At 51.1% G+C, this 57,671-nt stretch carries 5 protein-coding genes and 2 rRNA genes (2 of these 7 running past the window's edge); all 7 read left to right on the plus strand.

Annotated features, from left to right (window positions below; all coding sequences use genetic code 11):
• Positions 1 to 1,893 (plus strand): 23S ribosomal RNA (locus AOU00_RS24070) (it extends 1,034 nt beyond the left edge of the window).
• Positions 1,894 to 1,948: 55 nt separating this feature from the next.
• Positions 1,949 to 2,065, plus strand: a 5S ribosomal RNA gene (gene rrf / locus AOU00_RS24075).
• A 959-nt stretch (positions 2,066 to 3,024) separates the two neighbouring features.
• Complete coding sequence (locus AOU00_RS24080) at positions 3,025 to 3,849, plus strand: thioesterase II family protein (protein WP_061832122.1); 825 nt, start codon at positions 3,025 to 3,027, stop codon at positions 3,847 to 3,849.
• Between the two features lie 215 nt (positions 3,850 to 4,064).
• Positions 4,065 to 5,960 carry an ABC transporter ATP-binding protein gene (locus AOU00_RS24085; protein ID WP_081330750.1) on the plus strand — a complete coding sequence of 632 codons (1,896 nt, stop codon included), beginning with the start codon at positions 4,065 to 4,067 and terminating at the stop codon, positions 5,958 to 5,960.
• Positions 5,935 to 7,800, plus strand: coding sequence for an ABC transporter ATP-binding protein (locus tag AOU00_RS24090; RefSeq protein ID WP_069291847.1), 1,866 nt, complete (start codon positions 5,935 to 5,937; stop codon positions 7,798 to 7,800). The genes AOU00_RS24085 and AOU00_RS24090 overlap by 26 nt, the downstream gene beginning before the upstream one ends.
• A gap of 50 nt (positions 7,801 to 7,850) precedes the next feature.
• On the plus strand, positions 7,851 to 49,979 hold the full coding sequence (locus tag AOU00_RS24095; RefSeq protein ID WP_069291848.1) for a non-ribosomal peptide synthase/polyketide synthase: 42,129 nt from the start codon (positions 7,851 to 7,853) through the stop codon (positions 49,977 to 49,979).
• 151 nt (positions 49,980 to 50,130) lie between these two features.
• On the plus strand, positions 50,131 to 57,671 hold the 5' portion of the coding sequence (locus tag AOU00_RS24100; RefSeq protein ID WP_069291849.1) for a non-ribosomal peptide synthetase. Its footprint extends 3,673 nt past the window's final position; the window shows 7,541 of its 11,214 coding nt (coding positions 1–7,541); it begins with the start codon at positions 50,131 to 50,133; the stop codon falls past the right edge of the window.

The raw sequence follows: 57,671 nt of genomic DNA on the forward strand, positions 1-57,671 counted from the left end.
CAGACCATCAGCTAAGGTCCCCAAGTGTGTGTTAAGTGGGAAAGGATGTGGAGTTGCACAGACAACCAGGATGTTGGCTTAGAAGCAGCCACCATTGAAAGAGTGCGTAATAGCTCACTGGTCGAGTGACTCTGCGCCGAAAATGTAACGGGGCTAAACACACCACCGAAGCTATGGCTTGATGCTTGCATCAGGGGTAGGGGAGCGTTGAATGCGGGTTGAAGGTGTACCGTAAGGAGCGCTGGACTGCATTCAAGTGAGAATGCCGGTATGAGTAACGAAAAGATCTGTGAGAATCAGATCCGCCGAAAGCCTAAGGGTTCCTGAGGAAGGTTCGTCCGCTCAGGGTAAGTCGGGACCTAAGGCGAGGCCGATAGGCGTAGTCGAAGGACAACAGGTCGAAATTCCTGTACCACCGTAATCCGTTATGAGCGATGGGGTGACGCAGTAGGGTAGTGACGCGGACTGATGGATGTCCGTCTAAGCAGTGAGGCTGATGTGTAGGCAAATCCGCACATCGTTAAGGCTGGGCTGTGATGGGGAGCGAAAATTATAGTAGCGAAGGTCATGATCTCAGACTGCCAAGAAAAGCCTCTAGCCAGGAGAAGGTGCCCGTACCGCAAACCGACACAGGTAGGCGAGAAGAGAATTCTAAGGCGCGCGGAAGAACTCTCGTTAAGGAACTCGGCAAAATGACCCCGTAACTTCGGGAGAAGGGGTGCCTCGGTAGGGTGAATAGCCCGAGGGGGCCGCAGTGAAAAGGCCCAAGCGACTGTTTAGCAAAAACACAGGTCTGTGCGAAGCCGCAAGGCGAAGTATACGGGCTGACGCCTGCCCGGTGCTGGAAGGTTAAGGGGAGTGGTAAGCTCGCAAGAGCGAAGCTATGAACCGAAGCCCCAGTAAACGGCGGCCGTAACTATAACGGTCCTAAGGTAGCGAAATTCCTTGTCAGGTAAATTCTGACCCGCACGAATGGCGTAACGACTTGGGCGCTGTCTCAACGAGAGATCCGGTGAAATTTTAATACCTGTGAAGATGCAGGTTACCCGCGACAAGACGGAAAGACCCCATGGAGCTTTACTGCAGCTTGATATTGAATTTGGGTACGATCTGTACAGGATAGGTGGGAGCCGTAGAACTTTGAGCGCCAGCTTGAAGGGAGGCATCCTTGGGATACCACCCTGATCGTATCTAGGTTCTAACTTGGTACCGTGACCCGGTGCGAGGACAGTGTCAGGTGGGCAGTTTGACTGGGGCGGTCGCCTCCTAAAGAGTAACGGAGGCGCCCCAAGGTTCCCTCAGAATGGTTGGAAATCATTCGAAGAGTGCAAAGGCAGAAGGGAGCTTGACTGCGAGACCTACAAGTCGAGCAGGGACGAAAGTCGGGCTTAGTGATCCGGTGGTACCGCATGGAAGGGCCATCGCTCAACGGATAAAAGCTACCCTGGGGATAACAGGCTTATCTCCCCAAGAGTCCACATCGACGGGGAGGTTTGGCACCTCGATGTCGGCTCATCGCATCCTGGGGCTGAAGTAGGTCCCAAGGGTTGGGCTGTTCGCCCATTAAAGCGGTACGCGAGCTGGGTTCAGAACGTCGTGAGACAGTTCGGTCCCTATCTGTCGTGGGCGTAGGAAATTTGAGAGGAGCTGTCCTTAGTACGAGAGGACCGGGATGGACGTACCGCTGGTGTACCAGTTGTTCCGCCAGGAGCACCGCTGGGTAGCTATGTACGGAAGGGATAAGCGCTGAAAGCATCTAAGCGTGAAGCCCCCCTCAAGATGAGATTTCCCAGTATGTAAGACCCCTTGAAGACGACGAGGTAGATAGGTTGGGGGTGGAAGTGCAGTAATGCATGGAGCTGACCAATACTAATCGGTCGAGGGCTTATCCTAAAGAATAAAACGCAAATAAGTTTCGGATCCAGTTTTCAGGGTGTAACCTTGAAGGTTTGGTGGCGATAGCGGAGGGGTTCCACACGTACCCATCCCGAACACGACCGTTAAGCCCTCCAGCGCCGATGGTACTTGGACCGCAGGGTCCTGGGAGAGTAGGACGTCGCCAAGCAAGATAAAAGAGCACAGCCTTAATGGGCTGTGCTCTTTTTGTATACCATAAGGCTTTCGCGTTTTGGAAATTATACAAGAAACCCATACATATACTCCATCCCACTAAATTAATAAGATTGGGGGATAACTACAATAAAGCTTACAACGCTCTGCATAACGACCGATAGTGAAGTCAAACATAATGAAATTTATAATGCAGCAAGCTCCAACAACAGGGAGCCTTGCTGTTTTGCCGTTACTGTTTTTTGAGGGGGTGAAAGATTAAAAGTAAGGCTATAAATTTCTAGAGAACAGGTACTTTTGAATCGAGATAGAAACGTTTCTATTAGAGTTTGAAAATGAAATTCATAGCTTTGGGAGAGAAAAACTCAATCCGAACTGAATTTTTTAGACGAAGAGTCAGAAAAAAATATGCAAAATACGGTCCTTTAGGACTATGAAATAACAATATTTATTACAAAATTAAAGAGTTATTAATTTTGGCTTATGTGAGCTTGATACAAATTCAATCCATTATTTAGGAGGTTAAAGAGAGTTGCGGAAAAAGGCGGAATTTGTCGGATGATATCAGGTTGAATTTGTTACATTTATGTTAATGGCATGTAAAGATAAAATTGTTGTAGGATAAGGGGGTGTAGCTTCAATGTAAATCATAATGAGTTTAGTTTTACAAAATTCGTGAAAACCTAAAATTTCGTTTTAAACTAAATTAACAGATCATGATTGACAGATAACTAATACAAAAAGTGAAATTGTTGCTTTTGAAGTTTGGAAACAAATAACACAATATGGATTTTGTTTTATTTTTATGAGCTCTATCGATTTAGCCCTTTTGTCCCATGCCAAGTGGTTTTAAAGTTTGTATATTTAAAAATAGTTAGAAAGTGTTGGAATAAAAAAAGAGATATAAGGATTTACTGTAAAATTATGAAATGCATAGAGGATGGAGGAATTCATATGACGACTCGATCGCAATCTTGGTTCGCGAAAACAGAGGTCCAACCGACTGCGAAGCTCCAACTATTTTGTTTCCCCTACGCCGGTGGTGGTGCTTACATATTTAACTCTTGGAAGTCTAGGTTTGCGCCTGACATTACCGTGTTGCCTATACAACTTCCAGGACGTGAAAGCCGTTCAACAGAAGCTCCAATGGATACTCTTCAAGACATCGTTCAATCGTTGGTTCCCGCAATGGCTCCATACATGCATAAGCCGTTCGCTTTTTTTGGGCACAGTATGGGGGCACTGATTGCATTTGAAACAGCACGACAGTTGTACAGCAAAACTGGAAAGCTACCTGTGCATATCATCATATCTGGTAAATCCGCACCACATCTTCCATACTCCAAAAAACGACTCCATGATTTAGCAGACGATTCTTTCACGGAAGAGCTTCGTTTAATGCAGGGAACTCCTGAAGAGGTGCTGCAAAATGCAGAATTGATGCAAATTATTATGCCTCGTCTGCGTGCAGATTTTAAGGTATGTGAAACTTATGTTTATCAGCCGGGAAATCCACTGGTATGCCCGATGACCGTTTTAGGCGGAATAAAGGATTTTGAGGTTAGCACAGATTCACTCCATGCCTGGCAACAACATACGACATCACCTATGGATGTTCGGATGTTCGAAGGTAATCACTTTTTCATCCATGAACAAGAACAAGAGGTTATAAGCGCAGTCAAGAACATTCTTTCTACATCCTCGCCGATGGGCCACGCGGCGGCAGCTCATACAGCTTACAACACAAGCACCCTACAACCACGATTCAGACAGAGTTGAATGTCCCACACATCACGATACACTTCGTTATTACCATCTCAGCAACAATCAACAACCAACCCACACCAAGATGCAAATTCCAGAATAGTTCAAAATCGCATTTTATTCTGCACGGATACTCATGCATCCAAACCCAGAGTTTATCTCAACGACGTCCACAGCCAATATAAAAAGTTCGCACTGATAAAGTGTGGGCAACGAAAAGAGGGATGCCCTTGTTTCGATTAAATTCTGCTTTTCGGAGACTCGCACGTTATGTAAGGCCGTATAATCTATGGGTTTTCATAACGGTGATCGCCTCCTTGTGTTTGGCAGCTATTGACATTGTTTTGGGTAAGGCCATTGAGCAAATGGCACAGGGGACATTCTCCTCTACCCAGAACATGATCTATCTGGTTGTTGGTATGACGCTAATTGGAATGCCCTGTAAGTTTGTGATGAGGTACGCTTCAGCGCGATTTAGTGTTAGTGCTCTGCGCGACTTGAGAGGCGATCTCGTACATAAGTTTTGCGATTTACCGGTTTCCAGCGTGGAAAGGAAATTTACCGGAGATTTGGTATCCCGTCTAACCAATAATACGGCAGTATTACAGAACTTTTTTATCCAGCAGTTTGCCAATCTGTTTTATTTACCGCTTGTGTTTACGGCATCACTCATATTGCTTTTACTGACAAGCTGGAAACTGATATTGGCAAGTCTTGCGCTCATGCCAATAGGAATGATCATAACATCACTAATGAGCAAGCCGATTGAAAAATATTCCTCGGATCTTCAGGAGAAAATTGCTCATTTGAACGCTGTGGGGCAAGATGCAATCGGAGGAATCCCTATCGTCAAGGCATTCAATATGCAGGCTGTGCTGTTGAAGAAGTATATGGTGATTATGGAGGAGGTCGTCAAGCGCGGCTTACGGCTAGAAAAGCGCTATGCAGCCATTACTCCGGTAGGTGTGATGATGCTAGCAACACCGATTATTTTGGTCATTGTATACGGAGGATACCTGATACAACATGGAGAGCTGAATGCTGGAGGCATTGTACTTTTTTTATACCTGATTTCGTTCATATTGCAGCCGATTGCCATGCTGCCGACAATCATTTCGCAAATGAAGGAAGCGGGTGGAGCCGCAAAGCATTTGTTTGAGGTACTGGATTGGCAGAATGAACGTCAGGATGGCGAAATAACCTTGATAGATCAGAAGCGAGAGAATGAGGTGCCTCATTTGAAAGACGATGCAAATGGGAAAGCCAACCGAATGAGTGAAGGCGGAGCAGAAAGTGATGATGACTTTGATAGTGTTGCTGTAGTCAGCTTTGAGCATTTGACCTTTGGCTACGATGAAGGGAACACAGTGCTGAAGGATATCAGCTTCCAGGCAGGGCAAGGGGATATGGTGGCGATTGTCGGTGCCAGCGGTGGAGGTAAAAGCACGATTTTCAAGCTGCTTTGCGGATTTAATGAACCTGGAGAGCATGCTGGAACCATTCAACTATTTGGAAAGAGTTTGACAGATTGGAATTTAACAAGCCTGCGCAGTCATATTTCGATGGTATCTCAGGAGCCGTCGCTTTTTCCGGCCACCATTGCAGAAAATATCGGATATGGACGTTTGGAGGCGACTCGGGAAGAAATTGTCGAGGCGGCGAAAGCGGCACATGCGCATGATTTTATTGTTCAACTTCCCGAGGGCTATGAAACCCTGTTGAGCGAGCGGGGAGGCGGATTGTCTGGCGGTCAAAAACAGCGTATTTCCATAGCAAGAGCATTACTGAAAAATGCTCCGCTGCTTCTATTGGACGAGCCGACTTCAGCACTCGATAGTCAGTCGGAGGCTCAGGTGCAGAATGCGATGAATGCGGTAATGCAAAACCGGACGGTACTGGTCATTGCTCATCGACTGTCAACCGTACGTCAGGCGAACCGCATTATTGTACTCGATCAGGGGAGCATTGTGGAATCGGGTTCTCATGAGGAATTACTAGGTCGTGATGGTGTGTATCGAAAGCTGTATTTGAAAAATTTTGAAGAAGAACAGCATACGGCGGAAAACGGTAATTCGTTGCCTGAGGAAAGGGGTGAGCGTCGTGACCTTCAAGCAGGGGTTTTATGAATTTAAGCAGTTGATGTCCCTGATGAAGCCGCACCGAAAATGGTATTTTACCGGGCTGGTTGGCAATAGTCTGACCAATGCGAGCATCACGATTTTACTTTCTTTTGTGGTGCATTATTTGCTGAATTTCGCGGTTAATGGCGATGTACAGGAGCTATACCGAGCGGTCTATTTGGTTAGTGGTACATTTTTGGCATTAAGTCTTATTTCCCCCCTGTGCAGCTATATGTATAAACGGTGTGTAAAGCTGGCGATTGCCGAAGTACGAATGAAACTATTTGGCCACATTGTTAAGCTATCGTACGATAAAGCCGAAAAACACCATTCGGGTGATCTTGTATCCCGTATGACGAATGATGTACAGGCGCTGGAGCAGGCTTACACCGTTCATATCCGCTCGATTATACTAGAAATTTCGCTTTTCTTGGGCTCGTTGGTCATTTTGATGGTTCTGGATTGGCGATTTGGGATTATGGCGGTTTTACTTGGGCTGGCTTCAGCCTGGATAAATGCTCATTTCGCAAAGAAAATGCGAAAGACGAGTGAAGAGTTACAGGGACGGATGAGCAGGTTCACGGAACGATTGAGTGATTTGCTTTCCGGTTTGCAGACGGTGAAGTTGTTTGGGTTGAGGACAAAGGTAGGTGGACTATGTAACGATGCAAGCGAGGACATAAACCGTATCAGCATCCGGCAGGGACGTCATATGGGCTTGCAGGATATGTGCAATTTTGTCATAGAGTTCATTACGCTGGGCGGTGTGCTTGTCGCCGGATTGATTCTGGTATCGCAGAAGCAAATGGAACTGGGAGTATTGGGACAGATTGTGCAGCTGCAAACCGGTATTTCAACGGTGTTTTTGGAGCTAGGGGCAGCTGTAACACTGTTACAAAACTCTTTGGCAGGCTTGGCGCGTATCCGCGAAATTCTGGATGAGTCGAAGGAAGAAGAGCAGTTCCCCGCGGCTAAAAAGAAGGGACCGCTGACTAGGCTTATCGATCCCGAGACGGCAGCTTTATCAGCCCGTGAATCTGGGGAATTCTATGGCGATGTTGAGACCTTGCGTTCAGACCATGCCATTGAACAGACTCCGGCTGCGCTGGAGCTGCACGACATCACCTTTGGCTATCAGCCTGACCATCCAACGCTGCAAAGGTTAAACTTGGTCGTGCCAGAAGGACAGGTAACCGCGCTTGTCGGCCCGAGTGGTGGCGGCAAAAGCACAGTCATGAAGCTGTTGTTGGGATTTTACCCACCGGACGAAGGTGTGCTGCGGGTTCGTGGTCGCTTGGCAGAAGAATTTCCGTTGGATGAGGTCAGGGATTTGATGGCCTATGTACCACAGGAGGCTACGCTGTTCCACGGTACAGTAGCGGATAATATCCGTTTTGGCTCACCGACTGCCACGGATGAGGAAGTAGAGGCTGCGGCCAAAACAGCCTATGCCAGCGGCTTCATAGCCGAGCTGCCAGAGGGGTACGACACGATTGTTGGTGAACGCGGAGCCAATTTGTCTGGCGGTCAAAGACAGCGGATCGCAATTGCTCGTGCTTTGCTCAAAAATGCACCGATTTTGCTGTTGGATGAAGCAACCTCGGCTTTGGATGCAGAATCGGAATATGAAGTCCAGCAGGGCTTAAATGAGCTGATGAAGGATCGTACGACATTAGTTATTGCCCATCGATTGTCTACGATTGAACGGGCGGATACGATCTGTGTCCTTGCCGATGGTGAACTGAAAGAGCAGGGTACCCATGATCAGCTCCTTGCCGAGGGCGGTCATTATGCAGAGTTGTATGAGCTTCAATTTCGAAAGCATCCCGAGGAACAAACCGCATAAATATGCGAATTTCCTTTTTACCAATATCTATTTTGCGAGGAGAGAGACGGATGACACAGCAAAATGTTCAATTGTTTTCGCTAAGCCAGCCACAGCAACGGATTTGGTATACGGAGCTTCTGTATCCTAATCGGAACACATCAACAATTATTGCAACAGTAAAAATCAGGGGAACTGTTCGTATAGATGCCTTGCAGCAAGCAATGAACCGGGTCATTGCCCAAAATGATTCTTTTCGTATCAAAATTACTGCTCAGGATGGGATTCCGTATCAATATGTAGAGCCGTTTACGGCGGAAAGTATAGAAACGCTCCAAGTTACCCTGGAAGAAGCAAAGGAATGGTTAAAGCGCCATAATCCACAGCCGTTCTCATTGTTGGATTCGCAGCTGTACCGATTTGTTATCTTGCAGCTCGGAGCAGAAGAAACCTGGTTTAATTTTAAAATGCATCATATTATCTCAGACGGCGTGTCCATGAATCAGGCCATTAATGAAATCACCGGACATTATATGGATATTGTGCATGGTACAGGTCAAGATACGCCGACCAAGGGCAATCCCTATCTGGATTTTATCCAGGTAGAGCAAAGCTATGAGCAATCAGACCGTTATCAAAAGGACAAAACGTACTGGACAGAAAAGTTTGCCGATTTGCCAGAGACTACAGGTTTGAAATCATATAACCCGCTGACACTGAGCACAGCTGCACGCCGGGAGAGCTTTATACTGGAACATGAGTTGTATCGTGGTGTTACGGCTTTTTGCGAGGAACATAAAATTAGTATTTTCACGTTCTTCCTGGCGGCTCTGTATATTTATTTGCATAAAGTGACGGGAGAGCAGGACTTAAGCGTGGGGACACTCTATGCCAACCGTACGTCTAAGAAGGAAAAAGATACCATCGGTATGTTCGTCAGTACCGTGGCTACGCGTTTGTTGGTCGAACCAGAATCCGAACTGCTGACCTTCCTGCAGGGTGTAGGGAAGGAGCAGGCGTCTATTTTGCGGCATCAGCGTTACCCGTACAACAAAATTATTCAGGATTTGCGTGAACAGCAAAGCAGTCTGGACATTCAGCGTCTGTTTGGTGCTTCCATTCAGTACCGTACTTTGAGTTTCTCCCGGTTTGATGAAGCGATTCAGCAGGTTGATAACGATTTCTGCGGAGATACGGTGAACGACTTCGATATTCACATGGTTGAAATGCTGGATGATGATAGACTCGTGCTGTACCTGGATTATCGTACCGAGCTGTTTAGTGAACAGGAAATTGCTCGAATTATTCGACAATTTTTGAGTGTGGCGGAGCATATGGTGCAGGGCCCACACAAGCGGATACACGAATTGTCGCTGATCAGTGAGGAAGAACGGGCGCAAATCGTCGACGTATTCAATGCTACAGCGGTGGAATATCCACACGAAGCAGGCATTCATGAGTTGTTTGAGGAACAGGCTGAACGTACACCGAATCAGACAGCAGTTGTGTTCGGAAATGCCCGTTTAACTTATGGCGAACTGAATGTAAAAGCAAATCGACTGGCTCACACGTTGCGCGGACACGGTGTTACCGCCGAGCAAACTGTAGGTATCGTTGCTGAGCGTTCCACGGATATGATCGTTGGCATGTTGGCGATTCTCAAAGCGGGCGGCGCATATGTACCGATTGATCCTGATTATCCGGCTGAACGTGTACGTTACCTGTTGGAAGATTCGGGGGCGAAGTTGCTGCTGGTGCAGAGCGCAGAACAACAACCGGAGGAATACACCGGAATCGTACTGGATCTGAGCGATGCTAAGGTGCACGGTGCAGAGAATAACCAAGGCTTGAATACCGTACATTGGGAGCAAAATGAGGTTTATCATGCGGATTATACCGATTATACAAATCTGAAAAATGAGATTTTAAATGAATCATCCTCGTCTGTCGTAGACAGCACCGCTGAAGAACAAGAACGTAAATTTGGAAACCGACTAGCTTATTTGATGTACACTTCGGGCACAACCGGACAGCCCAAAGGGGTTATGGTAGAACATCGCAGTGTTGTGCGTTTGGTGAAAAGTACAAACTATGCGCAATTAGATGCTGATACACGCATTTTGCAAACTGGCGCTGTTGTCTTTGACGCGTCCACCTTCGAAATTTGGGGTGCGCTACTAAATGGTGGACAGCTCGTGCTGGTAAGTCAGGATGTCATTTTGGACGCTCCAAAGCTCAAGGAAGCCGTGCGCAACCATGGTATCACGACAATGTGGCTGACTGCACCGCTCTTTAACCAGCTATCTCAGCAGGACTTGGAGCTGTTCGAGGGGGTACAAGAACTGCTGGTCGGTGGTGATGTGCTGTCCGTACCGCACATTAACCGGGTGCTGGAGGCTCATCCGTCCCTTCGGATCATTAACGGCTATGGGCCGACAGAAAATACAACTTTTTCTACAACTCATGCGATTGCCAGCGTGCAATTGGAAGCGGTGCCGATTGGGCGTCCGATCCACAACTCCACAGCGTATGTCGTAGATCGTTCCATGCAGCTTCAGCCTGTCGGGGCATGGGGGGAGTTGATCGTCGGCGGCGATGGGGTGGCACGTGGCTACCGGAACCGTCCGGATTTGACGGCTGAAAAGTTCGTAGATAGTCCGTTCCGCAGCGGAGAGCGCTGCTACCGCACAGGCGATTTGGTGCGCTGGAATGAGGACGGGACGCTGGAATACAAAGGACGGATTGACGCACAGGTGAAAATCCGGGGCTACCGGATTGAGTTGGGCGAGGTGGAAGCACAGCTGCTGAAGCTGGAGGCGGTGCAAGAAGCCGTCGTCATTGCACGTGAGGATGAGCAGGGGCAAAAGCAGCTCTGTGCATATGTAGTCACCCTTGCGGATATCGCGGCTAGTGAGCTGCGAAGCGCCTTGAGCCAAGAATTGCCGGGTTACATGGTACCGTCATATTTTGTGCAGCTGGAGCAATTGCCGTTGACACCAAATGGCAAAGTGGATCGTCGGGCGTTGCCGCAACCGGAGGGCAGCGTGGATTCCGGTGAGGATTACGTAGCAGCCCGTAATGAGGTAGAACGGACGCTAGTGTCCGTGTGGCAATCTGTACTTGGTATCGAGCATATTGGTGTGCTGGATAACTTTTTCCATCTGGGGGGCGACTCGATTAAGGCCATCCAGGTGTCTTCAAGACTGCTGCAAAATGGTTACAAGCTGGAAATGAGAGAGCTGTTCCAGTATCCGACGATTGCTGAGCTGAATGGACGGGTGCAGCGGATGACCCGCGTTTCCGCTCAAGGAGAAGTCAGTGGAAACGTGGTATTGACACCGATTCAACACTGGTTCATTGAGCAGCAGCCATCCAATCCTGAGCACTATAATCAGGCTCTGATGCTGCACCGTGAGGATCGTTTGGACGAAACGGCGCTTCATCAGGCACTGCAATGCATTGTCGAGCATCATGACGCTTTGCGCATCGTATTCCGCCAAAATGTGGACGGTGGATATGAAGTATGGAACCGTGGCGTGCAAGAAGGGGAACTGTACAGCCTCGAAGTGGTTGATTTTACAAATGAGTCTGACTTTGCTCATTTGCTGGAGAACAAAGCCAGCGAAATTCAAAGCAGTATCCGTTTAGATGAAGGCCCTTTGGTGAAGCTGGGTCTGTTCCGTTGCCCGGATGGAGACCATTTGTTGATAGCGATTCACCATTTTGTGGTCGACGGCGTGTCTTGGCGTATTTTGCTGGAGGATTTGGCATCCGGCTATGAGCAGGCTTTACGGGGCGAGTCTGTCCGTTTGCCTAATAAGACAGATTCCTTCCGCCTTTGGGCAGACCAGCTGTCCGCTTATGCGAGCAGTAGAGCGTTGGAGAACGAGCGTGCGTATTGGGAGCAGATTGAGCAAGCAGGGAAGAGTCAGACATCCTTGCCAAAAGATTACACTCGTAAATCTCAGGCCAAGCCACAGCTTCGCGATGATCGGACACTGACAGTGGAGTGGACGGTAGAAGAAACGGAACAATTCTTGAAACAAGCTCATCGTGCCTACAATACGGAAGCGAACGACCTGTTGCTGACAGCTCTGGGCACCGCAATTCAGGAGTGGGCAGGCATCCGTCAGGTGCTTGTAAATCTGGAGGGTCACGGACGGGAAGCTATTTTGCCGGATGTGGATATTACGCGTACGGTCGGTTGGTTTACCAGCCAATTCCCGGTTGTACTCGATATGGGCGAGGAACAGAATGTGGGACGGCGTGTCAAGAACGTCAAAGAAGGACTGCGCCGTTTGCCGCATAAAGGAATTGGATACGGGATTTTGAGATATCTTGCTGACGGGGAAGGGGAAGCCGCTTTTGTCGCCGAGCCGGAAATCAGCTTTAACTATCTCGGACAATTCGATCAGGATTTAAAGAAAAATGCCTTTCGCATGTCTCCTTATTCCATCGGAGCTTCCATTAGTGACACGTTAACCAAGCGGTATGCTCTGGATATCAACGGCATGATCACGGACGGTGCACTGGAACTGACGATCAGCTACAGCAACAAAACGTTCATGAAAAAGTCAATCAAAAAGCTGGCTGATCTGCTTCAGGAGAGCTTGCGTGAGGTATTGGCTCACTGTGTGGAAAAAGAGTTTCCAGAGCTGACGCCAAGCGACTTGTCCTTCCAAGGACTGACGGCTGGAGAGCTGGAACATATTGTAGAGCAGACGGCTGTTGCGGGAGAACTGGAAAATATTTATTCGCTCACACCCATGCAAAAAGGCATCCTGTTCCACGGCTTAATGGAGCCGAAATCCGGGGCGTACTTTGAGCAGGCGACATTTGATCTGCAAGGCAGCTTTCAAGTGGAGGCTTTTGCCGAAAGCTTAAATCAACTGGTGGATCGCCATCAAATATTCAGAACGAATTTTTATAGCGGATGGAATGAGCAGCCTTTACAGGTGGTGTACCGTCACAAACATGCCGGGTTCCGTTTTGAAGATGTGCGTTCACTGGGACAAGGAGAGCAGGACGCATACATTGCTGGTTTTGCTGAGCATGACAAAGCCGAAGGCTTTAATTTCAGCTCAGGCGAGCTGATGCGGGTGTCTATTTTGCGTACAGGCGAGGAATCGTACCGTTTTGTGTGGAGCTTCCACCATATTTTGATGGACGGCTGGTGCTTGTTCCTAGTTGTGGGGGAAGCATTTAATACGTACTTTGCCATCCTCGAAGACCACAAGCCGGAGCTTGCCCCGGTAACGCCATACAGCGAATATATTGAATGGCTGGAGCGGCAGGACAAAGCAGAGGCTGAACGGTTCTGGAGTGATTATTTTGCTGGTTTCGAGCAGCAGACGGTATTGCCGCAGGCAAAACAGCTGGACGGTCACGCTAAAGAATATGAAGCGGACAAACTTTCGTTTACACTGGACCGCGAAGTGACGGAACGGATGAACAAGCTGGTTAAGCAAAAGCAAGTGACGGTCAATACACTTCTACAAGCAGCGTGGGGCGTTGTGCTGCAACGGTATAACAACAGTCGGGATGTTGTATTTGGCAGTGTCGTATCCGGCAGATCAGCGGATATTCCGGGCATCGATAAAATGATTGGTTTGTTCATTAACACGGTTCCTGTACGGATTCACAGTGAGAAAGATATGACGTTTGCTGCGTTAATGAAGCAGATACAGGAGCAGGCACTGGCTTCCCGAGCCTATGAAACCTATCCGTTATATGAAATTCAGGCCCTGACAGAGCAAAAACAGGACCTGGTGAACCATATTATGGTGTTTGAAAACTACCCAGTGGAACAGCGCATGGAGCACATGGGTAGCCGTGGTACGAATGGTTTTACGATTGCCAATGCTTCAATGTCAGAGCAAACGAACTATGATTTTAATATTACAGTGGTGCCAGGCGATGAAATGGATATTCATTTGGAATTCAACGCGCTGGTGTTTGAACGTGCAACTGTCGAGCAATTCCGTGAGCACTGGCTGCGTGTGATAGAAGAAGCAATTCACAAACCGCATGCGCTGGTAGATGAGCTGGAGCTAGTGACTGCTTCGGAAAAAGCGAAAATCATCGACGGTTTTGGATCAGTAGGCGTATCTGCATGGAGTGATGAAAAGCAATCAGAAGGGTTGTTCCACGCCTATGTGGAAGAACAAGCGCAGCTTGCACCGGATCACGTGGCAGTTGTATACGAGGAGCGGCAGCTTACATACCGTGAGCTGAACGAGCGTGGGAACCAACTTGCTCGTAGATTGCGGAATGAAGGCATTGGGCGCGAATCCATTGTTGGTATTTTGAGCGAGCGTTCGGTGGACATGCTGGTCGGCGTATTGGCAGTATGGAAAGCCGGCGGGGCATATGTACCGTTAGATGCGGATTATCCGTCCGAACGTATCCGCTTTATGCTGGAGGACAGCGGCGCGACAGTGCTGCTGACGCAAATCGGCTTGCAGGAGCGCGCGCAGGCATGGCTGGAGGAAAGCCGACAGACTTTGGCCGGAGGGCAGTCTGAGGGCGAGCTGGAAACGGCGGTTAGCATTGAAACGATGGAAAGAGACAGCCTTAATGAGGGATTAATCTTGAAATCAGATTCGTCATTTAATAGCGAAGCAGTATCCGAATCCGCAGCGAACTTGCGTCTGCACACCGTACTGGCGCTGGACGATGAGTCGCTGTACATCGGGGATGCCACGGATGTGGAACCTATCAATGAGCCGCAGGATCTGGCATATGTTATCTATACGTCCGGGACAACGGGACGCCCGAAAGGGGTCATGATCGAGCATCACAGTTTGGTAAACACAGCCGCGGCATACCGCCGGGATTACCGTTTGAACCAGTTCCCGGTACGATTGCTGCAACTGGCAAGTTTCTCCTTCGACGTGTTTGTCGGCGATATCGCGCGGGCGCTCTATAACGGTGGCACGATGGTCATCTGCCCGAAAGACGACCGGATTGACCCAAGCCGTCTGTACGGCTGGATTCACGACTATCAGATTACGGTGTTCGAATCCACACCGGCTTTAATCGTACCGTTCATGCAGCATGTACATGAACAGGGACTGGACATGAGCAGTCTGGAACTGCTGATCACCAGCTCGGACAGCTGCAGCGTGACGGATTATCGGGTGCTGCAAGAACGGTTTGGCGCGGATGTTCGTATTATGAACAGCTACGGCGTCACGGAAGCGGCGATTGACTCCAGCTTCTACGACGAAGAACTGTCGAAGCTGCCAAGTAGCGGCAATGTACCGATTGGTCAGGCGTGGCTGAACGCACGGTTTTACATCTTGGACAGCCAGTTGAATCCGGTGCCGATCGGCGTACTGGGCGAGCTGTGCATTGGCGGTGCCGGGGTGGCACGAGGCTACCTGAATCGTGCGGGCCTGACGGCCGAGAAGTTCGTGGCAAACCCGTACGTACCGGGTGAACGATTGTACCGCACAGGTGACCTCGCGCGGTGGATGCCGGACGGCAATGTGGACTTTATCGGCCGGATGGACTATCAGGTCAAAATCCGGGGATATCGGATCGAGCTAGGCGAGATTGAAACGGCGATCCAGCGGGTGCCGGGTGTGCGTCAAGCGGTAGTCATCGACCGGACGGATGAGCGTGGGCACAAGTACTTGTGCGGATACATTACGGGTGAAGACGAGCTGCGGATCGAGGAAGTACAGGCCAAGCTGGAAGCCGGACTGCCAGCACATATGGTACCTGCACGCTTGATGCGTCTGGAGGCGATCCCACTGACGAGCAACGGCAAAATCGACCGCAAGGCCTTACCGGAACCAGAAGGCAGCATCCTTACGGGAGTGGCCTATGTGGCACCGCGTACCACGGTAGAACAGGTTTTAGCTTCAGTATGGGCCGGGGTGCTGGGTGTCGAAACGGTAGGCACGCAGGATAACTTCTTTGAACTGGGCGGCGATTCGATTAAAGCGCTGCAAGTATCCTCCCGATTGCTGCAAGCAGGTTATCGACTGGACATGAAGGACCTCTTCAGCAATCCGACGGTAGCGTCACTCAGTCCTTTACTTCGTACAGATGGCAAGATGGCCAGTCAGGAAGAAGTCGTAGGCCAGGTGGAACTGACACCCATTCAGCGGTGGTTCTTCGAGCAGCAGCCGGTAGACCTGCACCACAGCAACCAGGCGATGATGCTGTATCGAGCTGGGCGCTTTGACATAGAAGCGCTGCGCCGTACGATGGAACGTATTGTCCAGCATCATGACGCATTGCGCACTGTATTCCGTGAGACGGAGCAGGGTTATGTCGCTTGGAACCGCAGTGTGGAGGAAGGCGAGCTATACACGCTGGACATTGTAGATTTTAGAGGAATAGAGGACGAATCTGCCGCTGTAGAAGCCAAGGCGAGTGAAATTCAAGCCGGCATTCATTTGAGCGAGGGTCCGCTTGTGAAGCTTGGTCTGTTCCACTGCGCTGAGGGCGATCATTTGCTAATCGTGATTCATCATTTGGTTGTGGACGGCGTATCGTGGCGTATTTTACTGGAGGATTTGGCATCCGGTTATGAGCAGGCCGTTGCAGGTCAAACAGGCACAGCTATTCGACTGCCGCATAAAACAGATTCTTTCCAGGTATGGGCCAAACAGCTGTCAGCCTACGCGAATCGTGCGACGATGGAGCGGGAGCTTGCCTACTGGCAGCATATCGAACAAGCAGAAGCCAGTCTCGCGAAGCCTTTGCCGAAGGATTTTGCCAATGACAATGCACGGCTCGGAGACAGTGAGGTTGTCACTGTGCGCTGGACGAAGCAGGAAACCGAGCAGTTGCTCAAACAAGCTCATCGCGCGTACAACACGGAAATGAATGACCTGTTGCTGGCTGCGCTCGGAAAAGCCGTCTATGACTGGTCTGGTTCTGAACGGGTGTTAGTCAACCTGGAGGGCCATGGACGGGAAGCTATTGTACCGGATGTGGATATTACGCGCACGGTCGGTTGGTTTACGAGCCAGTTCCCGGTTGTACTGGATGGAAGTCTGGGACAAGGAGGAAATACGGCTCGTCTGATCAAACGGATTAAGGAAGGGCTGCGTCATATTCCGCAAAAAGGCATCGGTTATGGTATTTTGCGCTACCTGTCAGATATGAATGTGCTGGAAAAAGCAGGCGTGCAGTTACAGGCGCAGCCTGAGATCAGTTTTAACTATTTAGGCCAATTCGATCAGGATTATAAAGGCAACGATCTGGAGCCTTCCTCCTATTCCATCGGTGTACCAGTTAGCACGAACGCGGCTATGGATTTTGCACTAGATATCAATGGATTAATCGAGGATGGGGAGCTGATGTTCACGATTCGCTACGGCACAACGCAGTTCCGTCATGACACGATTGCACGGCTGGGAGAGCTGCTAGCATCCGGCTTGCGTGAAGTCATTCATCATTGTGTAGCCCAAAAGAGAACGGTGTTGACCCCAAGTGATGTCTTGTTAAAACATGTAACGCTGGACGAGCTGGAGCAATTGGTGAAAGATACACAAGATATGGGTGAACTAGAAAATGTGTATGCTTTGACGCCGATGCAAAAGGGTATGCTCTTCTTCAGTCTAATGGATGAGAGTTCGGCAGCTTACTTTGAGCAGGCCACCTTTGAATTGAATGGACGGTTTGATGTGGTTACTTTCGGTAAGAGCTTTGATCTGCTCGTACAGCGTCATGAGGCATTGCGGACGAACTTTATCAACTCCTGGAAGGATGAGCCTGTACAGGTCGTCTTCCGTAATCGTAGCGGGCAATTATATTATGAAGACTTGCGCGGACTAGAAAAAGAGGAACGAGAAGCTCGTGTTGAAGCTTTTGTCATCGAGGATAAAGCGAAAGGATTCAATCTCACAGAGGATGCACTCATTCGTATTTCGATCCTGCAAACCGGGGATGAAACGTACCACTTTGTTTGGAGCTTCCATCATATTTTGATGGATGGCTGGTGCTTGTCCTTTATGACACAGGAGGTATTCGGCAGCTATCTGGCACTGCGCGCGGGTCATAAACCCGTACTGGAGCCTGTTACGCCGTTCAGTCGATTTATTGAATGGCTGGAACGTCAGGACCGTGAGGCGGCCCTGCAGTACTGGAGCAGATATCTGGAAGATTATGAGCAGCAAATTACGCTCCCGCAGCAAAAAATACAGCCTAAATCGATGCACACCGGGGAATATGTTGCTGAAGATCTGGATTGCGAATTTCAGCCAGAGCTGGTTGCCCAGATCGAACAAGTGGCGAAGCAAAATCAGGTGACGATCAATACGCTGATTCAGACGGTATGGGGCGTCTTGTTGCAAAAATATAATAATAGTTCGGATGTTGTGTTCGGCAGCGTTGTGTCCGGTCGCCCAGGGGATATTCCAGGTGTGGAGCACATGATTGGGCTATTCATTAACACGATTCCAGTGCGCGTGCAGTCTGAACAAGGTGAAACCTTTGTCGAGCTGATGAAACGAACACAGCGGCAGGCGCTGGCTTCCAATGCCTACGATGCGTTCCCGCTGTATGAAATTCAAGCACTGACCGAGCAGAAACAGGATTTAATCAATCATATTATGATATTTGAAAATTATCCGGTGGAGCAGCAGGTAGAGCAGTTGGGCAGTGATGGACAGGATAAATTTACGATTTCGAACGTGGTGTCTACAGAGGAAACCAACTATGATCTGAACGTCGTCGTTATGCCGGGTGAAGGCATCAAGATTCGTTTTATGTATAACACGCTCAGCTTTGATCAAGCAGGTATTGAGCGTCTGTATGGGCATTTTGCACGCCTGCTGGAGCAAATTTCGCTCAATCCGCATGTTCGTGTTGAAGAACTGGAACTACTCACAGCGGCGGAAAAGCAGCAGATTACAGCGGCATTTAATGATACCGCTTGTGCTTTTCCGTCTCATCAGACGATCCATCAGCTGTTCGAGGAGCAGGTAGAATATACGCCAGATCAGGTGGCATTGGTATTTGGACATCAGAGTCTGACTTATCGGGAACTGAATGAACGGGCAAATTCATTGGCCCGAATGCTTCAAGCACAAGGAGTAGGACCTGACAAACTGGTCGGTCTGATGGTACAGCGTTCAGTGGAAATGATCGTAGGTCTCCTGGCTGTTCTAAAAGCAGGTGGTGCTTATGTGCCGATTGATCCCGAATTTCCGTCCTCTCGTATTGCCTACATGCTGGAAGATAGCGAGGCCACAGTGCTTCTGACCAGTCGTGATCTGTTGGAAGAGCATCATTGCAACGCCAATGCCATATTTCTTGAGGATGCAGCCTTGTATCAGGGAGAGAGCAGCAATCTGGAGGCGATTGCCCGCCCAGAGCATTTGGCTTATGTCATCTATACGTCTGGTTCGACTGGAAATCCGAAAGGAGTTATGCTCCAGCATCGCTCGGTCCTCAACTTTATTACCGGGATGCGTGAAGTCATTGACTTTGAAGCGAGCCAAACCATTTTGTCACTGACGACTATTTCATTTGATATTTTCGTCTTGGAAACCATCTTGCCCTTGTTGGGTGGAATGACGGTGGTGCTTGGCGACAGCCAGCATCAGGTGAATCCGCAGGCGCTGGGTGAATTGATTGCACATCATCATATTGAGATGTTGCAAATGACCCCATCCCGGTTACAAATGCTGCTGGGTCATGAAGCAGGTTCCCGCACACTGCAAAGCGTGAAGGCCATTATGGTCGGGGGCGAAGCCCTTCCGTCCAAGCTGCTCGCAGCACTGCAAGAAATAAAAGGTCCTCGCATTTATAACATGTACGGACCTACAGAAACGACGGTGTGGTCGACCGTGCAGGAACTGACCCATGCGGAGCACATTAATATTGGACGTCCTATTGCGAATACCCAAATCTATATCATGAATGCGAATGGAGAATTGCAGCCCGTCGGCGTACCGGGTGAGTTATGTATTGCAGGGGAAGGATTGGCCCGTGGGTATTGGAAACGTGAAGAACTGACGGCCGAGAAATTTGTGAATAATCCGTTTGCTGATGACAAGTCAGACCATGAGCGGATGTATCGTACAGGCGATTTGGCAAGATGGATGCCGGACGGCAACATTGAATATTTGGGTCGGATGGACCATCAGGTGAAAATCAGAGGTTACCGGATCGAACTGGGCGAGATCGAATCGCAGCTGCTGCAGGTGGAATCGGTACAAGAAGCGGTCATCATGGCACGTACGGACGAAACGGGCCAAACACAGCTCGTGGCGTACTACGTGGCGAGTCAAGAGCTTGGAGCGGGTGAACTGAGACAGGAGCTGGGACAAGAGCTACCAAGCTATATGGTGCCGTCGTATTTCATCTGGTTGGAGCAGATGCCGCTGACACCGAATGGTAAAATCGACCGCAAGTCCCTGCCAGCACCAGAAGGCAGTCTGCAAAGCGGTGCGGATTATGCAGCGCCACGCACTGTAACAGAACGAGCACTCGTAGCGATCTGGCAGTCCGTCCTGGGCGTGCCAACCGTCGGTATTTTAGACAATTTCTTTGACCTGGGCGGCGATTCGATCAAGGCGATTCAAATCGTGTCTCGTGCGTTCCAGGCAGGCTACAAGCTGGACATGAAGGATTTGTTCCGCTATCCCATCGTCGCAACGCTGGCACCGCATATGCACGAGGTCAGTCGTATGGCAGATCAGGGAGAAGTGAGCGGAGAAACGGCGTTGCTTCCGATCCAGCATGGGTTCTTTGCGCAGGCCCAAGTGGATGCGCATCACTTTAATCAGGCCGTTATCCTGCACCGGGAGCAGGGCTTTGACGAAGCTGCTCTGCGTCAGGCGCTTGGCAAACTAGCAGAGCACCATGATGCTCTGCGGATGGTGTTCAGCAAGACCGAGCAAGGCTATAAAGCATGGAACCGCGGAATACAGGAAGGCGAGCTGTATCATCTGGACGTGCTGGACTTTAGGGATTTGACGGATGAAGCCATGCTCAGCGCGGCAATTGAGGCGAAAGCCAATGAAATTCAAAGCAGCATCCAACTGCAAGAAGGACCGCTGTTAAAGGCGGGTTTGTTCCACTGTGCAGATGGGGACCATCTCCTGATGGCGATTCACCATTTGGTCGTGGACGGGGTATCCTGGCGTATCTTGTTTGAGGATTTGGCTACTGCCTATGAACAGGCTGTTCATCAGGAAGTGCTTCAGCTGCCGGACAAAACGGATTCATTCCGTTCCTGGTCACAAAAACTTTCCACCTATGCGAATAGCGCAGCCATGGACAGTGAACACGCCTATTGGGAGCAATGGAACGCAGCCGCTTGGGCTGACCAAGTACGTTTGCCTGAGGATCAAGCGCAGGCTGAGCCCTTTACCTTGGCTGACACGGATACAGTGGTCGTCCAGCTTACGGAGGAAGAGACATCAAAATTATTGAAGCAAGCACACCGCGCATATAACACGGAAGTGAACGATCTGCTTCTGACTGCTTTGGGCATGATGCTGTACACGTGGACGGGTCATGAACGCAGTCTGATTAATTTAGAGGGACACGGGCGTGAGAACACTTTGCCGGATACGGACATTTCTCGTACGGTAGGCTGGTTTACGAGTCCATATCCGGTATTGCTGGACGTTGGTTGTGATCCCGCTTGGTCGGAACGCATCAAACAGGTCAAAGAGAGTCTGCGCCATATTCCGAATAAAGGAATGGGCTACGGAATCTGGAGATATTTGAGTGAATCCAGCCAAGTCGCCAGTCAGCAAGCAAATACACTGAATCCTGGTCAACAGCAAGCTTTTGCCGAGCCACAAGTAAGCTTTAACTATCTCGGACAGCTGGATCAGGACTTGCCAAACAGCGGTATGCGTAGGTCTCCTTACTCAATTGGATCGGTCGTTAGTGACCGGACGAAGATGAAATATGCGCTCGATGTGAGCGGGATCGTAACGAACGGCATCCTGGAACTGGACATTCGGTATAACGGCAAAGCCTTCCGTAAGGACACCGTCCACATGCTAGCCAATCTGCTGAAATCCAATCTGCTTGAAATGATCGAGCATTGTGTCACACGGGAGCGGACCGAATTGACTCCAAGTGATGTGCTGTTTAAAGGTCTGACAATGGAGCAATTAGATACGATTAAGGAGCAGACCAAGACGGTTGGGGAATTGGAAAATGTGTACCCGTTGACCCCTATGCAAAAGGGGATGCTGTTCCATAGTTTGATGAATGCAGAAACAGGCGTGTATTTTGAGCAGGCAACCTTTGATCTAGAGGGCCACTTTGAACCATCCCTATTCGAGGAAAGTTTGAAGCTGCTGGTTAGCCGGCATGCTATATTACGGACGAATTTCTACAGCGGCTGGTATGGTCAACCGTTGCAGATTGTCTATCGTCATAAAAATCCGAGCTTCCGTTATGAGGATGTCAGAGGGCGCGAACACGCTGTAGCTGAATTTGTGGCCCAGGATAAAGCTCGAGGCTTTGATCTAAGCAAGGATGCGCTCATGCGCGTAGCCGTCTTCCGCACGGGTGATCGCTCCTACCGTTTTGTATGGAGCTTCCATCATATTGTGATGGACGGCTGGTGCCTGTCCCTGATGACGGACGAAGTGTTTGGGGCATATGTTTCCTTGCTGGAGCACAAACAGCCAGAGCTCGCACCTGTCAAGCCCTATAGTGATTATATCGAATGGCTGGAACAACAGGATGCGCAGGAAGCAACCCGTTATTGGAGTGACTATTTGGCAGGTTTTGAGCAGCAAACCTTGTTGCCTGGTGAGAACGCACAAGCTTCTGTCGTCGCACGGGATGAAGAATCAGACGGAAGTGGTGAAAGTTCAAATGCCGGCTATGTTTCGGAAAAGCTGCCCTTTAGGTTGGGTAAAGAACGGACTGCGGCATTAAACCAAATGGCCAAGCAACAACATGTCACGATTAACACACTGCTGCAAAGTGTGTGGGGTGTTATTTTACAGCAATACAATAATAATCAGGATGTTGTGTTTGGTGGTGTGGTATCCGGTCGTCCGGCAGACCTTCCAGGCGTGGAGAACATGATCGGATTGTTTATCAATACCATACCGGTGCGGATTCAAAGTGAATGGAATGCTACATTTGCTGAAGTATTGCAGCGCACCCAGGAACAGGCTTTGGCCTCCAGTGTCTATGATACGTTCCCGCTATACGATATCCAGGCACTGACTGAACAAAAACAAGACCTAGTTCATCACATAATGGTCTTTGAAAACTACCCGATCGGGCAGCAGATGAAGCAGATGGGCGGTTCTGACGTGACAAGGTCACAGACGGACTTCTCGATTGCCAATGTGGCACTTGCCGAGCAAACCAACTACGATTTTAACCTGATTGTCGTGCCTGACGAGGATATCTCTATCCTGCTTGAATACAATGCGCTCGTGTATAGCCGGTCTGCCATGGAGCGTATCCAGGGCCATATCGACCATGTCATCGGACAAATTGTGGACAATCCGCATATCCGAGTGAATGAGTTGGAATTGGTGACACCGCAAGAACAGGCACAGCTCGTTCAGGTCTGGGGGAATACGGCGGCAGCCTATCCGCAGGATCAAACGCTAAGTGCACTGTTCGAGCAGCAGGCAGCGAAAACACCGGATCAGGTGGCAGTGTTGTGCGGATCGGAATCGTTGACCTACGCGGAGTTGAATGAGCGCGCGAACCGTTTAGCTCGGACGCTGCGTGCGGAAGGTGTTGAACCGGATCAGCCCGTGGGCATTTTGGTTCAGCGTTCGCTGGACATGATCGTAGGCATTTATGCGATCCTCAAAGCAGGCGGAGCTTATGTACCCATCGATCCAGAATATCCGGCGGATCGCATCCGCTTTATGCTGGAGGACTCGGGCGCGAAGCTGGTACTGACGCAGTCGCATCTGGCAGAGCAAGCCTCACTGAGTTTCAACGGCCAGGTGCTGGTGTTGGATCGCGAGGACCTCTACCACGAAAACGGTTCGAATCTGGAGCCACTGGCTGGCCCGCATCATGTAGCCTATGTCATCTACACCTCCGGCTCCACCGGGAAACCGAAGGGCGTGATGGTGGAGCACCATTCCGTGCTGAACCGGATTTTGTGGATGCATGATCGATACGGCTTGAGTGCGGAAGATACCATTCTGCAAAAGACCGCCTTCACGTTTGACGTATCGGTGTGGGAGCTGTTCTGGTGGTCGCTGGTCGGCTCGAAGGTGAGCTTGTTGCCCTTGGGCGGGGAAAAGAACCCGGAAGACATCGTCGATACGATTGCCCGCGATGGCGTGAGTACAATGCACTTTGTACCTGCGATGCTGCATGCGTTCCTAGAATATGTGGAGCAGCAGCCACAGGAAGTGATGCAAGCGAAGCTGGGCACGCTGCGCCACGTATTTGCCAGCGGCGAAGCGTTGCCGCCACAACATGTGGCCCGGTTCCAGCGGCTCGTGTCGAACCTGGTCGGAGCGAAACTGATCAACCTGTATGGACCAACCGAAGCGACGGTGGACGTATCGTACTTCGATTGCGAGCCTAATGAAACCTATTCAGTCATTCCAATCGGAAAACCGATCCAAAATATTCGTCTGTACATCGTGAAGGAAGGTACGGAGCAATTGCAGCCGATCGGGGTTGCAGGAGAACTGTGCATCGGCGGTGTCGGGGTAGCCCGCGGCTATCTGAATCGTCCAGAGCTGACGGCCGAGAAATTTGTGAAAGACCCGTTTGCCGAAGACGAAGCCGGCTATGAACGGATGTACCGCACAGGCGATTTGGCGAGATGGATGCCGGACGGCAACATTGAATATCTGGGCCGGATCGACCATCAGGTGAAAATCCGGGGGTACCGGATTGAGCTGGGCGAGGTCGAATCGCAGCTGCTCCAAATGGAATCGGTACGAGAAGCTGTGGTCACGGCGCGTGCGGATGAAACGGGACAAAAACAAATGGTGGCGTACTATGTCGCCGGGCAAGAAATGGGTGCCAGCGAGCTGAGAAGTGAGCTGGGCCAGGAGCTACCAAGCTACATGGTGCCGTCGTACTTTGTACAGCTGGAGCAGATGCCGCTGAGTCCAAATGGCAAAATTGACCGCAAAGCCCTGCCAGCACCGGAAGGCAGCCTGCAAAGCGGAACGGATTATGCAGAGCCTCGTACCGCGCAAGAACGGGCTCTGGTAGCGGTCTGGCAGTCGGTACTGGGACTGCAGACTGTCGGTATTTCGGACAATTTCTTCGATCTGGGTGGCGATTCCATCAAGGCAATCCAAATCGCATCCCGTGCGTTCCAGGTCGGTTATAAGCTGGACATGAAGGATTTGTTCCAGTATCCAACGGTGGAAGCACTGGCACCGCATATGTATGAGGTCAGTCGTATGGCAGATCAAGGAGAAGTAAGCGGGAAAACCGCTTTGCTTCCGATCCAGCATTGGTTCTTTGCGCAGGAGCGCGAGCGTCCGCAGCACTTTAATCAGGCGGTCATGCTCTATCGTGCCAAGGGCTTTGATGAAACGGCGGTTTGCCGGACCATGGATCACATCGTGAAGCATCATGATGCGCTTCGTACGGTTTTCCGTCAGGCTTCATCTGGTTACGAGGCTTGGACACGCGGTGTAGATGAAGGCGCATTGTATACGCTGGAAACCGCAGACTACCGTGAACAAGCATCCTATGCGGAAGCGCTGGAAGCGAAGGCAAATGAAATTCAAAGCAGCATCCACCTGTCCGAAGGGCCTCTGGTCAAGCTGGGATTGTTCCGCACAGCCGAGGGCGATCATTTGCTCATAGCCATTCACCATTTGGTGGTGGACGGGGTATCGTGGCGAATTCTGTTTGAAGATTTCTCGACAGGTTACGAGCAGGCGATCAAGGGCGAGCCTGTACGATTGCCCTATAAAACGGATTCCTTCCAAACATGGGCACGGGAGTTGTCGTCTTATGCCAATCGTCCAGAGGCTGCATCGGATGAAGCCTACTGGCAGCAGCTGGAACAGGCCAAAGCGAAAGCGGCACCGCTGCCTAAGGATTTCGCCTACGAGGGTTCCTTGAATGCAGACAGCGAAGTGTTGACGGTGGAGTGGACCGAGGCTGAAACGGAGCAACTGCTAAAGCAGGCCCATCGCGCTTATAACACCGAGGTCAATGATTTGCTATTGACCGCGTTAGGATTGGCGATGCACAACTGGACAGGCGCCGGACAGGTGCTGGTGAATCTGGAGGGACATGGCCGGGAAGCAATCCTGCCAGAGGTGGATATTACACGTACAGTAGGCTGGTTTACGAGCTTGTATCCGGTGCTGCTGGAAATGGGCAAGGGAATGACACTGGCACAGCACATCAAAGAAACGAAGGAAGGTCTGCGCCGGATTCCGCATAAAGGGCTGACGTATGGAACTTGGCGCTACTTGTCCCCTGCGTCCCATCCGATTGCAGCAGAACCGGAAATCAGCTTTAACTACTTGGGACAGGTCGATCAGGATGTGCAAAACAGTGGAATCACATGGTCATCCTATAGCGCAGGGGAGACAGAGGATGCCCATTCACCGCTGCAATATGCGCTGGATTTGAATGCAATGATCTCGGAAGGCACGCTGCGCTTGATGATCGCTTACAGCCGTAAGCAGTATCGCCAAGAAACGCTGGAACGTGTGGCAGGACTGCTGCAATCCGCTTTGCAAGAGGTGATTGCGCATTGTGTCGCTCAGGAACAGCCAGAGCTGACGCCGAGTGATGTGTCCTTCAAAGGTCTGACGACTGGAGAACTGGAACAAATCGCGGAACAGGCGGCACATATAGGTGAGCTGGAAAATGTATACGCGCTGACGCCGATGCAAAAGGGCATGCTCTTTTACAATCTGATGGACTCGCAATCAGGAGCTTACTTTGAACAGGCCTCCTTTGATCTGCAAGGACATTTTAATATCGCTGCATTTGCGGCAAGTTTGGATGTATTGGTGCAGCGGCATACGGTACTGCGCACGAACTTCTACAGTGGCTGGAAAGATGAACCGCTGCAGGTCGTGTACCGGAATAAGCGCAGCGAACTGTATGTAGAGGATTTGCGGGATATGGAGCAAGAGCGGCAAAACGAGTACATCCTCGAATATACGTGTAAAGACAAGCAAAGAGGCTTTGATCTGGCGCAAGATGCTTTGATGCGTGTGGCTGTTTTGCGCACAGGTGAGGATGCGTACCGTTTTGTATGGAGTTTCCATCATATCGTGATGGACGGCTGGTGCTTGTCGCTGGTGACAGGCGAAGTGTTTGCGAGTTATTTTGCGATACTGGCTCATAAGCAGCCTGAACTGGCCCCTGTAACGCCGTACAGTCAATATATCGAATGGCTGGAACAGCAGGATCGTCAGGCCGCATCAGGTTACTGGAGCAAGGTTCTGGAAGGATATGAGGAACAGTCCCGCCTGCCACAGGCTAAAATTCAGGGCAAAACGGAATATCAGGCGGAGCGTCTGGATTTTGACTTGGGCGCGGATCTAACGGCTGGCATTCAGCGCGTAGCCAAGCGTTATCAGGTAACGATCAATACGTTGATGCAGACCGTTTGGGGCCTGTTGCTGCAAAAATATAATGGCACAGATGATGTGGTGTTTGGCAGCGTGGTATCTGGACGTCCGGCAGACATTCCGAATGTGGAGCACATCATTGGTCTGTTTATCAATACCATTCCTGTACGCATCCGCAGTCAAGTGGACAGCTTATTCTCAGACGTGATGAAGCAAACCCAAGAGCAATCGATTGCTTCCCATGCCTATGATACGTACCCGTTGTATGAAATTCAGGGGTTGTCGGAGCTTAAGCAGGATTTGATCAATCATATTCTTATTTTTGAGAACTATCCGGTAGAGGAACAATTGGAGCAATTAGGCAACGGGGATGAGTCCAGCTTCAGCATCACCGGAGCCGAGTCTGTCGAGCAGACCAACTATGACTTTAACCTGGTGGTACTGCCAGGGAACACCATTCACATGAGCTTTGGGTATAATGCCTTGGCCTTTGAACGGGAAAGTGTAGAGCAAATTCGAGGTCATCTGGTACAGCTGCTGGAACAGGTGACAGCGAAGCCGGACATTCGGGTGCATGAGCTGGATATGGTAACCACGCAGGAACGTGAGCAAATCGTTGAGGTTTGGGGCAATACAGCGGTAGCATATCCAAACGAGCAAACGATTCACGGCTTGTTCGAGGCGCAAACCGCGCAGACGCCGGAGCAGACAGCATTGTTCTTTGAAGGAGAAGCGCTGACCTATCGTGAACTGAATGCACGCGCCAATCGTTTGGCTCGTACCTTGCGTAGTCAAGGCGTGACGAAAGATCGTTTGGTGGGTCTGATGACCGAGCGTTCGGTGGACATGATCGTGGGCATCTTCGGGATTTTGAAGGCCGGGGGTGCATATGTCCCCATCGATCCGACCTATCCAGAGGAGCGTATCCGCTATATGCTGGACGACTCGGGTGCGAAGCTGCTGTTGACGCAAAGCCATCTGGTAGACAAAGCCGCTATCGACGGTCATGTGCTGGTGCTGGATGGGGAGCAAACGGTGTACCACGAGGATGGTTCCAATCTGGAGCCGTGGTCCGGTCCGAACGATCTAGCCTATGTGATTTATACGTCAGGGACCACGGGGCAGCCGAAGGGCGTGATGCTGGAGCATCACGGGCTGTGCAATCTGAAAACGTATTTTGATCAGACACTCAAGATCCGTACGTCGGATCATGCGTTGCTGTTCGCCAGCTATTCGTTCGATGCGGCTTGCTGGGAAATCTTCCAGGCACTGTTCTGTGGAGCCACACTGTATGTACCAACGTCAGAGACGATTTTGAACTACGAGCGGTTTGAGCAATATATGGCGAATCACCAAATCACGGTAGCAGCTTTGCCGCCGACCTATGCGGTCTATCTGGAGCCAGAACGGATGCCAAACCTGCGTATTTTGTTTACGGCGGGTTCAGCATCTTCAACAGAATTGGTGTACAAGTGGAAGGATCAGGTGGCGTACTACAACGGCTACGGTCCAACTGAAAACTCAGTGGCGACATCCATCTGGCCCGTATCCGAGGATGAGAGAGCCGGACAACTGATTTCCATCGGACGTCCTGTGCCGAATCATCGGGTATACATGCTGGATGTGCATGGACATTTGGCTCCGGTAGGCGTCGCGGGTGAGCTGTGCGTGTCCGGTCCGGGTCTGGCTCGGGGTTATCTAGATCGTCCAGAGCTGACGGCTGAGAAATTTGTATCGAACCCGTTTGCGGCTGGGGAAGCCGGCTATGAACGAATGTACCGTACGGGTGACTTGGCGAGATGGATGCCAGACGGCAACATCGAATATTTGGGCCGGATCGACCATCAGGTGAAAATCCGGGGCTACCGGATCGAGTTGGGCGAGGTCGAGGCACAAATTTTGAAAGTGGAAGACGTGCAAGAGGTCATCGTACTGGCACAAGCGGACGAGCAGGGACAAAACCAACTGGTGGCGTACTATGTTGCTGAAAGAGACGTAAGCGCTGGTGAGCTACGCAGTTTACTGGGCGAGGAGCTACCAAACTACATGGTGCCTTCGTATTTCATCCAGCTGGAGCAGATGCCACTGACACCGAACGGTAAAATCGACCGCAAGGCCCTGCCGGCACCAGAAGGCAGCCTGCAAAGCGGAGCGGATTATGTAGAGCCGCGCACAGCGCTGGAGCAGACGTTAGTGTCCATTTGGCAGGCTGTACTAGGAACGAAGAGAGTCGGGATTTTGGATAATTTCTTTGATCTGGGCGGCGATTCGATCAAAGCGATCCAGGTATCCTCCCGTTTGCTGCAAGCGGGCTACAAGCTGGACATGAAGGATTTGTTCCAATATCCTTCCATCTCGCTGCTGAGCGGTCATGTTCACAAGGTCAGCCGCACAGCCGATCAGCGGGTGGTTTCGGGGGCAGTTAGATTGACCCCGATTCAGCAATGGTTCTTTGGACAATCCTCAGCAGAGCCACATTATTTCAACCAGTCGGTGATGCTGTATAGGGCGCAAGGCTTCGATGAAGCCGCATTGCATCAAACGGTGGCCAAGGTAACGGAGCATCATGATGCGCTACGTATGATCTTCCGTCAGACCGAACAGGGCTATGAAGCATGGAATCGCGGTCTGAACGAAGGCAAGCTGTATCGTCTGGACGTTGTTGATCTGACGGATGTGCAAAACATTACAGATGTTGCATCAGCCATTGAAATGAAAGCCAATGCCATCCAAAGTTCCATTCGTCTGGACGAAGGACCGCTGGTGAAGCTGGGACTTTTCCGCTGCATGGATGGGGATCATCTACTGATTGCGATTCACCATTTGGTCGTAGACGGGATTTCATGGCGGATTGTGTTTGAGGATTTTGCCACGGGATATGAGCAGGCCGTGCGGGGAGAAGCGATTCGCCTGCCTTATAAAACGGACGCTTTCTCTGCTTGGGCAGAGCGCTTATCACAATATGCGAATAGTCCGGCGATCGAAAATGAACGCGAATATTGGCAGCGTCTTGCCCAAATAGAAATTGCATCGTTGCCTAAGGATCAAGAAAGAGCGGAAGGGCAGCATTTTCTGATCAGAGACAGTGAGACTGTGTCTGTGGCTTGGAGCGAGCAGGAAACACGGATGTTGCTTCAAGAAGTACACCGTGCGTACCACACCGAGGTCAATGATCTGTTGTTAACCGCACTCGGCACAGCGGTATATAACTGGAGCGGTCAGGAGCGTGTGCTGGTCAATCTGGAGGGACATGGCCGGGAAGCCATTGTTCCAGATATCGACATCACCCGTACCGTGGGCTGGTTTACGAGTCAGTATCCGGTGCTGCTGGATGTGGACGGAAAGGCAGCAGTCGGGCAGCGAATCAAGCGGGTGAAGGAAGACCTGCGCCATGTGCCGCATAAGGGTATTGGCTACGGCATTTTAAAATATATGTCTCAGCATGATGCCCATCCTTCCTGGACCCTGCAGCCTGAAATTAGCTTTAACTATTTAGGACAATTTGATCAGGACTTGGAAAATGGGGATATCACGCTGTCTTCACATCCAGGTGGAGAGCCGATGAGTGACCATACCGTACTGGAGCATCCTTTGAATGTGAACGGAATGATTACAGCGGGCGCGCTGACACTGGACATTCGCTATGACAGTAAGGTATATCATCAGCAAAATGTAGAAAAATTTGCGCAGTTGCTGCAGGAAAGCCTGCAGGAAGTGATCGCTCATTGTGCCTCCAAAGAGCGGAGTGAGCTAACACCAAGTGATGTATTGTTCAAAGGCTTGACGCTTGGGCAGCTGGAACAATTGACAGAGCAAACAGCTTCTGTAGGCGAGCTGGAGAATGTATATGCTCTTTCGCCTATGCAGAAGGGGATGCTGTTCCATAATCTGATGGAGCCGGAGTCAGGCGCCTACTTCCAGCAAGCGTCGTTTGATCAAAAAGGCAGCTTTGATGTTGAAATTTTCCGCAAGAGTCTGGATGTACTGACACAGCGTCATGAAGCGCTGCGAACGAATTTCCATATGTTTGAGACAGGGCACAGTCAGGAGCCATTGCAGATCGTATTCCGTCACAAAGATAGCGACCTTTCCTTCCAGGATATACGGGAAATGCAGGAAGCGGAGCAACAGGCATATATCCAGGCGTTTAAGCAAGAGGACCAGGCTAGAGGCTTTAATCTTGGTACGGATGCACTCATGCGCGTACAGGTATTGCAAACCCATGAAGAAACGTATCATTTGGTATGGAGCTTCCATCACATAGTCATGGATGGCTGGTGCTTATCGCTCGTTACGGGTGAAGTGTTTGGTACGTACTTTGCGCTACTGGAGCAGAAGCAACCGGAGCTTGCAGCGATTACACCGTATGGCCAATATATCGAATGGCTAGAGCGTCAGGATGAACGTGCGGAAAAAGAGTACTGGAGCAGCTATTTGGCGGGCTTTGAACAGCAGACGTTGTTACCTGGATCGGATACTTTATCGAAAAACCAAGCGACTAATACGGATACGGTATCCACTACAGCACGTGAAACCAGCGAGTATGTTTCTGAAAAAATAACGGTAGATCTGGACCCAGCGTGGAGCGAAGCCATACACCGGATCGCGAAGCAGCAACAGGTCACGATTAATACGCTGATGCAGAGCGTGTGGGGCCTTATTTTGCAGAAATATAACAACAACGAGGATGTTATTTTCGGTAGTGTCGTATCTGGACGTCCGACGGATATTGCTGGCGTAGAGCATATGATTGGTTTGTTCATTAATACGATCCCGGTGCGGATTCAAAGTGAACGGAATGCCACTTTTGTGGAAGTGATGCGGAAAACGCAGGAACAGGCACTGGCCTCGGGAGCCTATGACAGCTTCCCGCTGTATGAAATTCAGGCATTGACCGAGCAGAAACAGAACTTGATTAACCACATTATGGTATTTGAGAATTATCCGGTAGAGGAGCAAGTTGAGCAGCTTAGTGAAGTTCGTCCGTCCGCTTTTGAAATTACGAATGTAGAGGTTGTCGAGCAAACGAATTATGATCTGGACTTGATTGTGATGCCAGACGAAACCTTCCGCATCATGTTCAGATATAACGCCAATGTATACGATCGGACCACGATAGAGCGTATGCAGGGACATGTACTGCATGTTATCGAGCAAATTATCGACAATCCACATATCTGTGTGAATGAGCTGGAATTGGTGACACCAGAAGAACAGACACAAATCGTTCAGGTCTGGGGGGATACGGCGGCAGCCTATCCGCAGGATCAGACGTTAAGTGCATTGTTTGAGCAGCAGGCCGCGAATACACCGGATCAGGTGGCAATGTTGTGCGGAGCGGAATCGTTGACCTACGCGGAGTTGAATGAGCGCGCGAACCGTTTGGCTCGGACGCTGCGTGCGGAAGGTGTTCAGCCGGATCAGCCTGTAGGCATTCTGGTCCAACGCTCGCTGGACATGATCGTAGGCATTTATGCGATCCTCAAAGCAGGCGGAGCCTACGTGCCCATTGATCCGGAATATCCGGCGGACCGTATCCGCTTTATGCTGGAGGACTCGGAAGCGAAGCTGGTGCTGACGCAGTCGCATCTGGCCGAGCAAGCGTCATTGAGTTTCGACGGCCAGGTGTTGGTGCTGGATCGTCATGAGCAGGATGGACAAGGCATTTACCACGAAGATGGCTCGAATTTGGAGCCACTGGCTGGACCACACCATGTAGCCTATGTCATCTATACCTCTGGCTCCACGGGGAAACCGAAGGGCGTGATGGTGGAGCACCATTCCGTGCTGAACCGGATTTTGTGGATGCATGATCGATACGGCTTGAGTGCGGAAGATACGATCCTGCAAAAGACCGCCTTCACCTTCGACGTGTCAGTGTGGGAGCTGTTCTGGTGGTCGCTGGTCGGCTCGAAGGTGAGCCTGCTGTCGGTTGGCGGGGAAAAGAACCCGGAAGACATCGTCGACACGATTGCCCGCGATGGCGTGAGCACGATGCACTTTGTACCCGCCATGCTGCATGCGTTCCTGGAGTACGTGGAGCAGCAGCCACGGGAAGTGATGCAAACGAAGCTGGCAACGTTGCGACATGTGTTTGCCAGTGGTGAAGCATTGCCGCCACAGCATGTGGCCCGGTTCCAACGGCTTGTGTCGAGCCTGGCCGGAGCGAAGCTGGTCAATCTCTACGGCCCGACCGAAGCGACGGTGGACGTATCGTACTTCGATTGCGAGCTTAATGAAACCTATTCGGTTATTCCGATCGGGAAACCGATTCAGAATATTCGTCTGTACATCGTGAAGGAAGGCACGGAGCAATTGCAGCCGATTGGGGTTGCAGGGGAACTGTGCATCGGTGGTGTCGGCGTAGCCCGCGGCTATCTGAACCGTCCGGAGCTAACGGCCGAGAAATTTGTGAAAGACCCGTTTGCTGGCGGGGAAGCCGGCTATGAACGGATGTATCGCACAGGCGATTTGGCGAGGTGGATGCCGGACGGGAACATTGAATATCTGGGCCGGATCGACCATCAGGTGAAAATCCGGGGGTACCGGATTGAGCTGGGCGAGGTCGAATCGCAGCTGCTCCAAGTGGAGTCGGTACGGGAAGCCGTGGTGCTGGCGCGTGCGGATGAAACGGGACAAAAACAAATGGTGGCCTACTATGTCGCCGGGCAAGAAATGGGTGCCAGTGAGCTGAGAAGTGAGCTGGGCCAAGAACTGCCAAGCTACATGGTGCCATCGTACTTTGTACAGCTGGAGCAGATGCCGCTGACACCGAACGGTAAAATCGACCGCAAAGCCCTGCCAGCACCGGAAGGCAGCCTGCAAACCGGAGCCGATTATGTCGCACCGCGGACGTGGGTGGAAGTGAAGCTGGCTCACATTTGGCAGGATGTGCTGGGTCTCACGCAGGTCGGCGTGAAGGAAAACTTCTTCGAGATTGGCGGACATTCGCTGCGGGCGACGACACTGGCCTCGAAGATTCACAAGGAGCTGAACAAGCCGCTTCCACTACGCAGTATTTTTGAAGCACCAACCATTGAACAACTGGCAGTCGTACTGGAACAGCTGGATCAAGTAACCTATGCGTCCATTCCGGTAACGGAAGAACGCAGCTTCTACCCGTTATCTTCGGCGCAAAAACGACTGTATGTACTGCATCAGTTTGATCCAAGTGATGTGAACTACAACATGCCGTCGGTGCTGCAAGTGAGCGGTCCGCTGGACGTAAAACGAGTAGAAGACGTGTTCCGTCAACTGATCGATCGCCATGCAACCTTGCGTACCCGCTTTGAGCTAGTGGACAATGAGCCGATGCAATGGGTTGAGGACACCGTGCCGTTCAAAGTGGAATATACGAAGGTACAGGCAGAAAGTGCAATTACGGATACAGATCAAGACACAGCTACAGATTTGGATACAGCTACGTACACGACGGTCAGCCAGGAAGCACAAGAACGGGTCCGACAGTTTGTCCGTCCGTTTGATCTGAAAGCTGCACCGCTGCTGCGGGTAGGCTTGGTGAACTTGGACATACAAGGAGCAGAGCAAGAACCACAGCATCTGCTGATGCTCGACATGCACCATATCGTTTCGGATGGTGTGTCGATGGAGGTACTGACCGATGAATTTGTCCGCTTGTATGGCGGTGAAAAGCTATTACCATTGCGTATTCAGTACAAAGACTATGCGGTATGGCAGCAAAGCGAAGCCCATCAGGAGTGGATGCAGCGTCAGGAAGCGTACTGGCTGGGTACCTTCCGGGGCGGCGTGCCTGTGCTGGATCTGGCAACCGACTTTGTCCGTCCGGCGGTACAGAGTACGGCAGGGGATACGATCGAATTCGGACTGGAGCGTGAAGTTAGCGAACGCCTGAAAGAACTGGCTTCGCAAACAGGTTCAACCTTGTATATGGTGCTGCTGGCGGCGTACACTACGCTCTTGCATAAATACACAGGTCAAGAAGATATCGTAGTGGGCACGCCGATTGCTGGAAGACCGCATGCGGAACTGGAGAGTCTGATAGGTGTCTTCATCAATACGCTGGCAATCCGCAATTATCCGTCTGGCGACCAATCGTTCCTGGATTATCTGCAAGAGGTGAAGGAGCATGCGCTCAGTGCTTATGAGCATCAGGACTATCCTTTTGAAGAGCTGGTTGAAAAGCTGAATTTGACGCGGGATACGAGCCGGAATGCGCTGTTTGACACGATGTTTGAGTTGAAAACATTGGAGCAGCAGGAGTTGCAGCTAGAAGGTCTGACCTTACATTCGTATCCGCTGGAAAATCATACGGCCAAATTTGATCTGAGCTTGGATGCAATAGAGCAGCCAGAAGGCATTCTGTGCCGTCTGGAATACAGCACGGCGCTATATAAGCCTGAGACGATTGCGCGATTGGCGCAGCATTTTACCGAACTCGTACGTGCAATTACACTGCATCCACAACAGCCACTGGCAGCTTTGGATATGGTACCTGCCGAGGAAAAAGCACAAATCATTCATGGATTTGGAGATGTGGGGGTATCGGATGTTGCTGCTGAAGCAGGAGCCTTATTCCATACCTTTGTGGAAGAACAGGCGCAGCTTGTACCGGATCATGTGGCGGTGGTGTACGAGGAGCAGCAGCTTACGTACCGGAAACTGAACGAGCGCGCGAACCAATTGGCGCGGAGATTGCGGAACGAAGGCGTTGGACGCGAGTCGATTGTTGGCATTTTGAGTGAACGCTCGGTGGATATGTTGATCGGCGTACTGGCGGTGTGGAAGGCCGGCGGTGCGTACGTGCCGCTGGATGCAGACTATCCGTCCGAACGTATTCGTTTCATGCTGGAGGACAGCGGTGCGACGGTGCTGCTGACGCAAATCGGCTTGCAGGAGCGCGCGCAGGTCTGGCTGGAGGAAAGCAATGCCTCATTGGAACAAGCAACTGGACTGTGCTTGAATACGATGCTGGCGCTGGACGATGAGTCGCTGTACATCGGAGACACCACCGATATCGAGCCGATTAACGAACCGCAGGATCTGGCGTATGTCATTTACACGTCCGGTACAACAGGACGTCCGAAAGGGGTCATGATTGAGCATCACAGCTTGGTGAATACGGCTGCGGCGTATCGTCGGGATTACCGTCTGAACGAGTTCCCGGTACGACTGCTGCAGCTGGCGAGCTTCTCCTTCGACGTCTTCGTCGGGGATATCGCAAGGACGCTCTATAACGGTGGCACGATGGTCATTTGTCCGAAAGATGACCGGATTGATTTTAGCCGTTTGTATGACTGGATTCGCGATTACCAGATTACCGTATTCGAATCGACTCCGGCCCTGATCGTACCGTTTATGCAGCATGTGCATGAACAGGGACTGGACATGAGCAGTCTGGAACTGCTGATCACCAGCTCGGATAGCTGCAGTGTGACGGATTACCGGGTGCTGCAAGAACGGTTTGGCGCAGATATCCGCATTATGAACAGTTACGGCGTCACGGAAGCGGCGATTGACTCCAGCTTCTATGACGAAGAGCTGTCGAAGCTGCCAAGCAGCGGCAATGTGCCGATTGGCCAGGCGTGGCTGAACGCACGCTTCTACATCGTGGACAGCCAGCTGAATCCGGTGCCGATCGGCGTACTGGGTGAGCTGTGCATTGGCGGAGCCGGGGTGGCACGAGGCTACCTGAACCGTGCAGACCTGACCGCCGAGAAATTCGTAGCGAATCCGTATATACCGGGTGAACGATTGTACCGCACAGGCGATTTGGCGCGGTGGATGCCAGATGGCAATGTGGACTTTATCGGCCGGATGGATGATCAGGTCAAAATCCGGGGCTTCCGGATTGAACTGGGCGAGGTGGAAGCACAGCTGCTGACCGTGGACGGCATTCAGAAAGCCATCGTCACCGCCTGGGAAAACGAAGACGGAGACAAGGATTTGTGTGCGTATGTCGTAGCCTCTGAAACGCTAAATTTGCCCGAGCTGCGCAACCTGCTGCAGCCCAAGTTGCCGGGTTATATGATCCCGACATATGTCGTACAACTGGATCATTTCCCGCTGACACCAAACGGGAAAATTGACCGCAAAGCGTTGCCTACGCCGGAAGCGCGCCTCGAAGGAGGCACAGCGTACGTGGCACCGCGGACACCGCTGGAAGAGCAGTTGGTACGTATTTGGCAAAGTGTTCTGAATCATCCGCAGATCGGTATTAAGGACCATTTCTTTGAAGTCGGAGGACATTCTCTGCGCGCGACAACACTGATGGCGAAAATCCATCAGGAGTTGAATTACAAGCTGGCGCTGCGAGATATTTTCCAATATCCGACGATTGAGCAACTGGTACAGGTGATGGGAGAAGATCAGACACAGCAAACGTATGTATCCATCCCTGTTGCGGAGGAACGTGCATATTATCCGGTTTCCTCGGCGCAAAAACGGATGTACGTGCTGAGTCACCTGGAAGGCGGAGAGGTTAGCTACAATATGCCAGGCGCTTTGATCATTGAAGGTTCCTTGGATAAAACGCGACTGGAGCAAGCCTTCCGTCAGCTGATTGCCCGTCATGAAGCCCTGCGAACTAGATTCGACATGGTGGATGGCGAGGTGATTCAACGGATTGAATCGGGCGTTGCATTCAATGTGGAGCATGTGCAGGCAAGCGAAGAAGAGACCCAGCAGTACGCACAGGACTTTGTACGTGCATTTGATCTCGCACAAGCACCGTTGCTGCGGGTTCAGTTGGTGGAAACCGGACCGGAGCGTCATGTCATGCTCTATGACATGCACCATATTATTTCGGATGGCGTGACTGAAGGAATTATCGTGCAGGAGTTCTCTCAATTGTATGAAGGCAAGGAACTGCCGCCTCTGCGCATCCAGTACAAGGACTATGCGGTTTGGCAGCATGCCGATATGCAAAGTGAACGTCTTCGTGAGCAGGAAAGCTACTGGCTGAACACGATGGCTGGTGACATTCCAGCACTGGATATGCCAACGGATTTTGCAAGACCAGCCGTACAGCGTCTGGAAGGAGCTCGATTGGAATTTGCGATCAGCTTGGAGGACAGCGAGCAGTTGAAACAGCTGGCCGCACAAACCGGCTCCACCTTGTACATGGTGTTGCTGGCAGCATATAGCACGCTCTTGCATAAATATTCGGGGCAGGAGGACATCATCGTCGGCACGCCGATTGCCGGAAGACCACATGCGGAACTGGAGGGCTTGGTAGGCGTATTCCTCAACACGCTGGCGATCCGCAATTATCCGGCTGGCGACAAAACGTTCCTGGATTACTTGCAAGAGGTCAAAGAGCATGCGCTCAGTGCTTATGAGCATCAGGAGTATCCTTTTGAAGAACTGGTTGAAAAGCTGAATTTAACGCGGGATACGAGCCGGAATGCGCTGTTTGACACGATGTTTGAGCTGAAAACATTTGAACAGCAGGAGTTCGAGCTGGAGGGTCTGACCTTTAAAACGTATCCGACGGACAATCACACGGCCAAATTTGATCTGACCTTGGATGCAGTGGAGCAGCCGGAAGGCATTCTGTGCAGTCTGGAATACAGCACGGCGCTGTACAAGCCTGAGACCATCGCGCGATTGGCACAGCATTTTACCGAACTCGTACGTGCAATTACCCTGCATCCACAGCAGCCACTGGCAGCTTTGGATATGGTGACCGTCGAGGAGAAGGCACAAATCATCTACGGTTTTGGAGATGTGGGAGTATCGGATGTTGCTGCTGTTGAAGCAGGAGCTTTGTTCCATACCTATGTGGAAGAACAGGCGCAGCTTATACCGGATCACGTGGCGGTGGTGTACGAAGAGCAGCAGCTTACGTACCGCACACTGAACGAGCGTGCGAACCAATTGGCCCGTAGACTGCGAAATGAAGGCATTGGACGCGAGTCGATGGTCGGCATTTTGAGTGAACGTTCGGTAGACATGCTGGTCGGCGTATTGGCGGTGTGGAAAGCTGGAGGCGCGTATGTGCCGCTGGATGCAGACTATCCGTCCGAACGCATTCGTTTCATGCTGGAGGATAGCGGTGCGACGGTACTGTTGACCCAAATCGGCTTACAGGAGCGTGCACAGGTATGGCTGGATGAAAGCAAAACTACATCCGAATCCGCAGCGGGTTTGCGTCTGCATACCGTACTGGCGTTGGACGATGAGTCGTTGTACACCGGGGATACCACAGACGTCAATCACATCAACGAACCGCAGGATCTAGCGTATGTGATCTACACCTCCGGTACAACGGGACGTCCGAAGGGCGTCATGATTGAGCATCGCAGTTTGGTGAATACGGCTGCGGCATACCGTCGGGATTACCGTCTGAACCAGTTCCCGGTACGGTTGTTGCAACTGGCGAGCTTCTCCTTCGACGTGTTCGTCGGGGATATCGCACGGGCGCTTTATAACGGCGGAACGATGGTTATCTGTCCGAAAGATGATCGCATTGATCCAAGCCGTCTATATGGCTGGATTCGCGACTATCAGATTACGGTGTTCGAATCGACCCCGGCCCTGATCGTGCCGTTTATGCAGCATGTGCATGAACAGGGGCTAGACATGAGCAGTCTGGAACTGCTGATCACCAGCTCGGATAGCTGCAGTGTGACGGATTATCGTTTGTTACAAGAACGGTTTGGCGCGGATATCCGCATTATGAACAGTTACGGCGTCACGGAAGCGGCGATTGACTCCAGCTTCTACGACGAAGAATTGTCGAAGCTGCCAAGCAGCGGCAATGTGCCGATTGGCCAGGCGTGGCTGAACGCCCGCTTCTACATTGTGGACAGCCAGTTGAATCCGGTGCCGATCGGCGTACTGGGCGAGCTGTGCATTGGCGGTGCCGGGGTAGCACGAGGCTACCTGAATCGTGCGGACCTGACCGCCGAGAAATTCGTGGCCAATCCGTTCGTGCCAGGTGAACGACTGTACCGCACAGGCGACTTGGCGCGGTGGATGCTGGATGGCAATGTGGACTTTATCGGCCGGATGGATTATCAAGTGAAAATCCGGGGCTACCGGATCGAGCTGGGCGAGATTGAAACGGCGATCCAGCGGGTGCCGGGCGTGCGTCAAGCGGTAGTCATCGACCGGACGGATGAGCGTGGACACAAGTATTTGTGCGGATACATCACGGGAGAAGCTGAGCTGCGGATCGAGGAGGTACAGGCCGAGCTGGAAGCAGGACTGCCAGCACATATGGTACCTGCACGCTTGATGCGTCTGGAGACCTTGCCACTGACCCACAATGGAAAAATCGACCGCAAGGCCTTGCCGGAACCGGAAGGAAGCATCCATACCGGTGCAGCCTATGTGGCACCGCGTACCACGGTGGAGCAAGTACTGGCTGCGGTATGGGCCGGAGTACTCGGCGTGGAAGCGGTAGGCACGCAGGATAACTTCTTCGAGCTGGGGGGCGATTCGATCAAGGCCTTGCAAGTATCCTCCCGATTGCTGCAAGCAGGTTATCGACTGGAGATGAAAGACCTGTTCAGTCATCCAACCGTGTCTGCCTTGGCACTGAAAGTCCAATCGGTGACCCGATTGGCGGATCAGAGCGAAGTGGTGGGCGCTGTGAAACTGACACCGGTGCAACAATGGTTCTTTGAGCAGAACCTGACGGATGCTCATCATCATAACCAGTCCATCATGCTGCATAGCAAGGATGGTTTTGATGAACCGGCCCTGCGCACGGCGATGGATCAAATCGTTAGCCATCACGATGCACTGCGTATCATTTTCCGTCCTACAGAGCACGGTTATGAAGCTTGGAACCGCGCGGTTGGGGAGGGCGAGCTGTATACGCTGGATCGGGCCGACTTCAGAAATGAGTCTGAGGTATCTGCGGCGATCGAGGCCAAAGTGAATGAAATTCAGGCGGGTATTCATTTAAGCGAAGGACCGCTGGTGAAGCTGGGGCTGTTCCATTGCCCAGATGGAGATCATTTGCTGATGGCTATTCATCACTTAGTGGTGGATACCGTATCTTGGCGCATTTTGTTCGAGGATATTACAACAGCCTATGAGCAGGCATTGAACGGACAAGCGGCTCGTCTTCCGCACAAAACGGATTCGTTCCGCACCTGGGCGGATGGGCAGTCTCAATATGCGAACAGTCCGGCTATGGCAGCAGAACTCGCATTCTGGCAGGAAATGGAACAAGGCGTATATCAGCCGCTTCCAAAAGACGAGTCCCCTTCTCATTCCTTGAATAGGGACAGCGAGAACATTACAGTTACGTGGACAGCTCAGGAAACGGAGCAGCTGTTAAAACAGGCGCATCGTGCCTACAACACGGAGATGAATGATTTGCTGCTTACCGCATTGGGACTGACGATTCATCGCTGGGCGGGCCTGGAACGAGTGCTCGTGAGCCTGGAAGGCCATGGACGGGAATCCATTTTGCCAGAACTGGATATTACGCGCACCGTGGGCTGGTTTACGACCCAATTCCCGGTTGTGCTGGATATGAGCGTGGGGCAAGACCTTTCACAGCGCATCAAACATGTGAAAGAAGGACTACGCCGCATTCCGCAAAAGGGCATTGGCTACGGTATGTTGAGATACCTGTCCGCAGCACGTGAGCAAGAGCGTTTTGTAACCGAACCTGAAATCAGCTTTAACTATTTGGGACAATTTGACCAAGATATGCAAAATCAGTCCATTGGCGTATCTCCTTACGCTAGCGGTGCAGAGCTTAGCGCCCATGCAGCCAGATCGCACACGCTGGATATGAACGGACTGATTTCGGAAGGCGAACTGCAATTGACGATCAGCTACAGCAAGCAGGAATATCGTCGTGAAACGATGGAGCAGCTAGCTGAAGAGTTTAGAATCAGTTTGCAGGAAATCATTACGCATTGCACAAGCCGCAAACAGCAGGAGCTGACGCCAAGCGATGTCATGCTGAAACATGTAACCATGGCCGAGCTGGATCAATTGGTAGAACGGACTCGTGACATGGGGGAACTGGAAAATGTCTATGCGCTGACGCCGATGCAAAAAGGCATGTTGTTCCATAGTCTGATGGATGCAGCGTCAGGTGCTTATTTTGAACAAACGACCTTTGATTTGCACGGACGCTTCCAAGCGGATATTTTCCAAGATAGCTTGAATCATTTGGCGCAGCGGCATGAGATATTTAGAGCTAATTTCATCAGTGGTTGGCAGGATGAGCCTGTGCAGGTCATTTTCCGCCGCAAGGATGTTGGTTTTAGATGTGAAGATTTGCGTCATCTGAATGAGCAGGAGCGTGACGCGTATGTGAAGGAATTTATTCGCAAGGACAAGGCAGCCGGATTCGATTTATCCCGGGATGCGTTGATGCGCGTGGCGATTTTACGAACAGGTGATGAGGATTATTATTTTGTGTGGAGCTCTCATCACATCTTGATGGATGGCTGGTGTGTGGCGTTAGTCACGGATGAGGTGTTTGAGGCTTATTTTGCAGCCGTGGAGCATAGACAGCCGAAGCTTGCCCCCGTGACTCCATACAGTCAGTATATTGAGTGGCTTGAAGCACAGGATGTAGAAGCGGCAGCTTCCTACTGGAAGGATTATTTGCTCGGCTATGATCAGCAAACTTCGATTCCGACCGGAAAAGTAGGCGTGAAAGCGGACGGTGCACAATTTGAACATATCCTGTGCGATCTCGGCAAGGACTTGACCGGACGTATGGAAATGGTGGCCAAGCAGCACCACGTGACCCCGAATACATTGCTGCAAACAGCTTGGGGATTGCTGCTCCAAAAGTACAACGGTAGTGACGACGCTGTTTTTGGCGGTGTAGTGTCTGGTCGTCCGGCTGATATTACGGGGATCGAAAATATGGTGGGCTTGTTCATTAACACCATTCCAATACGTATCCGCAGTGGGGCTGAGGACACCTTTGCTGACATGATCAGAACGAATCAGCAGCAGGCGCTGACTTCCCAAGATTATGAAACGTATCCGCTATATGAAATTCAAGCCTTGAGCGAGCAAAAGCAAGATCTGATCAACCACATTATCGTGTTTGAAAACTATCCGGTGGAGGAGCAGGTCGAGCAACTTGGCGAAGGTGCAGAGTCGGATTTTGAAATTCGCAATGCCGGCATGATTGAACAAACCAACTATGATTTCAATCTGGTTGTTATGCCGCAGGAAGCGATGAAAATCCGATTTGAATACAATGCGAAGTTATATGATCGGGAAGCCGTTGAACGGACTCAGGGCCATCTGATACAGCTGTTGGAGCAGGTGGTGGCGAAGCCGGACATTCGGGTGCATGAGCTGGATATGGTAAGTGAGCAGGAGCGCGAGCAAATTCTCAGCGTATGGGGAAATACAGCTGCTGAGTATCCAAGCGGGCAAACGATCCATGGCTTGTTCGAGACACAAACGGCGCAGACACCGGAACAGCCAGCGTTGTTCTTCGAAGGAGAGCAGCTGACCTATCGCGAGCTGAATGCACGTGCGAATCGTCTGGCGCGCACCTTGCGTAGTCAAGGCGTGACAAAGGATCGACTGGTGGGTCTGATGACCGAGCGTTCGGTGGACATGATCGTGGGCATCTTAGGCATTTTGAAAGCCGGGGGTGCATATGTCCCCATCGATCCGACGTATCCAGAGGAGCGTATTCGCTACATGCTGGACGACTCGGGTGCGAAGCTGCTATTAACGCAAAACCATCTGGTGGATAAAGTGGCTTTCGATGGTAATGTGCTGGTGCTGAATGGGTCACAGGGTGTGTATCACGAGGATAGTTCCAATCTGGAATCGTTGTCTGGTCCGAACGATCTGGTCTATGTCATTTATACGTCGGGTACGACGGGGCAGCCGAAGGGCGTTATGGTGGAGCATCACGGGCTGTGCAATTTGAAAACGTATTTTGATCAGACGCTCAAGATCCGTACGTCGGATCATGCGTTGCTGTTCGCCAGCTATTCGTTTGATGCAGCTTGCTGGGAAATCTTCCAAGCGTTGTTCTGCGGAGCCACGTTGTATGTACCAACGACAGAGACGATTTTGAACTACGAGCGGTTTGAGCAATATATGGCGGATCACCAAATCACGGTAGCAGCTTTGCCGCCGACCTATGCGGTGTATCTGGAGCCAGAACGGATGCCAAGCCTGCGTATTCTGTTTACGGCGGGTTCAGCATCTTCAACCGAATTGGTATACAAGTGGAAGGATCAGGTGGCGTACTACAACGGCTACGGTCCAACTGAAAATTCAGTTGCGACGTCCATCTGGCCGGTATCCGAGGATGAGAGAGCCGGACAACTGATTTCCATCGGACGCCCTGTGCCGAATCATCGGGTGTACATGGTGGATGTGCATGGACATTTGGCTCCGGTAGGCGTAGCGGGTGAACTGTGCGTGTCCGGTCCGGGTCTGGCCCGTGGTTATCTGGATCGCCCAGAGCTGACGGCTGAGAAATTTATACCAAATCCGTTTGCGGCTGGTGAAGCCGGCTACGAACGAATGTACCGTACGGGTGACTTGGCGAGATGGATGCCAGACGGCAACATCGAATATTTGGGCCGGATCGACCATCAGGTGAAAATCCGGGGCTATCGGATCGAGCTGGGCGAGGTCGAGGCACAAATTTTGAAGGTGGAGGACGTACAAGAGGTCATCGTACTGGCACAAGCGGACGAACAGGGGCAAAACCAACTGGTGGCGTACTATGTTGCTGAACGGGAAGTAAGCGCTGGTGAGCTGCGCAGCTTACTGGGCGAGGAGCTTCCAAACTACATGGTGCCTTCGTATTTGGTACAGCTGAAGCAGATGCCGTTGACACCGAATGGTAAAATCGACCGCAAGGCACTGCCAACACCGGAAGGCAACCTGCAAAGCGGAGCCGATTATGTCGCACCGCGGACGTGGGTGGAAGTGAAGCTGGCGCAAATTTGGCAGGATGTGCTGGGTCTGGCGCAGGTCGGTGTGAAGGAAAACTTCTTCGAGATTGGCGGACACTCGCTGCGGGCGACGACGCTGGCCTCGAAAATTCACAAGGAGCTGAACAAGCCGCTTCCACTGCGCAGTATTTTTGAAGCGCCAACGATTGAACAACTGGCAACGGTCATGGAAGGTCTGGATCAAGTGGCGTATGCGTCCATTCCGGTAACGGAAGAACGCAACTTTTACCCATTATCTTCGGCGCAAAAACGACTGTATGTGCTGCATCAGTTCGACCCGAATGATGTGAACTACAACATGCCGTTGGTGCTGCAAGTGAGCGGACCGCTGGATGTGAAACGGGTAGAAGACACGTTCCGTCAATTAATCGCCCGTCATGCGACCTTGCGTACCCACTTTGCACTGGTGGACAGTGAGCCGGTGCAATGGATTGAGGACACCGTGCCGTTCGAGGTGGAGTATACGAAGGTACAGGTAGAGGGTGCGACTGCGGATACGATGGTCAGCCAGGAAGCACAAGAACGGGTGCAGCAGTTTGTACGTCCGTTCGATCTGCAAGCCGCTCCGCTGCTGCGGGTAGGCTTGGTAGATTTGGGTGTACAAGGAACCGAGCAGGAACCGCAGCATTTGCTCATGCTCGATATGCACCATATCGTCTCGGATGGTGTGTCCATGGGAGTACTGACCGATGAATTTGTCCGCTTATACGACGGTGAAGAGCTTTCGCCATTGCGAATACAGTACAAGGATTATGCGGTATGGCAGCAAAGCAAAGCCCATCAAGAGTGGATGCAACGTCAGGAAACGTACTGGCTCGACACCTTCCGGGGTGAACTGCCTGTACTGGATCTACCGACAGACTTTGCCCGTCCGTCGGTACGAAGTACGGCAGGCGATACGGTGGTGTTCGGGCTGGAGCGCGAAGCTAGCGAACGCCTGAAGGAACTGGCGGCGCACACAGGCTCGACGCTGTATATGGTGCTGCTGGCAGCGTACACCGCGCTCTTACACCAATACAGCGGGCAAGAGGACATCGTAGTCGGCACACCGATTGCAGGACGACCGCATGCAGATTTGGAACCGATCCTCGGGATGTTCGTCGGTACGTTGGCATTGCGAAACTATCCGACAGCGGAACATACCTTCCGCAGCTACGTGGAAGAAGTGAAAGTTTGTGCTCTGCAAGCCTATGAACATCAGGACTACCCATTTGAGGAACTGGTGGAAAAGCTAAATGTGAAGCGGGATATGAGCCGCCATCCGCTGTTCGATACGATGTTTACCCTACAAACCACCGAAGAAGGCGAACTGCAACTGGCAGATCTGAGCTTCCGTCCATACGGTTTGGAACAAACGCCAGCGAAGTTTGATTTGACGCTGGAAGCCAGAGAGGAAGAGGCAGGTATCCAGTTCGGATTGCAGTATGCAACTGCGTTGTACGAGCGCGAAACGGTAGAACGGATGACGCGTCACTTTGTTCGCTTGGCCGAAGCCGTGGCGGCGAACCCGGATGCGAAGCTGGGTGAGCTGGAGTTGATTACGGTAGAAGAAACCGAGCAGATTCTGAAGGTGTTCAATGATCCGAATGCGCACAGCCGGCTTGGAGCATTACAAGGCCGTTCGCTCAGCGAACGCTTTGAAGAGCAAGCGAAGCGCAACCCTGAGCGGATAGCAGTTGTGTCTGGGGCCACCGCACTGACCTACACTGAGCTGAATGAGCGTGCGAACCAATTGGCTCGTGTGTTACGAGCGGAAGGGGTCGAAGCAGATCAACCGGTTGGCGTATTGCTGGAACGTTCTGCGGATATTCTGGTGAGCATTCTGGGGGTACTTAAGGCTGGAGGCGCGTATGTGCCGATGGATACGATGTATCCACAGGAGCGCATCGACTACATGCTCCAAGACAGTGGGGCCAAGGTCGTGATTACAAGCAGAGTTGCCAACCTGTCGCTCAGCTTGCCATCCACAGTTCGAGCTGTAGTCTTGGATGACGAGGACGTTCAAGCTCAACTGGGAGCACAGGATGCGAGCAATCTAATCCCTGTCGCCCGCCCGCATAACCTGGCCTATATGATTTACACGTCAGGTACCACCGGCCAGCCGAAAGGGGTCATGATCGAGCAGGGCAGTGTTAGCAATCTGGTAGATGCTTTATTGGAGCGAGTATACAGCCGTTATGAACAGCCGCTTCATGTCGCATGGCTGTCGGCATTTGTATTTGACGCTTCAGTGAAGCAAATCTTTGCCAGCCTGCTGTTAGGCCACACCCTGCACGTGGTGTCCCGTGACGTCAGTCTGAGCGGAGAGCATTTGATCGCCTACTACCGCACGCACCGGATTGATCTGTCGGACGGCACACCTGCGCATCTGCATATTTTGAACGAAAGCGTCAATGTGACGGAAGCGCCGGAGGTGAAGCATTACCTGATCGGTGGCGAAGCATTATCCGTGCAGCTGGTAAATGTGTTCCTGCACAAGTGGTCCGGGTATCGTCCGGTGATTACCAACGTGTATGGTCCGACCGAAACCACGGTAGATGCGACTGCTTATACGATTGAAGATGTAGAGTCCCTGAACGCACTGCTGGAAAAAGGGGAGCATACGATATCCATCGGAACGCCGATAGCGAACCAGTCCGTGTACATCCTGAACAGCCAGCAACAGCTGGTGCCGATCGGGATTGCAGGTGAGCTTTATATCGGAGGTGCAGGTGTCGGACGAGGATACCTGAACCTGCCGGAGCTGACGGCAGAGAAGTTCGTCCTGAATCCGTTCGCTGATGCGGCAGCAGCCGACCAAGCGGACAGCACTCACGCAAACCGGATGTACCGGACGGGCGACCTGGCCCGGTGGTTGCCAGACGGCAGCATTGAGTATTTGGGCCGGATCGACCACCAGGTGAAAATCCGGGGGTACCGGATCGAGCTGGGCGAGGTTGAAGCACAGCTGCTGACCGTGGATGGCATTCAGAAAGCCGTGGTCACAGCATGGGAAAACGAAGACGGACACAAGGACCTGTGTGCCTACATCATAGCTTCAGAGTCCCTGAGTTTGCCGGAGCTGCGCAATGCACTGCAGCCGAAGCTGCCGGATTACATGATCCCGACGTATGTGGTACAACTGGATCGTTTCCCGCTGACACCGAACGGGAAAATCGACCGCAAGGCGTTGCCGGCGCCGGAAGCACGTCTCGAAGGAAGCCTGGAGTACGTTGCACCGCGGACGCCGCTGGAAGCCAAACTAGCCCAAATCTGGCAGGATGTCTTGAAACTGTCCAGCGTAGGAGTCACCGACTCATTCTTTGACGTGGGTGGGCACTCCCTGCGGGCAACGACGCTGGTGGCCAAAATCCATCAGGAACTGGACAGCCGGATTACGCTGCGTGAGGTGTTCCAACACTTTACGATTGAGCAGCAAGCCCAGCTCATAGCTACGCACGGTACAGACACCTATACGGTGATCCCTGCGGCGGCGCAACAGGCGTACTACCCGGTTTCCTCGGCTCAAAAACGACTGTACATTTTGAGCCATCTGGAAGGTGGGGATCTCAGCTACAATATGCCGGGTGTATTAACCGTGGAGGGGCCGCTTCAGGCCGATCGGCTGGAGGATGCGTTCCGTCAGTTAATAGCCCGCCATGAAACGCTGCGGACTTCCTTTGAAATGGTGGAAGGCGAGGTCGTTCAGCGGATTTACGATCAAGTGGAGTTTGCAGTAGAGCACTTGCAGGCCAGGGAGTTCGAAGCCGAAGCCTATATCGAGTCCTTTGTGCGCAGCTTTGATCTTCGCCAGGCGCCACTGCTGCGTGTCCGTCTTATTCAAACTGGACCAGAGCGCCATCTCCTGATGTACGACATGCACCATATTATTTCAGACGGTGTATCGTCTAACAATATCGTGCAGGAGCTGGTACAACTGTACGAAGGGCAGGAATTAAAGCCGCTGCAAATTCAGTACAAGGACTATGCAATATGGCAGCAGCAGGAGATGCAACGTGAATCATACCAACGCCGGGAACACTTCTGGCTGGAGCATTTAGCCGGAGAATTGCCGGTACTGGATTTGCCAATTGCTTATCCTAGACCTGCTGTTCGCAGCTTCGAGGGTGCGATGTATGAATTTACAGTGGACGCAAATGTATCCGAGCAACTGCACCGAATTGCGGCACAGACCGGAAGCACGCTGTACATGGTGCTATTAAGCGCCTACACCGTTCTGCTGTCCAAATACAGCGGTCAGGACGATTTGATCATCGGTACGCCGGTAGCAGGACGCTTGTTGCCTGAGCTGGAGCCACTGATCGGAATGTTCGTGAATACGCTAGCCATCCGGCATCAGCCGAGGGGCAACCAAACGTTCCACAGCTACTTGCTAGAAGCCAGAGATCGTACGCTGCAAGCCTTCGAGCATCAGGATTATCCACTGGAAGAGTTGGTGGAAAAGCTGGATGTAGCACGGGATGCAAGCCGTAACCCATTATTTGACACTATGTTTGTACTGCAAAATACGGAGTCGCCGGAAGCGCAGCTTGAAACGCTGTCCTTCAGTGCATATGTTCAGGAGCACAGCATCTCCAAATTCGATTTGACCTTGTCTATGAGTGATGAAGACGGGGAAATCAAGGGTTCCTTTGAATATTGCACGAAGCTGTTTGGAGCCGACGCTATTGAGAGGTTAACCAGAGATTTGATAGCGATCCTGTCCCAGGTTGGGATCAATCCAGATTTGCTGTTAAGCGATATTCAGGTGAACTCGGACGAGCAACCGGAAGGCTTCTCGCCGGATTCCATCGACTTTGTTTTCTAAATGCAATGAATTCACTTTGCGTGTGCAGAGGGCGGCGGCTTGTCCGACTGCCCTTGCCTGCAAAGTATTCTTTTTCTGACACAACGCTCATGTACGTAACAACGCACCATCCAACCGGGGGAACAGGCCCCGAGAAGCAGGAGGGATGTCATTGAAAGCCTTATTTGAGAAGGAAAAAAATTACTGGAGTCATAAACTGGAATCTGAGGATCATATCATCTGCCTACCCTACACCAACCATGTGTCCAGAAATACAACTGTAACGAGTTTAAATTCCCATACGTACACGCTCACATTTCCAACTGAAATTTCCCAAAGAATATCATCTATAACAGGTGGCGCTCCATGGGCCGTGTTTATGGTCCTGCTTGCTGGAGTAGAGAGCTTATTGCATAAATACACATGTGAGGAACGTGTGCTGCTGGGCATTCCGGTAGCCAAGTCTAGCAACGGTGCTACAAAGCCGATCAACCATCTGCTTTTATTGAAAAATACGCTGGATTCCAGCACAACCTTCAAAGCCTTGCTGTCTCAAATCAAAACCTCTGTCGGCGAAGCTATTGAACATCAAAACATTCCTTTTTGGAACTATTCTGAATTACTTGACATTCAACGTAATGAGGATGGAAAGCCTCTTATTCACACCACAGTATCCTTGCAAAACATTCATATTTCTGATTTTTTGAATCACGTACAATCTGAACTAGATTTCCAGTTTCAATGGGAAAATGAAGCGGTCTCCCTGAACGTAAAGTATAATAGCGACCGTTATAGCGAGACGACGATTGAGCACTTTGTTGAGCAGCTTCTGCGGCTGTACACTATTGTTTTGCAGCAGCCAGAGTTGGCGATTTCCACAACACAAGTGCTGTCAGAGCAAGAAGTAGAGCAGCTGGTCCATACCTTCAACGATACAAATGTGGATTATCCACGTCATGCGTCTATTCATGAATTGTTCGAGAAACAGGCGAAGCAGGCACCACAGCAGGTGGCGGTAGTGTGTGGGCAAGATAGCCTAACCTATGCAGAATTGAATGAAAAGGCCAACCGACTGGCTCATTCTTTACGTAAGCAGGGAATCCGCACCGAGCAGACGGTCGGCATTGTAGCTGAACGCTCGATTGAGATGATTGTCGGTATGCTCGGAATTCTCAAAGCAGGTGGAGCATATGTACCCATTGATTCTGATTACCCGGATGAGCGTGTACGCTATTTGCTGAAGGATTCCGGTGCGGACATACTGCTCGTGCAGCGAATGGAACATCGGCCCACTGATTTTAAGGGAAGGGTGCTTGACCTTAGCGATGCTACAATTTATGGAACGGATGATGCTGATCGTTATGATCCCATTTTGCCGAATGATCACGGAACGAATACTGATCCGGGATACGTGGACTGCCTAGATCCGTTCTACTCCATTTCCGCCAGTCCCGAACTTGCTTCTACGACAACCATACAACCAGAAAACATGCAACCCAAAGCTACGCAATCAGAACAAGCAAAACAAATACAGCACGCTTATGCAACTGAAGAACAACCGAAAGCGAGCGCAGCTGGTCGCTTGGCCTATATTATGTACACCTCAGGGACTACAGGCCAGCCCAAAGGGGTTATGGTGGAGCACCGAAATGTCGTGCGTTTGGTGACAAACACAAATTATGCACGCTTGAATGCCGACACGCGCATTTTGCAGACCGGGTCTGTTGTCTTTGACGCGTCCACCTTCGAAATTTGGGGTGCGTTATTGAACGGTGGACAGCTGGTGCTGGTGAGTCAGGATGTTATTTTGGACGCGCCCAAGCTCAAGGAAGTTGTTCGCAATCATGGCATTACCACGATGTGGCTGACCGCACCACTCTTTAATCAGCTATCCCAGCAGGACTTGGAACTATTTGAGGGGATGCGGGAGCTATTGGTTGGTGGTGATGTGCTGTCCGTACCGCATATTAACCGGGTATTGGAGGCCCATCCGAATCTACATATCATTAACGGCTACGGTCCGACGGAAAATACGACCTTTTCCACCACACATGCCATTACCGGCGTTCAATCGGCATCTGTGCCCATTGGTAGCCCGATCCATAACTCGACGGCATATGTCGTGGACGGTTCGATGCAGCTCCAGCCTGTTGGAGCGTGGGGAGAACTGATCGTCGGTGGTGACGGGGTGGCTCGCGGATACCGAAACCGCCCAGAACTGACGACCGAAAAGTTCATTGACAGTCCGTTCCGTGGGGGCGAACGCTGCTATCGAACAGGGGACCTGGTGCGTTGGAATGCGGACGGGACGCTGGAATATAAGGGACGAATCGACGCGCAGGTGAAAATTCGAGGCTACCGGATTGAGCTGGGCGAGGTGGAAGCACAGCTGTTGAAGCTGGAGGCAGTCCGAGAAGCTGTTGTAATTGCACATGAAGATGAGCAGGGGCAAAAGCTGCTCTGCGCATATGTGGTCACCCATGCGGAAGTAGCGACAAGTGAGCTGCGTAGTGCTTTGAGCCAGGAGCTACCGGGCTACATGGTACCGTCGTATTTTGTGCAGCTGGAGCAATTGCCACTGACGCCCAATGGCAAGGTGGATCGCCGAGCGCTGCCACAACCAGAGGGAGGTGTAAGCTCAGGCGCAGAATATGTACCTCCTCAAAATCAATTACAAGCACAACTGGCTAGCATCTGGAAAGATGTGCTGGAGCTTGAGCGCATTGGGATTAAGGATAACTTTTTTGAGGCAGGAGGACATTCCCTGCGGGCGACACATGTCATATCACTCATCTATAAGGAATTGCATAAAAATGTGCAGCTAAAGGATCTGTTCCAGCATCCAACAATTGAACAGCTGGCGCAGGTTATTGAAGCACTGGAGCAAACCACCTATGAATCCATCCCTGTTACGGAGAATAAGCCATTTTATGCGGTTTCTTCAGCTCAAAAACGGATGTATATCCTCAATCAGCTTGATGGAGCGGGAATTAGCTATAACATACCTGGTGCCCTGACTCTGACCGGTTCACTTGATCACAAGGCACTGGATAACGCGTTCCGTCAGCTTATTGACCGCCATGAAACATTGCGCACAAGTTTTGAGACCATGAACGGTGAACCTGTCCAGCGAGTACATGACGAGGTTCCTTTTTGCATGGAATTGACCTATGCTCACGGAGCTGCCCCAAAGGAAACGGATGAGCTGGTACGTAACTTTGTCCAACCATTCGATCTGGGGCAGGCCCCGTTATTCCGAGTTGGTTTGATTGAAACAGACCCAGAGCATTATATTTTGCTCATGGACATGCATCATATCATTTCGGACGGCACCTCTATAAATGTACTAATTCAGGACTTTATTCATTTATATGCAGGCGACACGCTGCCATCGCTACGCATTCAGTATAAAGACTACGCCGCTTGGCAACAGAAGCAGCAGCAAAGTGAACGCTACCGGGAACAGGAAAACTACTGGCTCAATACCTTCGCAGGAGAGCTACCTGTGCTTGATCTACCGACTGATTATCCACGCCCAGCGGTGAGAAGCTTTGAAGGAGATGTGCTGGAATTTACGCTTGACCAACGACAAAGCGAAGGCTTAAAAAGCATTGCGGTGCAGACGGAATCGACATTATATATGGTGCTGTTGGCTGCCTATTCGGCTTTGCTTAGCCACTATAGCGGGCAGGAGGATATTATTGTCGGTTCGCCAATTGCAGGGCGGCCTCATGCGGATCTTGGCAGTCTGATCGGGATGTTCGTGAATACACTGGCAATCCGTAATTATCCAGAAGGCGGGAAAACGTTCCGCGATTATGTGTTGGAGGTCAAGGAAAACGCGTTAAAGGCTTTTGAACATCAGGATTATCCGTTTGAAGAGCTGGTGGAGAAGCTGGGCGTAGATCGAGATTTAAGCCGTAATCCGTTATTTGATACCATGTTTGCACTACAAAACATAGAGCAAAAAGAGCAGCAGCTGGCGGGGCTGCAATTGGCATCTTATCCAAGTGAGCAAACGACGGCCAAATTTGATTTGAGTCTGTTCGCAGTGGAGGATGAAGAACAAATTTCCTGTGCTCTTCAATACGGAACTCGGCTGTACAAACGGGAAACCATTGAACGACTGACTGAACATTTGCAGCAGCTTATCAATGCGGTTATAAAACAGCCGGATATCGCTCTTTCGGCTATAGAAATGGTTTCGGCCCAAGAAAAAGAGCTGCTTGTGCAGAGATTCAATGATACGGTAGCAGACTATCCGTATCCACGAGATCAAGCACTGCATGTGCTGTTCGAGGAACAGGTAGCGCAATCACCAGATCGGCTGGCCATCACCTTTGCGGACGTACAGCTTACCTACCGCGAGCTGAATGAACGTGCCGACCGTCTGGCACGCATACTCGCTTCCCAAGGGATACAGCGCGGGTCCGAGCCAGAGACACAGCGAGTAGGGATTATGGCTGAACGCTCCATTGAAATGGTCGTCGGTATGCTGGCGATTTTGAAGGTCGGAGGGGCTTACGTTCCCATTGATCCTGATTATCCTGAAGAGCGTATCCGTTATTTACTGGAGGATTCCAGTGCGGGGCTGTTACTGTTACAGCGACGTGAGCAGATGCCTTTTGAACCCGGCATTCCGGTCATCGATTTGAGTGATGAACAGCGATGCAATAGCAAATCTGAATGTGACGCTCAGACGGATGGAACAATTGCGATTACAACAGGGGGATCTTCTTCCGATCTTGCGTATGTGATCTACACCTCTGGTACGACAGGCAAGCCGAAGGGCGTGATGATTGAGCACCGTAATGTCGTGCGCCTAGTGAAAAACAAAAGCTATGCCATGCTTGATGAAAATACACGTATGCTGCAATTGGGCGCAGTTGTGTTCGATGCCTCCACATTTGAAATCTGGGGAACGCTGCTGAACGGGGGACAACTGTATGTGGTAAGCCATGACACTATTCTGGATGCCTCCAAGCTCAAACAGGCAATTGACAAGTATCGTGTTAACACGATGTTCATGACTACGGCTTTATTCAATCAGTATTCGCAGCAAGAAATCGGAGTGTTTGCGTCCTTGAAGGAGTTGCTCGTGGGTGGTGATGTGTTGTCTGTACCACACGTCAATCGTGTGTTGAAGGAGTACCCGCAGCTTCGCCTGGCCAATATTTATGGTCCGACGGAGAACACCACCTTTTCCACCATCTATGACATTACAGAACCGCAAACCCAGGCTATTCCCATTGGACGTCCAATTGATCACTCGACCGCTTATGTGGTCAATCGTTCGTTGAAGCTGCAACCTATCGGAGCTTGGGGAGAGCTGATCGTCGGTGGCGACGGTGTTGGGCGAGGATATCTGAATCGGCCCGAGCTTACGGCGGAAAAATTTATTGAAAGTCCATTCCGGTCTGGAGAATATTGCTATCGTACAGGAGACTTAGTGCGTTGGCGTGCTGATGGTGTACTGGAGTACAAGGGAAGAATGGATGAACAGGTCAAAATTCGCGGCTACCGCATTGAACTGGGTGAAATTGAAACCCGATTGTCCACGATTCCAGGTGTGAAGGAATCGGTTGTTACCGTGCGGCAGGACGATCACGGACAAAAACAGCTGTGTGCCTATTTTGCAACAGACAGTGAATTGAGCGCCAGCGACTTACGTAACATTTTGTCGCAGGATCTGCCTGGCTATATGGTGCCGTCTTACTTTGTGCAGCTCTCCAGACTGCCTTTGACGCTGAATGGCAAAGTAGACCGCAGGGCACTGCCCGCACCTGAGCACAATCTCGATACAGGTATGGATTATGTGGCACCCGAGACGGATGTCCAACAGGCACTGGCTACGGCTTGGGGAGCCATTCTTGGTATCCCGAAAGTCGGAATACAGGATAACTTTTTCCATTTGGGTGGTGACTCCATCAAGGCCATCCAAGTATCGTCCCGCTTGTTTCAGGCTGGATACAAGCTGGAAATGAAGGATTTGTTCAAATACCCGACAATTGCGGGACTAAGCACACATATTCAGCCTGTTAACCGAATAGCCGAGCAGGGCGAGGTTACAGGAAATGTAGTGCTTACACCGATTCAGCGCTGGTTTTTTGAACAGCCAACGGAAGAACCACACTATTTTAACCAATCTGTCATGCTCTATCGTCAGGAAGGCTATGACGAACAGGCACTACGGCGGGCGCTCCATCAGATTACTTCGCACCATGATGCATTGCGTATGGTTTTTAGTTTGTCGGAGAACGGATGTACAGCATGGAACCGCAGTGTAGAGGAAGGCGAACCGTACCATCTGGAATGCTTTGACTATAATGACAGCGATGTAAACAAGCAAGATTTGGCGAAGATAATTGAAGCGAAATGCAATGAAATTCAATCTGGTATTTCCCTAAGCGAAGGTCCGCTGATGAGACTGGGGCTGTTCCGTTGCCCGGATGGAGATCATCTGCTGATCGTGATTCATCATTTGGCGGTGGACGGGGTATCCTGGCGCATTTTATTCGAGGATTTGGCGACTGCTTATGATCAAGCCTCCAAGGGTGAACAGGTGATTCAGCTGCCTCATAAAACAGATTCGTTCCAAACATGGGCCGAGCAGCTGCACGCTTATGCCAACAGTCCAGCTATGGAACATGAGCGAGCGTATTGGGGGAAACTTGCACAAGCGGAACTGGCTTCTTTGCCGCAGGATTATGGGCATAACGAGCACGAAAAGCCATTGATTGGCGATAGTGAGTCGGTTACTGCTTTGTGGACACATGCAGAGACAGAGCAGCTGCTCAAGCAGGCCAATCGTGCCTACCGTACAGAAATTAATGACCTGTTGTTGACGGCGGTAGGAATGGCATTGCAAGCATGGAGTGGAAATGATCGTTTCCTGATAAATCTAGAGGGACATGGACGTGAAGCCATTTTACCAGAGGTGGACATTACTCGAACGATAGGGTGGTTTACAAGCCAATATCCTGTTTTGCTCGATATGCCGGAAGAACTGGCACTTTCGCAACGGATTAAGCGTGTGAAGGAAGGGCTGCGCGGCATTCCGCAAAAAGGGATTGGCTACGGTGTACTGAAATATTTATCCGACCGTCAGACACAGGCACCGGAGGCATCTCCAGCCATATTTACGACAGATCCCGAAATCAGCTTTAACTATTTGGGACAGTTCGATCAGGATATGAAAGGGAACGACTTGCAATCATCCTCATATGAAGGTGGGATGCCGCTGAGCCCGACCATGGCTCGAACGTATACGCTGGATTTTGGCGGCATTATTTCGGGAGGCCAACTGGGTCTGACGATTAGCTATAGTCGTACCAGCTATAGACCGGAGACCATCGAGCGATTGGCGAAATTCCTGGAATCGAGCCTGCGTGAAATTTTGGCGCATTGCATCCATAAAGAACACCCGGAGCTTACCCCAAGTGATATTTCTTACAAAGGAATGAGTGTGGAGGGCTTGGACAGCCTCTTATCTGAAATGGGTGCTGCGGGTGAGATCGACAATGTATATGCACTGACCCCTATGCAGAAAGGGATGCTGTTTCACAGCCAGCTAGATAGTCAAGCAGCTGCAAATGACGCATATTTTGAGCAGGTTTCTTATGATATGCGAGGTCAGATGGACATTCGGGCTTTTGCAGAAAGCCTGAATATTCTGGTTCGGCGACATGAGGCGCTGCGTACACATTTTTATTT

This window comes from Paenibacillus polymyxa (genome assembly GCF_001719045.1).
GTDB lineage: Bacteria > Bacillota > Bacilli > Paenibacillales > Paenibacillaceae > Paenibacillus > Paenibacillus polymyxa_B.

Excerpts from the sequence above, each read along its gene's own strand:
- AOU00_RS24080 (WP_061832122.1), top strand. The coding sequence starts at position 3,025 with ATGACGACTCGATCGCAATCTTGGTTCGCGAAAACAGAGGTCCAACCG.
- AOU00_RS24095 (WP_069291848.1), top strand. The coding sequence starts at position 7,851 with ATGACACAGCAAAATGTTCAATTGTTTTCGCTAAGCCAGCCACAGCAA.